Annotated in this window: 54 protein-coding genes, 1 tRNA gene, 2 pseudogenes and 1 riboswitch (1 of these 58 only partly in view); of the genes and pseudogenes, 27 read left to right on the plus strand and 30 right to left on the minus strand. The window is 66.6% G+C overall.

Annotated features, from left to right (window positions below; genetic code table 11):
* Window positions 1-109: 109 nt before the first annotated feature.
* The 4 genes from OEJ36_RS17750 to OEJ36_RS17765 form a co-directional block, all read right to left on the minus strand.
* Window positions 110-184: transfer RNA gene (locus tag OEJ36_RS17750), tRNA-Gln, on the minus strand.
* 35 nt (window positions 185-219) lie between these two features.
* On the minus strand, window positions 220-1,071 hold the full coding sequence (gene ispE / locus OEJ36_RS17755; protein ID WP_263402634.1) for a 4-(cytidine 5'-diphospho)-2-C-methyl-D-erythritol kinase: 852 nt from the start codon (window positions 1,069-1,071) through the stop codon (window positions 220-222).
* A gap of 7 nt (window positions 1,072-1,078) precedes the next feature.
* Entirely contained in the window at window positions 1,079-1,696 is a 618-nt protein-coding gene (gene lolB, locus OEJ36_RS17760; RefSeq protein WP_263402635.1) for a lipoprotein insertase outer membrane protein LolB, read from the minus strand.
* Window positions 1,697-1,699: 3 nt separating this feature from the next.
* Window positions 1,700-3,427 (minus strand): tetratricopeptide repeat protein, encoded by a 1,728-nt coding sequence (locus OEJ36_RS17765; protein WP_263402636.1) that lies wholly within the window; start codon window positions 3,425-3,427, stop codon window positions 1,700-1,702.
* Between the two features lie 185 nt (window positions 3,428-3,612).
* Between OEJ36_RS17765 and hemA the strand changes: the two genes are divergently transcribed.
* The 6 genes from hemA (at window position 3,613) to OEJ36_RS17795 (ending at window position 8,963) form a co-directional block, all read left to right on the plus strand.
* Window positions 3,613-4,887, plus strand: a complete 1,275-nt coding sequence (gene hemA, locus OEJ36_RS17770) for a glutamyl-tRNA reductase (protein WP_031287209.1) — start codon at window positions 3,613-3,615, stop codon at window positions 4,885-4,887.
* The gene (gene prfA, locus OEJ36_RS17775; protein ID WP_021217947.1) at window positions 4,884-5,966 is read left to right on the plus strand and encodes a peptide chain release factor 1; all 1,083 of its coding nucleotides are present in this window, start codon (window positions 4,884-4,886) and stop codon (window positions 5,964-5,966) included. The genes hemA and prfA overlap by 4 nt, the downstream gene beginning before the upstream one ends.
* Before the next feature lies 1 nt (window position 5,967).
* A complete protein-coding gene (prmC, locus tag OEJ36_RS17780) occupies window positions 5,968-6,798 on the plus strand; it encodes a peptide chain release factor N(5)-glutamine methyltransferase (protein WP_263402637.1) in 831 nt (276 codons plus the stop codon).
* The gene (locus tag OEJ36_RS17785) at window positions 6,792-7,547 is read left to right on the plus strand and encodes a molybdopterin-synthase adenylyltransferase MoeB (protein ID WP_263402638.1); all 756 of its coding nucleotides are present in this window, start codon (window positions 6,792-6,794) and stop codon (window positions 7,545-7,547) included. The genes prmC and OEJ36_RS17785 overlap by 7 nt, the downstream gene beginning before the upstream one ends.
* A complete protein-coding gene (murI, locus tag OEJ36_RS17790) occupies window positions 7,540-8,337 on the plus strand; it encodes a glutamate racemase (RefSeq protein WP_263402639.1) in 798 nt (265 codons plus the stop codon). Before OEJ36_RS17785 ends, murI begins: the two co-directional genes overlap by 8 nt.
* Window positions 8,338-8,447: 110 nt before the next feature.
* The gene (locus OEJ36_RS17795; RefSeq protein WP_263402640.1) at window positions 8,448-8,963 is read left to right on the plus strand and encodes an acyloxyacyl hydrolase; all 516 of its coding nucleotides are present in this window, start codon (window positions 8,448-8,450) and stop codon (window positions 8,961-8,963) included.
* Window positions 8,964-9,139: 176 nt separating this feature from the next.
* On the opposite strand, the gene OEJ36_RS17800 is transcribed toward OEJ36_RS17795, so the two are convergent.
* The 11 genes from OEJ36_RS17800 to OEJ36_RS17850 form a co-directional block, all read right to left on the minus strand.
* Window positions 9,140-9,466 (minus strand): YkgJ family cysteine cluster protein, encoded by a 327-nt coding sequence (locus OEJ36_RS17800; RefSeq protein WP_021222239.1) that lies wholly within the window; start codon window positions 9,464-9,466, stop codon window positions 9,140-9,142.
* A gap of 47 nt (window positions 9,467-9,513) precedes the next feature.
* Entirely contained in the window at window positions 9,514-10,023 is a 510-nt protein-coding gene (locus tag OEJ36_RS17805) for a DUF2878 domain-containing protein (RefSeq protein WP_263402641.1), read from the minus strand.
* Window positions 10,016-11,287, minus strand: coding sequence for an SAM-dependent methyltransferase (locus OEJ36_RS17810; RefSeq protein WP_263402642.1), 1,272 nt, complete (start codon window positions 11,285-11,287; stop codon window positions 10,016-10,018). The genes OEJ36_RS17805 and OEJ36_RS17810 overlap by 8 nt, the downstream gene beginning before the upstream one ends.
* Complete coding sequence (locus OEJ36_RS17815) at window positions 11,274-12,074, minus strand: DUF1365 domain-containing protein (RefSeq protein ID WP_263402643.1); 801 nt, start codon at window positions 12,072-12,074, stop codon at window positions 11,274-11,276. The genes OEJ36_RS17810 and OEJ36_RS17815 overlap by 14 nt, the downstream gene beginning before the upstream one ends.
* Complete coding sequence (locus OEJ36_RS17820) at window positions 12,071-13,318, minus strand: NAD(P)/FAD-dependent oxidoreductase (RefSeq protein WP_263402644.1); 1,248 nt, start codon at window positions 13,316-13,318, stop codon at window positions 12,071-12,073. The genes OEJ36_RS17815 and OEJ36_RS17820 overlap by 4 nt, the downstream gene beginning before the upstream one ends.
* A complete protein-coding gene (locus OEJ36_RS17825; RefSeq protein ID WP_263402645.1) occupies window positions 13,315-14,079 on the minus strand; it encodes an SDR family NAD(P)-dependent oxidoreductase in 765 nt (254 codons plus the stop codon). Before OEJ36_RS17825 ends, OEJ36_RS17820 begins: the two co-directional genes overlap by 4 nt.
* Window positions 14,076-14,498 (minus strand): nuclear transport factor 2 family protein, encoded by a 423-nt coding sequence (locus tag OEJ36_RS17830; protein WP_263402646.1) that lies wholly within the window; start codon window positions 14,496-14,498, stop codon window positions 14,076-14,078. The genes OEJ36_RS17825 and OEJ36_RS17830 overlap by 4 nt, the downstream gene beginning before the upstream one ends.
* Complete coding sequence (phrB, locus tag OEJ36_RS17835; RefSeq protein ID WP_263402647.1) at window positions 14,495-15,928, minus strand: deoxyribodipyrimidine photo-lyase; 1,434 nt, start codon at window positions 15,926-15,928, stop codon at window positions 14,495-14,497. Before phrB ends, OEJ36_RS17830 begins: the two co-directional genes overlap by 4 nt.
* Window positions 15,916-16,875: a MerR family transcriptional regulator gene (locus OEJ36_RS17840; RefSeq protein ID WP_263402648.1), complete on the minus strand. Its 960-nt coding sequence runs from the start codon at window positions 16,873-16,875 to the stop codon at window positions 15,916-15,918. Before OEJ36_RS17840 ends, phrB begins: the two co-directional genes overlap by 13 nt.
* A 2-nt stretch (window positions 16,876-16,877) precedes the next feature.
* Window positions 16,878-17,843 (minus strand): YbgA family protein, encoded by a 966-nt coding sequence (locus OEJ36_RS17845; protein WP_263402649.1) that lies wholly within the window; start codon window positions 17,841-17,843, stop codon window positions 16,878-16,880.
* 201 nt (window positions 17,844-18,044) lie between these two features.
* Complete coding sequence (locus OEJ36_RS17850) at window positions 18,045-19,034, minus strand: NAD(P)/FAD-dependent oxidoreductase (protein WP_263402650.1); 990 nt, start codon at window positions 19,032-19,034, stop codon at window positions 18,045-18,047.
* Between the two features lie 202 nt (window positions 19,035-19,236).
* On the opposite strand from OEJ36_RS17850, the gene OEJ36_RS17855 reads away from it, so the two are divergent.
* The 3 genes from OEJ36_RS17855 (at window position 19,237) to OEJ36_RS17865 (ending at window position 22,677) form a co-directional block, all read left to right on the plus strand.
* Window positions 19,237-20,148, plus strand: coding sequence for a TIGR01777 family oxidoreductase (locus tag OEJ36_RS17855; RefSeq protein ID WP_263402651.1), 912 nt, complete (start codon window positions 19,237-19,239; stop codon window positions 20,146-20,148).
* Window positions 20,145-21,173 (plus strand): ferrochelatase, encoded by a 1,029-nt coding sequence (hemH, locus tag OEJ36_RS17860; RefSeq protein WP_263402652.1) that lies wholly within the window; start codon window positions 20,145-20,147, stop codon window positions 21,171-21,173. The genes OEJ36_RS17855 and hemH overlap by 4 nt, the downstream gene beginning before the upstream one ends.
* 145 nt (window positions 21,174-21,318) lie before the next feature.
* Window positions 21,319-22,677, plus strand: coding sequence for a spinster family MFS transporter (locus OEJ36_RS17865; RefSeq protein WP_263402653.1), 1,359 nt, complete (start codon window positions 21,319-21,321; stop codon window positions 22,675-22,677).
* Window positions 22,678-22,734: 57 nt separating this feature from the next.
* On the opposite strand, the gene OEJ36_RS17870 is transcribed toward OEJ36_RS17865, so the two are convergent.
* A complete protein-coding gene (locus OEJ36_RS17870) occupies window positions 22,735-24,012 on the minus strand; it encodes a uracil-xanthine permease family protein (protein ID WP_263402654.1) in 1,278 nt (425 codons plus the stop codon).
* A 3-nt stretch (window positions 24,013-24,015) separates the two neighbouring features.
* Entirely contained in the window at window positions 24,016-24,654 is a 639-nt protein-coding gene (gene upp, locus OEJ36_RS17875; RefSeq protein ID WP_263402655.1) for a uracil phosphoribosyltransferase, read from the minus strand.
* A gap of 267 nt (window positions 24,655-24,921) precedes the next feature.
* Here upp and OEJ36_RS17880 point away from each other — a divergent pair, with 267 nt between their 5' ends.
* Entirely contained in the window at window positions 24,922-25,479 is a 558-nt protein-coding gene (locus OEJ36_RS17880) for a hypoxanthine-guanine phosphoribosyltransferase (protein ID WP_263402656.1), read from the plus strand.
* Window positions 25,437-25,889 (plus strand): annotated as a pseudogene (locus OEJ36_RS17885) (WbuC family cupin fold metalloprotein). The gene OEJ36_RS17880 and the pseudogene OEJ36_RS17885 overlap by 43 nt, the downstream one beginning before the upstream one ends.
* Here the strand turns inward: OEJ36_RS17885 and dauA are convergent.
* Entirely contained in the window at window positions 25,877-27,601 is a 1,725-nt protein-coding gene (gene dauA / locus OEJ36_RS17890; protein WP_263402657.1) for a C4-dicarboxylic acid transporter DauA, read from the minus strand. The pseudogene OEJ36_RS17885 and the gene dauA overlap by 13 nt on opposite strands.
* 128 nt (window positions 27,602-27,729) lie before the next feature.
* On the opposite strand from dauA, the gene OEJ36_RS17895 reads away from it, so the two are divergent.
* The 3 genes from OEJ36_RS17895 (at window position 27,730) to OEJ36_RS17905 (ending at window position 30,003) form a co-directional block, all read left to right on the plus strand.
* Window positions 27,730-28,251, plus strand: coding sequence for a hypothetical protein (locus OEJ36_RS17895; protein ID WP_263402658.1), 522 nt, complete (start codon window positions 27,730-27,732; stop codon window positions 28,249-28,251).
* Window positions 28,252-28,313: 62 nt separating this feature from the next.
* Complete coding sequence (locus OEJ36_RS17900; protein ID WP_263402659.1) at window positions 28,314-28,601, plus strand: PA4642 family protein; 288 nt, start codon at window positions 28,314-28,316, stop codon at window positions 28,599-28,601.
* A 94-nt stretch (window positions 28,602-28,695) separates the two neighbouring features.
* Entirely contained in the window at window positions 28,696-30,003 is a 1,308-nt protein-coding gene (locus tag OEJ36_RS17905) for a WD40 repeat domain-containing protein (protein ID WP_263402660.1), read from the plus strand.
* A gap of 121 nt (window positions 30,004-30,124) precedes the next feature.
* Here OEJ36_RS17905 and mqo read toward each other — a convergent pair whose 3' ends face one another.
* Window positions 30,125-31,648: a malate dehydrogenase (quinone) gene (mqo, locus tag OEJ36_RS17910; protein ID WP_263402661.1), complete on the minus strand. Its 1,524-nt coding sequence runs from the start codon at window positions 31,646-31,648 to the stop codon at window positions 30,125-30,127.
* Window positions 31,649-31,985: 337 nt separating this feature from the next.
* Window positions 31,986-32,222, minus strand: coding sequence for a hypothetical protein (locus OEJ36_RS17915; RefSeq protein ID WP_411861027.1), 237 nt, complete (start codon window positions 32,220-32,222; stop codon window positions 31,986-31,988).
* A gap of 170 nt (window positions 32,223-32,392) precedes the next feature.
* On the opposite strand from OEJ36_RS17915, the gene OEJ36_RS17920 reads away from it, so the two are divergent.
* Complete coding sequence (locus OEJ36_RS17920) at window positions 32,393-32,977, plus strand: YajG family lipoprotein (protein WP_021222263.1); 585 nt, start codon at window positions 32,393-32,395, stop codon at window positions 32,975-32,977.
* Between the two features lie 179 nt (window positions 32,978-33,156).
* A complete protein-coding gene (locus tag OEJ36_RS17925; RefSeq protein WP_021222264.1) occupies window positions 33,157-33,444 on the plus strand; it encodes a hypothetical protein in 288 nt (95 codons plus the stop codon).
* A 79-nt stretch (window positions 33,445-33,523) separates the two neighbouring features.
* Here OEJ36_RS17925 and OEJ36_RS17930 read toward each other — a convergent pair whose 3' ends face one another.
* A complete protein-coding gene (locus OEJ36_RS17930; protein ID WP_263402662.1) occupies window positions 33,524-34,687 on the minus strand; it encodes a 1-acyl-sn-glycerol-3-phosphate acyltransferase in 1,164 nt (387 codons plus the stop codon).
* A 104-nt stretch (window positions 34,688-34,791) separates the two neighbouring features.
* On the opposite strand from OEJ36_RS17930, the gene OEJ36_RS17935 reads away from it, so the two are divergent.
* The 3 genes from OEJ36_RS17935 to OEJ36_RS17945 are packed head-to-tail and all read left to right on the plus strand — an operon-like array spanning window position 34,792 to window position 35,871.
* Window positions 34,792-34,974 (plus strand): CPXCG motif-containing cysteine-rich protein, encoded by a 183-nt coding sequence (locus OEJ36_RS17935; RefSeq protein ID WP_263402663.1) that lies wholly within the window; start codon window positions 34,792-34,794, stop codon window positions 34,972-34,974.
* On the plus strand, window positions 34,974-35,234 hold the full coding sequence (locus OEJ36_RS17940; RefSeq protein ID WP_263402664.1) for a DUF2007 domain-containing protein: 261 nt from the start codon (window positions 34,974-34,976) through the stop codon (window positions 35,232-35,234). The genes OEJ36_RS17935 and OEJ36_RS17940 overlap by 1 nt, the downstream gene beginning before the upstream one ends.
* Window positions 35,235-35,256: 22 nt before the next feature.
* The gene (locus OEJ36_RS17945; protein WP_263402665.1) at window positions 35,257-35,871 is read left to right on the plus strand and encodes an SOS response-associated peptidase; all 615 of its coding nucleotides are present in this window, start codon (window positions 35,257-35,259) and stop codon (window positions 35,869-35,871) included.
* Window positions 35,872-35,980: 109 nt separating this feature from the next.
* On the opposite strand, the gene OEJ36_RS30685 is transcribed toward OEJ36_RS17945, so the two are convergent.
* Both OEJ36_RS30685 and OEJ36_RS30690 read right to left on the minus strand, forming a co-directional pair.
* Window positions 35,981-36,823: a methyl-accepting chemotaxis protein gene (locus OEJ36_RS30685; protein ID WP_411861031.1), complete on the minus strand. Its 843-nt coding sequence runs from the start codon at window positions 36,821-36,823 to the stop codon at window positions 35,981-35,983.
* Window positions 36,824-36,838: 15 nt separating this feature from the next.
* Window positions 36,839-38,179: pseudogene (locus tag OEJ36_RS30690) on the minus strand (HAMP domain-containing protein); the annotation flags it as partial.
* Between the two features lie 110 nt (window positions 38,180-38,289).
* Here OEJ36_RS30690 and OEJ36_RS17955 point away from each other — a divergent pair.
* Both OEJ36_RS17955 and OEJ36_RS17960 read left to right on the plus strand, forming a co-directional pair.
* Window positions 38,290-39,105, plus strand: a complete 816-nt coding sequence (locus OEJ36_RS17955) for a M48 family metallopeptidase (RefSeq protein ID WP_021222270.1) — start codon at window positions 38,290-38,292, stop codon at window positions 39,103-39,105.
* 77 nt (window positions 39,106-39,182) lie between these two features.
* Window positions 39,183-40,166: an NAD-dependent epimerase/dehydratase family protein gene (locus OEJ36_RS17960; protein WP_263402667.1), complete on the plus strand. Its 984-nt coding sequence runs from the start codon at window positions 39,183-39,185 to the stop codon at window positions 40,164-40,166.
* Window positions 40,167-40,220: 54 nt separating this feature from the next.
* On the opposite strand, the gene OEJ36_RS17965 is transcribed toward OEJ36_RS17960, so the two are convergent.
* The 5 genes from OEJ36_RS17965 to OEJ36_RS17985 form a co-directional block, all read right to left on the minus strand.
* Complete coding sequence (locus tag OEJ36_RS17965; protein WP_021222272.1) at window positions 40,221-40,667, minus strand: ketosteroid isomerase-related protein; 447 nt, start codon at window positions 40,665-40,667, stop codon at window positions 40,221-40,223.
* A 112-nt stretch (window positions 40,668-40,779) separates the two neighbouring features.
* Window positions 40,780-41,358 (minus strand): TMEM165/GDT1 family protein, encoded by a 579-nt coding sequence (locus OEJ36_RS17970; RefSeq protein WP_263402761.1) that lies wholly within the window; start codon window positions 41,356-41,358, stop codon window positions 40,780-40,782.
* Between the two features lie 82 nt (window positions 41,359-41,440).
* A riboswitch (yybP-ykoY riboswitch) is annotated at window positions 41,441-41,572 on the minus strand.
* 50 nt (window positions 41,573-41,622) lie between these two features.
* Entirely contained in the window at window positions 41,623-43,095 is a 1,473-nt protein-coding gene (locus OEJ36_RS17975; protein WP_021222274.1) for an amino acid permease, read from the minus strand.
* Between the two features lie 87 nt (window positions 43,096-43,182).
* Window positions 43,183-44,178: a class I SAM-dependent methyltransferase gene (locus tag OEJ36_RS17980; protein WP_263402668.1), complete on the minus strand. Its 996-nt coding sequence runs from the start codon at window positions 44,176-44,178 to the stop codon at window positions 43,183-43,185.
* Window positions 44,179-44,227: 49 nt separating this feature from the next.
* On the minus strand, window positions 44,228-45,193 hold the full coding sequence (locus OEJ36_RS17985; protein ID WP_263402669.1) for a 2-hydroxyacid dehydrogenase: 966 nt from the start codon (window positions 45,191-45,193) through the stop codon (window positions 44,228-44,230).
* Window positions 45,194-45,272: 79 nt separating this feature from the next.
* Between OEJ36_RS17985 and OEJ36_RS17990 the strand changes: the two genes are divergently transcribed.
* On the plus strand, window positions 45,273-45,902 hold the full coding sequence (locus tag OEJ36_RS17990; protein ID WP_263402670.1) for a LysE family translocator: 630 nt from the start codon (window positions 45,273-45,275) through the stop codon (window positions 45,900-45,902).
* A 109-nt stretch (window positions 45,903-46,011) separates the two neighbouring features.
* Here OEJ36_RS17990 and OEJ36_RS17995 read toward each other — a convergent pair whose 3' ends face one another.
* Complete coding sequence (locus OEJ36_RS17995; protein ID WP_263402671.1) at window positions 46,012-46,794, minus strand: AraC family transcriptional regulator; 783 nt, start codon at window positions 46,792-46,794, stop codon at window positions 46,012-46,014.
* A gap of 89 nt (window positions 46,795-46,883) precedes the next feature.
* On the opposite strand from OEJ36_RS17995, the gene OEJ36_RS18000 reads away from it, so the two are divergent.
* Window positions 46,884-48,068, plus strand: a complete 1,185-nt coding sequence (locus OEJ36_RS18000; protein ID WP_263402672.1) for an MFS transporter — start codon at window positions 46,884-46,886, stop codon at window positions 48,066-48,068.
* Between the two features lie 82 nt (window positions 48,069-48,150).
* Here the strand turns inward: OEJ36_RS18000 and OEJ36_RS18005 are convergent, their stop codons facing one another.
* Window positions 48,151-49,326, minus strand: coding sequence for a thiolase family protein (locus OEJ36_RS18005; protein ID WP_263402673.1), 1,176 nt, complete (start codon window positions 49,324-49,326; stop codon window positions 48,151-48,153).
* Window positions 49,327-49,507: 181 nt separating this feature from the next.
* Between OEJ36_RS18005 and OEJ36_RS18010 the strand changes: the two genes are divergently transcribed.
* From OEJ36_RS18010 to OEJ36_RS18025, 4 genes are all read left to right on the plus strand, one after another.
* Window positions 49,508-51,190 carry a fatty acid--CoA ligase gene (locus OEJ36_RS18010; protein WP_263402674.1) on the plus strand — a complete coding sequence of 561 codons (1,683 nt, stop codon included), beginning with the start codon at window positions 49,508-49,510 and terminating at the stop codon, window positions 51,188-51,190.
* Window positions 51,191-51,434: 244 nt separating this feature from the next.
* Complete coding sequence (locus OEJ36_RS18015) at window positions 51,435-53,285, plus strand: DUF1302 domain-containing protein (RefSeq protein WP_263402675.1); 1,851 nt, start codon at window positions 51,435-51,437, stop codon at window positions 53,283-53,285.
* 25 nt (window positions 53,286-53,310) lie between these two features.
* Window positions 53,311-54,678, plus strand: a complete 1,368-nt coding sequence (locus tag OEJ36_RS18020; RefSeq protein WP_263402676.1) for a DUF1329 domain-containing protein — start codon at window positions 53,311-53,313, stop codon at window positions 54,676-54,678.
* A 148-nt stretch (window positions 54,679-54,826) separates the two neighbouring features.
* Window positions 54,827-54,849 carry the 5' portion of a LuxR C-terminal-related transcriptional regulator gene (locus OEJ36_RS18025; protein WP_263402677.1) on the plus strand. The gene runs 2,716 nt beyond the window's last position, so the window shows 23 of its 2,739 coding nt (coding positions 1-23); it begins with the start codon at window positions 54,827-54,829; its stop codon lies beyond the right edge, outside the window.

A 54,849-nucleotide genomic window follows, 5' to 3' on the forward strand; every position in this document is an offset into this window, starting at 1 on the left:
GAACCAACGCATGGCAGGATCAAAACCTGCTGCCTTACCGCTTGGCGACGCCCCTATCTGTTTCAACTCTCTTTGCAAGACCTTGTCGTACCGAACCCTTGAAGGGTTATGGCAGGGGCGGCTGGATTCGAACCAACGCATGGCAGGATCAAAACCTGCTGCCTTACCGCTTGGCGACGCCCCTGTATCGGTATAACCGGAGGACTTGCAACACTTCTTTCAAGCCAGGATTCCGAGCTTGCGGTGCAACATCGAGACGTTGCTTCCTCGCGCGACGAAATTCGGCAGAGTGGCTGGAAGTTGGCGGGCGACTTTATCAGCATCGTCCTTGTTTGGGAAGCTCCCAAACACACAAGCTCCAGTGCCGGTCAGTCTAGCTGCTGTGAAATTATTCAACAGGATCAGCGCGTTACGAACATCCGGGTAACGTTTCTCGACTACCGGTTGACAGTCATTACGACCGCCCCCCTCAAGAAGGCTGCGAAGATTAATGGGCGGCGTATTCCGTGTCAACTCGGGATCGGTGAAAACTTCCGCTGTGCTGACAAAGACTTGCGGTACGGCGACGAGGAACCAGGGCTCGGGCAGGGTGACCGGTTGCAGGCGCTCGCCGACACCTTCGGCGAAAGCCGCGCGGCCGCGTACGAATACCGGCACATCGGCGCCCAGGGCCAGGCCCAGTTCGGCGAGGCGGTCCTCGCCCAGATGGGTCTGCCACAGGTGGTCGAGGGCGAGCAGGGTGGTGGCTGCGTCGGAGCTGCCGCCGCCGATTCCGCCGCCCATGGGTAGGCGCTTGTCGAGCCAGATATCGGCGCCGAGTGCGGTGCCGGATTCCTGCTGCAGGCGCCTCGCGGCACGGACGATCAGGTTGCTGTCGTGGGGAACGCCCGGCACCTCGGTGCGCAGATGGATTTCACCATCCTGGCGCAGGGTGAAGCCGAGTTCGTCGCCGTGTTCGAGGAATTGGAACAGGGTCTGCAGCTCGTGATAGCCGTCGGCACGGCGGCCGAGGATGTGCAGCATCAGGTTGAGCTTGGCCGGAGCCGGGAGGATCAGCTGTGCGTCCTGCATGGTGCGCCTACTGGCCGAGCTGGCGCGGCTGCCAGTCCTTGATCACCAGGGTGACGTCGAGGTCGGCGCCCTTGAGCTTGATGCGCTCGGGCAGGGTGAAGCCGTTCTGCTCCACGTAGCTGAGGTACTGCACCTGCCAGCCGTCCTGCTCGAGGCTCGCCAGGTGGCTCTTGCCGTCCAGGGTCAGGCGACTGCGGCTATCCGGGGCGGGCAGGCCGCGCACCCACCATTGCAGGTGGGACACCGGCAGGCGCCAGCCGAGCTGCTCTTCCAGCAGGGCTTCGGGGGATTCGGCTTCATAGCGGCCCTGGTTGGCCACTTCGAGGGTGATGGCGCCTGGGTGCCCGGTGAGGCGGGCCGCGCCGCGACCCAGGGGGCCGGACAGGCGGATGTCGTAGTAGTCGCGGCGTTGCAGCCAGAACAGCGTGCCGCTGCCGGAGTCACGCGGTGCGCGGATGCCGACCTTGCCGGCGATCTGCCAGCCGTCGAGCGCGGCGACCTGTTCCTTGTGAACTTTCCATTGTGCCGGGTCACCCCGGCCTTCAACGGTTTCGTGGGAGGTGAGGCCGGCGCAGCCCGTGAGCAGGAGCAGGGCGCCGGCGGCTAGCAGTGAACGTAGACGCATGGATCAAAGAGTCTCGGAACCGGTCAGGCGCTGCAGGGTGCCGCGCAGGATCGGGCTGTCGGGTTGGGTCTTGAGGGCTTCGGACCAGACTTCGCGAGCTTCGCTCTGCTTGCCGCGGGCCCAGAGCACTTCGCCCAGGTGGGCGGCCACTTCGTGATCGGGGAATTCCTTCAGGGCCTGGCGCAGCAGGCGTTCTGCTTCATCCATATTGCCCAGGCGGAAGTTGATCCAGCCGAGGCTGTCGAGAATGGCGGGGTCATCCGGCTTCAGCTGGTGCGCCTGCTCCACCAGTTGGCGGGCCTCTTCGTAACGCGTGGTGCGGTCGGCCAGGGTGTAGCCGAGGGCGTTGAGGGCCATGGCGTTTTCCGGCTCGCGCTGGAGGATGAAGCGCAGGTCGCGTTCCAGTTGTGCCAGGTCGCCACGCTTCTCGGCCAGCATCGCGCGGGTATAGAGGAGGTTGAGGTCGTCCGGGAATTGCTGCAGGCCTTGCTGGATGACGTTCCAGGAGCGGTCCTGCTGCTGGCGCTCGGCGAAGCTCTCGGCCTCGATCAGGTACAGCTGGATGGCGTAGTCGGGCTGGGCGTCGCGGGCCTTGTCCAGGCGGGCGGCGGCCTCGTCGGGGCGGTTGGCGTCCAGCAGGATTTCGGTCTGGCGCAGTTGCGCGGGCAGGTAATCATTGCCGGCGCCGACCAGTGCGTACTCGATCAGCGCGCTTTCCTTGTCGCCGCGCTTTTCGTAGACCTGGCCCAGGTTGAAGTGGGCGGAATCCACGTGGCTACCACGGTCGACCAGCTCTTCGAGGTAGACCTGGGCTTCGTCCCAGGCCTCGCCTTCCATGCACACCAGCGCCAGGGAGAAGCGCAGGTCGTCATCGTCGGGGAACTGTTGCACCAGGCCGGCGAACTCGGACTTGGCTTCGTCCAGGCGGTTCTCTTCCACCAGCAGGCGCGCGTAGGTCAGGCGCAGGCGCTTGTCGTCCGGGTGCTGCTTGATGCCTTTCTGCAGCAGCGGCAGGGCTTCGTCTGTGCGATCCAGGCTTTGCAGCAGGCGTGCGCGCAAAAGAATCGGCGGAATCTGCTGGTCATCCGAGGGGATGTCTTCCAGCAGCGCGAGCGCTTCTTCGGTACGGCCGTCCTGTTGCAGCAATACCGATTTGCCGAACACCAGCTGGCTGTTGTCCGGGTACTTGGCGAGCAGGCGGTCGAAGCTTTGCAGCAGGCCGGTGCGGGTATCCGGATCGGTCTCGGCGGCGGAGAGGGCGAGGAAGTCGAAGTGGGTATCGCCCTGGCCCTGCAGCACCTTCTCCATATAGGTCATGGATTCGTCGTAGCGACCGCCACGGGCGAGCTGGACGGCGGCGGCGCGCTGGGCGTCGAGGTTGTCCGGTGCGTTCTTCGCCCAGATCAGCGCGGTGTCCAGCGCGGCCTGGTCGGCACCCAGGTACTCGGCGATGCGGAAGGCGCGTTCGGCGACGCCGGCGTCCTGGGTCGCATTGGCCTGCTGTACATAGTTGCCGAGGGCGATATCGAAGCGGTTGCGCTGCCCGGCCACTTCGGCGGAGAGCAGGGCGAACAGGGTGTCGCGGCTGAAGGAGCCATAGACTTCCGGCTTGGAATCGGGCGCCTGGCTGGTGTCTTCCACCGGCGGCGTGCCGTCCGGCGAGGTGGGGGCCAGGGTCTGGCAACCGCCAACGAGCAGGAGGGCGGTCAGCAACGCGAAGGATTTATTCATAGGGGAAAAGGCGACTAACCTGCGGTCGGAGCATCATGACACAAGCGGCTGGGCAAGCCCATGGGGCAAGGGCCGATACATTGTTGGGCGGGTTCATGGTGATTGTGACAATAGCGAGCGGTGGTTGTTCTCAATCTGTTGAAGGAGGACAATTGCGCGCCTCCCGTTTCCGTTAGCGACCCTGCATGGCCTTTCTTGCCCTCGGTATCAACCACAAAACCGCGTCCGTGGATGTACGTGAGCGCGTGGCTTTTACTCCCGAGCAATTGGTCGAGGCGCTGCGGCAGCTGTGCAACCTCACGGCCAGCCGTGAGGCGGCGATCCTCTCCACCTGCAACCGCAGCGAGCTGTACCTGGAGCAGGAGCAGATCAGCGCCGACGAAGTCCTGGCCTGGCTGGCCGGCTACCACAACCTCAGCCTCGAAGAGCTGCGTGCCTGTGCCTACGTGCACCAGGACGATGCCGCCGTACGCCATATGATGCGCGTCGCGTCGGGGCTCGACTCCATGGTCCTCGGCGAGCCGCAGATCCTTGGCCAGATGAAGTCCGCCTACGCCGTGGCGCGTGAAGCCGGCACCGTCGGCCCGCTGCTGGGCCGGCTGTTCCAGGCCACCTTCAGCACCGCCAAGACCGTGCGCACCGACACCGCGATCGGCGAGAACCCGGTCTCCGTGGCTTTCGCCGCAGTCAGCCTGGCCAAGCAGATCTTCACCGACATGCACCGCAGCCAGGCGCTGCTCATCGGCGCCGGCGAAACCATCACCCTGGTCGCCCGCCACCTGCACGAGCAGGGTGTGAAGCGCATCGTCGTCGCCAACCGCACCCTCGAGCGCGCCAGCATGCTCGCCGAGCAGTTCGGTGCCCACGCCGTGCTGCTGGCCGATATCCCCGATGAGCTGGTCAACAGCGACATCGTCATCAGCTCCACCGCCAGCCAGTTGCCGATCCTCGGCAAGGGCGCGGTCGAGCGCGCGTTGAAGCAGCGCAAGCACAAGCCGATCTTCATGGTCGACATCGCCGTGCCGCGCGACATCGAACCCGAAGTCGGCGAGCTGGACGACGTCTACCTCTATACCGTCGACGACCTCCACGAAGTGGTCGCCGAAAACCTCAAGAGCCGCCAGGGCGCTGCCCAGGCTGCCGAGGAGCTGGTCGGTGGTGGTGTGGTCGAGTTCATGCAGCGCTTGCGCGAACTGGCCGCGGTGGATGTGCTACGCGCTTACCGCCAGCAGGCCGAACGCACCCGTGACGAGGAGCTGGCCAAGGCGCAGCGCATGCTGGCCAACGGCAGCTCCGCCGAAGACGTCATGGCCCAACTCGCCCGCGGGCTTACCAACAAGCTGCTGCATGCTCCCAGCGTGCAGCTGAAAAAACTCTCCGCCGACGGCCGCTTCGATGCGTTGGCCGTGGCCCAGGAACTCTTCGCCCTCGACGAGGGCACGGACAAGCAAGCCCAATGAAAGCGTCACTGCTCAACAAGCTCGACATCCTCCAGGATCGTTTCGAGGAACTCACGGCCCTGCTCGGCGATGCCGAAGTCATCAGCGACCAGAGCAAGTTCCGCGCGTATTCCAAGGAATACGCCGAGGTCGAGCCCGTCTACCTGGCGTTCCGTGAATTCCGCAAGGTGCAGTCCGATCTCGAGGGCGCCCAGGCGCTGCTCAAGGACAGCGACCCGGACCTGCGCGAGATGGCCGAAGAGGAAGTCGCCCAGGCCCGCGAGCAGCTGGTCGAGCTGGAAGCACGCCTGCAGCGCATGTTGCTGCCCAAGGACCCCAACGACGGTCGCAACGTCTTCCTCGAGATCCGTGCCGGCACTGGTGGCGACGAGGCGGCGATCTTCTCCGGCGACCTGTTCCGCATGTACTCGCGCTATGCCGAGCGCCAGGGCTGGCGGGTGGAGATCCTCTCCGAGAACGAAGGCGAGCACGGTGGCTATAAAGAGGTGATCGCCCGCGTCGAGGGTGACAACGTCTACGCCAAGCTCAAGTTCGAGTCCGGCGCGCACCGTGTGCAACGGGTGCCGGAAACCGAATCCCAGGGCCGCATCCACACCTCCGCCTGCACCGTCGCCGTGCTCCCCGAGCCGGACGAACAGGCCGCCATCGAGATCAACCCGGCCGACCTGCGCGTGGACACCTACCGCTCCTCCGGCGCCGGCGGCCAGCACGTGAACAAGACCGACTCCGCCGTGCGCATCACCCACATCCCCTCCGGGATCGTGGTCGAGTGCCAGGAGGAGCGCTCGCAGCACAAGAACCGCGCCAAGGCCATGGCCTGGCTGGCAGCCAGGCTGAACGACCAGCAGGAAGCCGCTGCGCACAAGGAAATCTCCGACACCCGCAAGCTGCTGGTGGGCTCCGGCGACCGCTCCGAGCGCATCCGCACCTACAACTACCCCCAAGGGCGGGTCACCGATCACCGCATCAACCTGACCCTCTACGCGCTGGACGACGTGCTCGCCGGTGGTGTCGAAGCGGTCATCGAACCGCTGCTCGCCGAATACCAGGCCGACCAGCTGGCTGCCCTGGGAGACTGACGTGACCATCATCGCCAGCCTGCTCAGCGAGGCCCGCCTGCCGGGCTCGCCGAGCGCCCGCCTGGACGCCGAGCTGCTGCTCGCCGCTGCCCTGGGCAAGCCGCGCAGCTTCCTGCATACCTGGCCCGAGCGCGTGGTCAGTGGCGAGGCCGCCGAGCTCTACGCCAGCTACCTGGAACGCCGGCGCAACGGCGAGCCGGTGGCCTACATCCTCGGTCAGCAGGGCTTCTGGAGCCTGGACCTGGAAGTCGCCCCGCACACCCTGATTCCGCGTCCCGACACCGAGCTGCTGGTGGAAAGCGCCCTGGCCCTGGTGCCGGCCACCCCGGCCCGCGTGCTCGACCTGGGCACCGGCAGCGGCGCCATTGTCCTCGCCTTGGCCAGCGAGCGCCTGGGCTGGCGCCTGATCGGTGTCGACCGCATCGGTGATGCCGTGGCCCTGGCCGAACGCAACCGCTTACGCCTGAAACTGGACAACGTCGAGTTCCGCGAGAGCCACTGGTTCTCCGCCCTGGCTGGTGAGCGCTTCGATCTGATCGTCAGCAATCCGCCCTACATCGCCGCCCGCGACCCGCACCTGAGCGAAGGTGACGTGCGCTTCGAGCCGGCCAGTGCGCTGGTTTCCGGTGCCGACGGGCTGGACGACATCCGCTTGATCATCAGCGAAGCCCCCGCACACCTGAATGCCGGTGGCTGGCTGCTGCTGGAGCATGGCTACGACCAGGCCGCCGCCGTGCGCGAGCTGCTGTCCCGCCAGGGCTTCGAGGCGGTGGAAAGCCGTCGCGACCTGGGCGGCCACGAACGCATCAGCCTAGGCCGCCTGCCATGCTGAGCGACGAAGAACTCCTGCGTTACAGCCGGCAGATTCTCCTGCCGCAGATCGACGTCGACGGCCAACTGCGCCTGAAGCAGGCCCGTGTGCTCGTAGTCGGTGTTGGTGGCCTCGGCTCGCCGGTCGCCCTCTACCTGGCTGCTGCCGGTGTCGGCGAGCTGCACCTGGCGGACTTCGACAGCGTCGACCTGACCAACCTGCAGCGCCAGATCATCCACGACAGCCAGAGCGTCGGGCAGCCCAAGGTCGACTCGGCCATGGCCCGGCTCACCGCGCTCAACCCCGAGGTGCGCCTGGTGCCTCACCGCGCCGCGCTGGATGTCGACTCCCTGGCCGCTGCCGTCGTGGCCGTGGACCTGGTGCTCGACTGCACCGACAACTTCGGCACCCGCGAGGCGGTCAACGCCGCCTGCGTGGCCGCGCGCAAGCCACTGGTTTCCGGCGCTGCGATCCGCCTCGAAGGCCAGCTTTCGGTGTTCGACCCGCGACGCGATGACAGCCCCTGCTACCACTGCCTTTATGGCCATGGCAGCGAAGCCGAACTGACCTGCAGCGAAGCCGGTGTGGTCGGCCCGCTGGTGGGCATGGTCGGCAGCCTGCAGGCCCTGGAAGCACTCAAGCTGCTGGCCGGTTTCGGCGAGCCCCTGGTGGGCCGCCTGCTGCTGGTGGATGCCCTCGGCAGCCGCTTCCGCGAGCTGCGGGTCAAGCGCGATCCAGGCTGTGCCGTCTGTGGGAATGGGCATGCCTGATCAGGCTCCCGTCGGCGTCTTCGACTCCGGCGTCGGCGGCCTCTCCGTGCTGCGTGAGATCCGCAGCCTGCTTCCCAACGAATCCCTGCTCTATGTGGCCGACAGCGGCCATATCCCCTATGGCGAGAAGAGCCAGGACTTCATCCGCGAGCGCAGCCAGGCGATCACCCGCTTCCTGCTGGAGCGTGGCGCCAAGGCGCTGGTGCTGGCCTGCAACACCGCCACGGTGGCGGCGGTCGCTGACCTGCGGGAGCGTTATCCACAGCTGCCCATCGTCGGCATGGAGCCGGCGGTCAAACCCGCAGCGGCCGCCACGCGCTCCGGCGTGGTCGGCGTGCTCGCCACCACCGGCACCCTGAAAAGCGCCAAGTTCGCCGCGCTGCTCGACCGGTTCGCCAATGACGTGCGTGTGGTCACCCAGCCCTGCCCGGGCCTGGTGGAGCGCATCGAGATAGGCGACCTCGACAGCGAGGCGACCCGTGCGCTGCTCTGGAGCTACGTGCAGCCGCTGTTGGCCGAGGGCTGCGACACGCTGATCCTCGGCTGCACCCATTACCCCTTCCTGCGTCCGTTGCTGGCCGGCATGGTCCCCGAGTCGGTACGCCTGGTGGACACCGGCGCCGCAGTGGCGCGGCAGCTGCAACGCCTGCTCGAAGCCCGTGACCTGCTGGCGCGCGGGCCGGCTCAAGCCTGTCGTTTCTGGAGCAGTGGCGAGCCTGCAGCGATGCAGAATGTGCTGCCTGCACTATGGGGAAACGAGAGCGTTTGCGTGGCGGATCTCGGCTTTTAAAAAAACCTTGAACTTGCTGGTAGCCGTCTTTCTCTTAGTCCAAACGTATCTATAATCGCTCCAATTCGTACGTTTTAACCTGTCGATTAAGTCTGAATAAGGAAGTTTCCATGAAGAAACTGTTCTCTTTGGCTGCCGTTGCAGCCATTTGCGTAGGGCAAGCTGTTGCGGCACAGGCAGCTGATGTTTCTCTCGATGTTGGTCAGACCGGCGAATCGACCATGGTCTATCGCCTCGCTACCCAGTTCGATTTCTCCACCAGCTGGTTCCAGACCGACGTCGGTCGCCTGACCGGCTACTGGGATGCCGGCTACACCTACTGGGACGGCGACAAGACCTCCAGCAACCACAGCATTTCCTTCGCACCGGTGTTCGTCTACGAATTCGCCGGTGAAACCGTGAAGCCCTATGTCGAAGCCGGCATCGGTGTCGCCCTGTTCGCCAATACCGAACTGGAAGACAACGAGCTGGGCTCCTCTTTCCAGTTCGAAGACCGCATCGGCGCCGGCCTGCGCTTCAGCAACCAGGAAGTTGGCATTCGCGCCATCCACTACTCCAACGCCGGCATCAAGCAGCCGAACGATGGCGTCGAGGCGTACAGCCTGCACTACCGCGTATCTTTCTAAGATCACGCCACATGAAGAACCGGGCCCAGCGCCCGGTTTTTTTATGGCCTGTGGATAACCCGCCAAACGCCTTTTTGTAGGAGCGAATTCATTCGCGATGCAGGCCGCCCCTTCTCCAGGGACTCCCCGCGCGCTGGTTTCGTAGCCCGGGCTTCAGCCCGGGACCGTCAGGGCGCTCAGGCCGCGCCCCGCCCATAGGCGCTGTCGATCCCCCGGCGTTCATCCAGGCAATCGGCCTCGCCCATCTCGAACTCGCGGCAGATCAGCGGGCGGTTTTCGTAGATGGTGCAGAGCATGGTGTCGCGGTCCAGCGCGGCGCACCAGCCGTCGTCCAGGCGCGCCATGACGTCGCCGCCCCAGTCATCGGTTTCGATGAAGCGTTCGGGCACGCCGGTGTCGGTGATCAGCATCACTTCCAGCTGGCAGCAGCAGGCGGCGCAGGTGGCGCAGGTGATCTCGGGGGCGGCAGGCAGTTGTTGGACGGGAATCAGCGAAGGGCTCATGGGCGCGCATTTTACGGGAAAGGCGCTGGCTGCGGGTGGTGGGCCGATCAGGTGCTCGGCGTGGGTCGTTTCAATTGCCTCGCCAGGCGGTGCAGCAACGGCAACACGGCGGCCCAGATCAGCGCCAGTACCAGCAGGCTCGGCAGCGTGCCGAAGGGCAGGCCGACCCCGGCCACGCGCGCGCCGGCCAGGTACGACAGCGGTGCGGCGATGGCGCCCAGCAGGCTGGCCAGCCACCAGGGCCGGGCAGTCCAGGCCAGGCAATGGTTGAGCGTGGTGCCCAGCAATGCCCAGAGCAGCACCAGCCAGGGCGGGATCAGGTGCCCGCCATAGCCGAAGTCGAACAGGCCGAGGTTGAGCAACAGGCAGTCCAGCAGGCTGCCCAGCAACGTCACCGCGATCACCAGGCGGCCGTCCTCCGACCAGGAGCCGATGCAGAGGAAATGCAGCGCCAGGATCGCCGGCGCCACCAGCAGCAGGAGCGGCTGGTTGGCGGCGAACAGGCAGGCGAACCAGCCCAGCTGGAACAACGCCGCATTGGCCAGTTGCCTAGGCATCCAGGCGGCCGAGCAGTGACGGCGGGCGCGCGCCGGGCTTGGCCAGCACCAGCTGTGCGGTGCCGATGGCGCGCTCCAGGAAGCCGCCCTCGCAGTAGCACAGGTAGAACTCCCAGAGCCGGTAGAAGGTTTCGTCGTAGCCCAGTTGCTCCAGGCGCCCGCGCGCTGCGCGCAGATTGTCGTGCCAGTGGCGCAGGGTGCGCGCGTAGTGGGGGCCGAAGTCCTCCATGTGCAGCAGGTTCATGTCGCTGTCGCGGGTGATCACCTCCAGCATCTTCTGCACCGAGGGCAGGGCGCCGCCGGGGAAGATGTAGCGCTGGATGAAATCGACGCTGCGTTTGGCCTGCTCGTAGCGCTGGTCGCGCATGGTGATGGCCTGCAGCAGCATCAACCCATCGTCCTTCAGCAGCCGAGCGCATTGCCGGAAGTAGGCGGGCAGGAAGCGGTGGCCCACCGCCTCGACCATCTCGATGGATACCAGCTTGTCGAAGCGTCCGTCGAGGTCGCGGTAGTCCTGCAGCAGCAGGGTGATGCGTGACTGCAGGCCCTGCTCCTCGATGCGCCGGCGGGTGTACTCATACTGCTCGCGGGACAGGGTAGTGGTGGTCACCCGGCAGCCGTGGTGGGTGGCAGCGTAGAGCGCCATGCTGCCCCAGCCGGTGCCGATCTCCAGCAGGTGGTCGTCGGGCTTGAGGTCGAGCTTGCGGCAGATGCGTTCCAGCTTGTTCAACTGGGCCTGCTCCAGGCTCTGCTCGGGGCTGGCGAACTGCGCGGCGGAGTACATCATGGTCGGGTCGAGCATTTGCTCGAACAGGTCGTTGCCCAGGTCGTAATGGGCGGCGATGTTGCGCCGCGAGCCAGCCCGGGTGTTGCGGTTGAGCCAGTGCAGGCCCTGCACCAGCGGCCTTCCCAGCAGGGCCAGGCCACGTTCCATGCCGTCGAGCACATCGAGGTTGGCGACGAATACGCGGATCACCGCCGTCAGGTCCGGCGTGGTCCAGTAACCGTGGATATAGGCCTCCCCCGAGCCGATGGAGCCATTGGCCGCCACCAGCGGCCAGACCGCCGCATCCTGCACCTCGATGCGTGCCCTGAGTTCGGCCTGGGCATCGCCGAAGACCCGCTCCTCGCCGTCCTCCAGCACGGTCAGCTGGCCGTGGCGCAACCCTTCCAGCTGGGCCAGCACCAGCCGGCGCAACAGGCCGCCGGCCAGGCCGGTGGTGCCGAACAGGCCCGGCTTGATGCCGAGACTAGTGCTCTTCATGGTGATGCTCCTTCGAATGCGTGGTGGCGACGCGGTAGGCGCCGTCCGCCGCCTGGTGGGAGAACAGGGGCAGGCGTTTGAGCAGCAGGCGCAGGGCCTGCCAGTAGATGCCCAGGACGGTCTTCGCCGTCATCCAGGGAAAGCTGGCGAGATGGCGGTGCAGGCTGGCGCGGTCGAGTTCGTGGCGCTCCAGATCGAGGGTCGCGTCGAACAGCCGGGTGTCGCCCTGCCAGTCCTCCATGTGCACCGCCAGGCGCGGGCCCACCGGGCTGAAGGCCATGCGGTACTCCAGCTCGGGGGGCAGGAAGGGCGAGACATGGAAGGCCTTGTCCACCCGCACCCGCTGGTGGCCATCGCCCTGCGCCGGCACCACGTAGTGGTAGCGCTCGCGCCAGGGCGTGTTGGTCACCTCGCAGAGGATCGCCACCAGGGTCCCGTCGGCGTCATGGCAGTAGAAGAAACTCGCCGGGTTGAAGGCCAGCCCCCAGCTGCGGGCCTGGGCCAACAGGCGGATGGAGCCTTCGGGGCGAACGCCCAGCGCCTCGGTCACGCGTTGGCGCACCGCCTCGGCCAAGGTCATGCCCGCGCCGGTGAACTGCGGCAGGAAATCCCGCTCGCGGAAGGCGAAGGGCTTGAAGCGGCCGTGCCCGGCCAGGGGCGAGAGGCCGAGCACCTGTTCCTGCTCATCCAGGTCCAGGTACAGCAGGCCGATGCGGTAGCGGAAGGCATGGGCGCGGGGCTGGTGCCGCCGGTGCCGTACCCAGCCGCTATACAGGGCGCTGTTCACAGGGCTTCCCCGAACTCGCGGGCTACGCGCAGGGCGCTGACCACACCGTCTTCATGGAAGCCGTTGCCCCAGTAGGCGCCGCAGAAGTAGCTGTGGCGCTTGGCGTTGATCTCTTCCCAGCGTGCCTGGGCTAGCAGGCCGGGCAGGCTGAACTGCGGGTGGGCGTAGCTGAAGCGGGCGAGTAAGCGTGCCGGGTCGATGGCCTCGCCCTGGTTGAGGCTGACGCAGAAGGTTTCCGGCGCCTCTATGCCTTGGAGGATGTTCATGTTGTAGGTCACTGCCGCCGGGCGCTGGGTGGGGCCGCCCAGGCGGTAGTTCCAGCTGGCCCAGGCGAGCCGGCGCTCCGGCAGCAGGCGCGTGTCGGTGTGCAGCACCACCTCGTTGGCGGCGTAGGGCAGGGCGCCCAGCACCTCGCGTTCGCTGGCCGTCGGCTGGGCCAGCAGCGCCAGGGCCTGGTCGCTGTGGCAAGCAAACACCACCTTGTCGAAGCGCTCGCTGCCGGCGGCGCTGTGCACGGTCACCCCTTCGGCGTCGCGCTCCACCCAGGACACCGGGCAGGCCAGGCGGATGCGCTCGGTGAAGCCTGCCGTCAGGGGCGCCACATAGCTGCGCGAACCACCGCTGACCACCCGCCACTGCGGGCGATGGCTGACCGAAAGCAGGCCGTGGTTCTTGAAGAAACGCACGAAGAACTGCAGCGGGAAGGCCAGCATGTCGTCCAGGGGCATGGACCAGATGGCCGCGCCCATGGGCACCAGGTAGTGGTCGCGGAAGCGCGCGCCGTAGCCACCCAGTTGCAGGTAATCGCCCAGGGTGATGGCGGCGCTGATGCGCCCGGCTTCCAGGTCCGCCTGGGCCTCGCGGTTGAAGCGCAGGATCTCCCGCAGCATGCCCCAGAAGCCCGGCGACAGCAGGTTCCTGCGTTGGGCGAAGAGGCTGTTGAGGTTGTTGCCGTTGTACTCCAGGCCACTGGCCGGGTCGTGCACCGAGAAGCTCATCTCGGTGGGCTGGCTGGCCACGCCCAGGCGATCCAACAGGCGGATGAAGTTGGGGTAGGTCCAGTCGTTGAAGACGATGAAGCCGGTGTCCACCGCGTAGTCGCGGCCGCCCAGTTGCACGTCCACGGTGTGGGTGTGGCCGCCGATCCAGTCGCTGGCTTCGAACAGCTGGATATCGTGGCGGCGGGACAGCAGCCAGGCACAGGTCAAGCCGGAAATGCCGCTGCCGATGATGGCGACTCTCATTGAGGTGCTCCGTTGCGGACCAGGCGCCGGCCCAGGGCCAGGCGCAGCCGCGCCGGCAATCGGGCAAGCAGGCGCAGGGCGAAGATGAAGGGGCCGGGGAAGGCGATCTCCAGCGGCCGGCGGGGCAGGCGCTGGACGATGTGGTGCGCGGCCCGTTGCACCGGCCAGCGCATGGGCATGGGGAAGTCGTTGCCCTGGGTCAGCGGCGTGTCGACGAAGCCGGGGCTGACCAGGGTGATGTCGATCCCCTCGTGGGCCAGGTCCAGGCGCAGGGACTCCAGCAGGTAGCGCAGCCCGGCCTTGGAGGCGCCATAGGCTTCGGCCCGGGGCAGGGCGAAGTGGGTGACGGCGCTCACCACACCTACCAGGTGCGGTTGCTCGCCTTGGCGCAGCAGCGGCAGCGCCGCTTCGATGCAGTACGCCGGGGCCAGCAGGTTGGCGCGGACCACGCGCTCCACCAAGGCGGCATCGAAATGCCCGGCCTCCAGGTATTCACAGGTGCCGGCATTGAGAATGGCGCTGTCCAGGGCGCCCCAGTGACGCTGGATGCGCTCGGCGATGGCGGCCACCTGCTCGGCGTCGGCGAGGTCGCCCGGCGCCAGCAGCACCTGCTCGGGGAAGCGCTGTTGCAGCGCTTCCAGCGGGCCTCTGCGGCGGGCGCTGAGTGCCAGCCGGTGGCCACCTTGCAGCAGCTGTTCGGCCAGTTCGGCACCGATGCCGCTGCTGGCGCCGGTGAGCCAGATGCGTCGGGAGTCGTTCATGCCAGTCGCCCCTTGAGCAGGCCGATCAACCGGCCCAGTACGGGCACATGTTCGTAGAGCAGCGCCCCGGCATCGAAATAGTCGCGGTGGTAGTACACCCGTTCGTTCCAGCGCAGGTGCGAGCAGCCCTCGACGGCGATGGGGCGGCCGCCCTCCAGGCGCGGGTGGCGGTAGGTCATGGTCCAGCGCAGGTAGCCCTCGCCTTCGCCGACCTGATCGTGGCCGTGGAACTCGAAGTGCAGGTCGCTGACGTTCTCGTAGAGCCCGGCGAAGTAGCGGCGGATGGCGGGCAGCCCTTCGACCTGGTGCAGCGGGTCGGTGAACTGGGCGTCCTCGCTGTACAGCGTGGCGAGCAGGTCGAGGTTGTCGCGGCCCAGGCGCGCGAAGTCCTCGGCGAAGCGCTGGAGGAAGGCGCTCATGCCGTGACCGCCTTGGGCAGGCTGCGGAACGCGGCGATGGCGCGGTCGCGACTGGAGGAGAGGTCCACCATCGGCTGTGGATAACCTTCCGGCAGGAACAGCCCGCCACGGGCGGCCGGGTCGTGGATGTCCTTCTTGTCCAGGCTGGCCAGCTCCGGCAGCCACTGGCGGATGAACACCCCTTGGGGGTCGAAGCGCTGGGACTGGCTCACCGGGTTGAAGATGCGGAAGTAGGGCGCGGCATCGGTGCCGGTGGAGGCGCTCCACTGCCAGCCGCCGTTGTTGGCCGCCAGGTCGCCGTCGATCAGGTGGCGCATGAACCAGCGCTCGCCCTCGCGCCAGTCGATCAGCAGGTTCTTGGTGAGGAACATGGCCACCACCATGCGCAGGCGGTTGTGCATCCAGCCGGTGGCCAGCAACTGGCGCATCGCCGCGTCGACGATGGGGATGCCGGTACGCCCTTGCTGCCAGGCTTCCAGGTCTTCAGGCGCATCGCGCCAGCGCAGCGCTTCGGTGTCGGCACGGAAGGCGCGGTGGCGGCTGACACGCGGGTAGCCCACGAGGATGTGTTTGTAGAACTCGCGCCAGAGCAGTTCGTTGATCCAGGTGACGGCGCCGACGTTGCCCGACTCGAACTCGCCCTGGTTGCTGCGCAACGCGGCATGCAGGCATTGCCGTGGCGACAGCACGCCGGCGGCGAGGTAGGGCGACAGCTGGCTGGTGCCGGGGTGTGCGGGGAAATCGCGTTCGTCCTGGTAGTGCTCGATCTGCTGGTCGGCGAACGCCTCCAGGCGGCGGCCCGCTTCTTCTTCGCCGGCGGGCCAGAGCGCTTGCAGGCTGGCGGGCGGGCTGTGGAAGCCCTTCACCGTGGCAGGTACGGCGCTGCTTTCGATACCCAGCGGCTCCTGCTTTTTCGGCAGCGGCGCGGCGTGGGGCAGGGCGCTGTGCAGCCGCGCGTAGCAGACCTTGCGGAACTGGCTGAAGACCTGGAAGTAGCTGTCGCTCTTGGTCAGCACGCTGCCCGGCTTGAACAGCAGTTGGTCGAGGTGGCTGCGCAGGCGCAGGTCGTCGGCCTGCAGGCGCGTCTTCACGGCGGCATCGCGCTTGGCCTCGTTGATGCCGTACTCCTCGTTGACGTGCACGGCGCTGACCTGGTGCTCGTGGCACAGCCGGGCGACGGCTTCGGGCGCTTCGTCCCAGCGGTCGGCGCGGCGTATCAGCAACGGCACGTTGAGGCGTGCCAGCTCGGCCTGCAGCGCCGCCAGGTTGCGCAGCCAGAAATCCACCTTGGCGGGGGCGTCGTCGTGTTCCAGCCACTGGCCGGGGCTGAGCAGGTAGAGGGCCAGGGTCGGCCCGGCGGCCATCGCGGCGGACAGGGCCGTGTTGTCCTGGACGCGCAGGTCGCAGCGGAACCACATCAGTTGGCGCATGGAAGATCCTCGGGCCTGGCCAGCACACCAAGGCTGGACAGGGTTTGCAGGGCCGCGACCGGGTCGTCGGCGAGATGGGGGCGGATGCCTTGTGCGGCCAGCTCTTGCAGCTCGCGCTGGTGGATGCGCACGGCGGGCCCGGCGAGCACGAGCGGGCAGCCGTGGTCGGCCAGCAGGCGTGCCAGGCTGGGGCCGGCCAGGGCCTGTTCGGCATACAGCAGCAGGGCGCGGGGTTCGATACGGGCGATGGCCAGGGGCAGCTCCGCGGCGGGTATCGGCCACTCCAGCACTTCCACCGCGCAGCCGGCATTGCTGGCCAGCCAGGCACTTATCCACAGGCCCGGCGCCATGGGTTGTTCACTGGGGTTGAGCAGCAACAGTGGGGCGCCGCCATGCTGGCGGTTGTTGTGGTAGATGCGCGCGCCCAGCTTGCTGCGCAGCCAGGCGTTGAAGAACACCCGCTCCAGGCGCGCGCCATAGGCATCGCCCCAGCGGGTTTCCAGGGCTTCCAGCAGCGGCAGCAGCAGTTGCTGGCACAGCGTCAGCGGCGGGTAGATCGACAGCGCGGCGTTGAAGCGCTCGTCGAGGCGGCGCTCGGCCAGGGCGCCGATGGCCTCCAGCAACTGGTGGCGCTGCTCGTCCCACAGCGAGGAAGACGCGAGCCCGGCGTGCTGGCCGCCGCGCAGCAATCCCTTCACCTGGCCCACCGGTACGCCACGGTCGAGCCAGGTGAGCACGGCGCGGATGCGCGCCACGTGCTCCGGCGCATACAGGCGGTGGCCCTTGGCGGTGCGCTGGGGCAGCACCAGGCCGTAGCGGCGTTCCCAGGCGCGCAGGGTCACCGGGTTGACGCCGGTGAGGCGCGCCACCTCGCGGATGGGCAGCAGGCCCCGGGCGAGGGCGGCCTGGAAATCGCCGTCGAGCGGCGTGTCGTCGTAATCGTCCATGGCTAGATGGCGTTGCGCAGGCTGAGATCTTCGGGATGCGGCTGCAGGTAGGCCTGCTGCGCGATGTAGGGATGCGGGTGGCGGGCGAAGTGGTGCTTGAGCAGGGTGAGCGGCACCACCAGCGGCACGATGCCGGTGCGGTACTGCTCGATCAGGCGCTGCATCTCGACCTTCTCGTCACGCCCCAGGGCGCCCTTCAGGTAACCGCTGATGTGCTGCAGCACGTTGCTGTGGGTGCCCCGGGTGGCGCAGCGGGTCAGCGCGGCCATGAGCTGGCGGAAGTAGGGCGGGCCGAAGTCCTCCGGCGCATGGTTGCCGATGTCGCCCAGCAGGCGGCCGAGGGCGCGGTACTGCTGCGGGTCGCTGGCCATCAGCTGGTATTTGTAGCGGGCATGGAAGTCGAGGATGCCGCGGCGGGTCAGGCCGCTGGCACAGAGGGCCCGCCAGCGCGCGCAGGCGAACACGCGGGTGAGGAAGTTTTCCCGTAGCACCGGGTCGCAGAGGCGGCCTTCCTCTTCCACCGGCAGCTCCGGGTGGCGCTTGCAGAAGGCCTCGGCGTAGAGGCCGCGGCCGCCTTCCTCGGCGGGGATGCCGTTGGCCTGGTAGACCTTCACCCGGTGCAGGCCGCAGGACGGCGACTTCTGCATGAATATGTAGCCGCACAGGTCGCCCAGCTCGTCCGCCATCTGCTCGCCATGGGCGGTGAGCGGTTCGCTCAGGTCGCGCTCGCCATCACGGGTGACCGCGCGAGGAGCGGCAGGGTCGCCGGCCAGGCGAATGACTTCGCGTGGCGTACCCAGGCCGATGGCGACCTCGGGGCAGACTGGGACGAACTCGAAATAGCGGGCCAGGGTACGGCTGCACAGGCGCGATTCCTTGTGCCCGCCATTGAAGCGCACGGGTTCGCCCAGCAGGCATGCACTGATGCCGAGCCGAGGCTTGGCGTGCGTGGGGGCGTCCTGTGTCATGGCATGGCCTCGGATGATTTCTTGTACAAGAAGTATTTCCTGTACAGGTTTATTCCATCTTAGGCCTGTCGTTGTACAAGTCAATTGAGTTGTACAAGTTTTGTATCGCAGCGGAGCGGCACCCGCTGCACCACAGGATGGGTGTGCACACCCATCCTGTGGACCGACATGAAGTGTGGTTGGAAGGGAAGCCCGAGCCGGTTACCTGCCCAGGTGTTCGATCAATCGGCGCGCCGTTTCCTGCCCGCTCAACCAGGCCCCTTCGACACGGCCGGAGCTGCACCAGTCGCCGCAGGCGTAGAGGCCCAGGTCGGCATCGGCCAGGGCGCCCCATTCGTGGCCCTGGGCGGGGCGTGCATAGAGCCAGCGGTGGGCGAGGCTGAACACCGGCGCGGGAACGGCACAGCCGATGAGCTCGGCGAAGGCGCCATGCAGTTGCTCGATCACCGCCTCCTTGGGCAGGTCCAGGTGCTGCTTGCTCCAGGCGCTGCTGGCGTGCAGCACCCAGGTATCCAGGGCGGTTTCGCGGCCCGGCTTGGTGCGGTTGCGGGCCAGCCAGTCCAGCGGGCTGTCCTGCACGAAGCAGCCTTCCACGGGGGTATCCAGCGGCTGTTCGAAGGCCAGTGCCACGGCCCAGGTGGGCTCCATGGCGACGCTGGCGGCGGCACCGGCGAGCTTCGGCGCGGCGGCCAGCAGGGCGGTGGCCTGGGGCGCCGGGGTGGCGATGATGACGTGGCTGAAGGGCCCGTGGCTCTGCCCCTCTGCATCTTGCAGGCCCCAGTGCTGTTCGCCGCGGAACACCTCGGTGATGCGGCAGGCGAAGTTCACCGGCAAGGCGCCGAGCAGGGCGCGGGTGATGGCGCTCATGCGGGGGGTGCCGACCCAGCGCACCTGCTCGTCGGGGGAGGGCATCAGGCTGCCGTTGCGGAAGTTGTAGAGGGTGGGCGTCCACTCGGCGACCCAGCCTCGGTCGCGCCATTGCTGGACGACCTCGGTGAAGCGGCGGTCCCTGGCGGTGAAGTATTGCGCGCCGAGATCGAGCGAGCCGGCGTCGCTGCGCTTGCTGGCCATACGACCGCCACTGCCGCGGCTCTTGTCGAAGAGCTGTACGGCGTGCCCGGCGGCATGCAGCGCCTGGGCGGCGGACAGGCCCGCGAGGCCGGTTCCGATGATGGCGATGGGTGTGCTCATGGTTACCTCTTTACCTCGTGCTGTGGCTACTACAGGTCAGGCTATCGACGAACCTATACAGCTGTGTTGCGTTGTACAGGGGCTATCGGTTCCAATCTCGCATGCCGCTCATAGAGGTGTGACCATGGCGGACTCAACCCGTGCCCTCTCTTGATTCAGACTAGGGCGATATCTCCAGTTAGCGCCATGCGAGGAGGATGCCATGCACATATTGCTGACCGGCGGTACTGGCCTGATCGGTCGCGAGCTCTGCCGGCTGTGGGCCGGGCAGGGCCACCAGGTGACCGTGCTCAGCCGCACGCCGCCGCGCGTGGCGGGGCTTTGCGGGCCGGCGGTGCGGGCCATCGGCAGCCTCCACGAATACGGTGACGTACCCCTGGATGCACTGGTCAACATGGCCGGCGAGCCGGTGGCTGGCGGGCTGTGGACGCGCAACCGCAAGGCGAAGATTCTCGACAGCCGGGTGGCCTTCACCGAGCGCCTGCTGGCCTGGCTGGAGACCCGCGAGCAACGCCCGGCGCTGCTGCTGTCCGGCTCGGCCGTGGGCTGGTACGGCGACGCCGGCGAGCGCGAGCTGCGCGAGGACGCGCCACCCGGCAACGGCGATTTCGCCAGCACCCTGTGCATCGCCTGGGAAGAGACCGCACAACGTGCCGAAGCCCTGGGCATCCGCGTGGTGCTGTTGCGCACCGGCCTGGTGCTCGCGGCCCATGATGGTTTCCTCCGCGACATGCTCCGGGCGTTCCGCCTCGGCCTCGGTGGCCGCCTGGGCAGTGGCCGCCAGTGGATGCCCTGGATCCACCTGCAGGATCAAATCGCCGCGATGGATTTTCTTTTGCGGCTGGAGGGGGCCAGTGGTCCCTATAATGCGTGCGCTCCGCACCCCGCGCGCAATTGTGATTTCACCCGGAGCCTGGGCCGTGCGCTGGGGCGGCCGACCGTTCTGCCGGCGCCGACCTTCGCGTTGCGCCTGCTGCTGGGGGAAATGTCGATCCTCCTGCTGGGTGGCCAGCGCGCCGTGCCGACGCGGCTGCTGGATGCCGGTTTCACCTTTCGTTTCACCGATCTGGATACGGCGCTCGCCGATGTGCTGAGGCCTAAGGACGTTGCATGACTGATCACGCGCTGCTGCTGGCCAACCTGGGCTCACCCGCTTCCACCTCGGAAGGGGACGTGCGCCGCTACCTCGACCAGTTCCTCATGGACCCTTACGTGGTCGACCTGCCCTGGCCGCTGCGGCGCCTGCTGGTGTCGCTGATCCTGATCAAGCGCCCCGCGCAGTCGGCCCACGCCTACGCCTCCATCTGGTGGCCCGAGGGTTCGCCGCTGATCGTCCTCAGCCGCCAGCTGCAGGAGGCCATGGGCGCGCACTGGCCCCACGGCCCGGTGGAACTGGCGATGCGCTACGGCGAGCCCTCCATCGAAAACACCCTGCTCAAGCTGGCGAAGGACGGCATCCGCCGCGTGACCCTGGCGCCGCTGTATCCGCAGTTCGCCGACAGCACCACCACCACCGCCATCGCCGAGGCGCGCCGGGTGATCGCCGCCCATAGCCTGAAGCTGGATGTGTCGGTGCTGGCACCCTTCTACGCCGACGACAGCTACATCGACGCGCTGGTGGCCAGTGCCCGGCCCCATCTGGAGCAGGGCTTCGACCACCTGCTGCTGAGCTTCCACGGCCTGCCCGAGCGGCACATCCGCAAGCTGGTCAAGCCCATCGATCCCAACCATGACCTGCGCGCCCCCAGCAGCGTGGGTGTCAGCGATGCGGTGATGGAGTTCTGCTACCGCAGCCAGTGCCAGCGCACCGCCGAAGCCTTCGCCGCGCGTGCCGGCCTGGCGCCGGAGCAGTGGTCGGTGTCCTTCCAGTCGCGCCTGGGCCGCGACAAATGGATCGAGCCCTACACCGAGGCGCGCCTCGACGAGCTGGGCCGCCAGGGCGTGAAGAAGCTGCTGGTGATGTGCCCGGCCTTCGTCTCCGACTGCATCGAGACCCTGGAAGAGATCGGCCAGCGCGGCAGCGAGCAGTTCCAGGAGGCCGGTGGCCAGGAACTGGTGCTGGTGCCCTGCCTCAACAGCCACCCGCAATGGGTGGAGACCCTGGCCCGGCTTTGCGAGAAGGCCAGCCAGAAGCTCTGACCGCGCGGTCATCAGCGAGAGCCGATGACCTGCATTCGCCTCGCCAATAAAGGCGGGGCGAAGGTACCGGGCACCTTGATATGCACCTAAGCTGGCGCGACCTTCCACCGTCGTGCGCCGCACCGCCGGCGCCGAGGAGACGCCCGTGCATAACAACAATAACGGCTACCCCTCCAGTCTTTCCGCCTGGACCACCGTCGCCATCCTGATGGTGGCCTACGTGCTTTCCTTCATCGATCGGCAGATTCTCAACCTGCTGGTGGAGCCCATCCGCCGCGACCTGGTCATCAGCGATACGCAGATGAGCCTGCTGATGGGCCTGTCCTTCGCGCTGTTCTACACCGTCTGCGGCATCCCCCTCGGGCGCCTGGCCGATACCCGCAGCCGCCGCGGGCTGATCGCCATCGGCGTGCTGTTCTGGAGCGCCGCCACCGCCGCCTGCGGCATGGCCAAGCTGTACTGGCAGTTCCTCGTCTGCCGCATCGGCGTGGGCGTGGGCGAGGCGGCATTGTCGCCAGCGGCCTATTCGCTGATCGCCGACAGCTTCCCCCAGGAGCGCCGTGCCACCGCCATCAGCGTGTATTCCATGGGCGTGTACCTCGGCTCGGGGCTGGCCTTCCTGCTCGGCGGGCTGGTGATCAAGTTCGCCTCGGCCCAGGGTGACGTGCACCTGCCGCTGCTGGGCGACGTGCGCCCCTGGCAGTTGATCTTCCTCATCCTCGGCGGTGCGGGCGTGCTCTTCACCCTGCTGATGCTGGCGGTGCGCGAGCCGGCGCGGCGCGGCGTGGGCGCCGGTGTCGCGGTGCCTTTCTCTGAAGTGGGGCGCTACATCCGCGCCAACCGCCGCACCGTGCTATGCCACAACTTCGGCTTCGCCGGGCTGGCCTTCGCCGGCTACGGCAGCGCGGCCTGGATCCCCACCTTCTTCATCCGCACCTACGGCTGGGACGCCGGTCACGTGGGCGTGGTCTACGGCAGCATCGTCGCGGTGTTCGGTTGCCTCGGCATCGTCTTCGGCGGCCGCCTGGCGGACCGCATGGCCAAGCGCGGTCGCAGCGACGCCAACATGCGTGTCGGCCTGATTGCTGCCCTTGGCGCGCTGCCGCTGGTGCTGGTGTTCCCGCTGCTGGACAACGCCAACTGGGTGACCGTGCTGATGGCGCCGACCGTGTTCTTCCTCAGCATGCCCTTCGGCGTGGCGCCGGCGGCGATCCAGGAAATCATGCCCAACTCCATGCGTGGCCAGGCCTCGGCCATCTACCTGTTCGTCATCACCCTGATCGGCCTGGGCCTCGGCCCCACTGCCGTGGCCTTGGTGACCGACTACGTGTTCGCCGACGACAAGGCGCTGCGCTATTCGCTGCTGGTCGTCACCTCGCTGGCGGTGTTCAGCTCGGTGGTGCTGCTGTGGATGGGGCTCAAGCCCTACCGCGAAAGCATCGAGCGCCTGAAACAGTGGGTGGCGCCGAGCCCGCTGCCGGCGGCCAAGCTGGCGGATGCCTGACCGGCGGCCCCAATGAAAAAGCCCCGCGATTGCGGGGCTTTTTTTGTGGCGCGGGGCTCAGATGTCCGGCGCGTCGTCCGCCGCCTTGTGCTTCCAGGCGTCGTGGCCGGGAAGGATCAGGTTGAGGGCGATGGCGACGATGGCGCAGAGTGCGATGCCCTTGAGGCCGAAGTCGTCCGGGCCGGTGCCGGTGCCGATCAGTACGCCGCCGATGCCGAACACCAGGGTCACCGAAACGATCACCAGGTTGCGCGCCTCGGCCAGGTCGACCTTGTGGCGGATCATGGTGTTCATGCCCACCGCGGCGATGGAGCCGAACAGCAGGCAGAGGATGCCGCCCATGACCGGTACCGGGATGCTTTGCAGGATGGCGCCGAACTTGCCGATGAAGGCCAGGCCGATGGCGAACACCGCTGCCCAAGTCATGATCTTCGGGTTGTAGTTCTTGGTCAGCATCACCGCGCCGGTGACTTCGGCGTAGGTGGTGTTCGGCGGGCCGCCGAACAGGCCGGCGGCCGAGGTGGCCAGGCCGTCGCCCAGCAGGGTGCGGTGCAGGCCGGGGGTCTTCAGGTAGTTCTTGCCGGTGACGCTGCCCACCGCGATCACGCCGCCGATGTGCTCGATGGCCGGGGCCAGGGCCACGGGGACGATGAACAGGATGGCCTGCCAGTTGAACTCGGGGGCGGTGAAGGCCGGCAGTTCCAGCCAGGGCGCCGCGAGGATCTTGGCGGTGTCGACCACGCCGAACCAGAACGACAGGGCGAAGCCCACCAGCACGCCGGAGATGATCGGCACCAGGCGGAAGATGCCCTTGCCGAACACCGCCACCACCAGGGTGGTCAGCAGCGCCGGCATGGAGATCCACATGGCGGTGGCGTAGGGGATCAGCTCGGTGCCGTCACCGGCCTTGCCCATGGCCATGTTGGCGGCGATGGGGGCCATGGCCAGGCCGATGGAGATGATCACCGGGCCGATCACCACCGGGGGCAGCAGGCGGTCGATGAAGCCGGTGCCTTTGATCTTCACCGCCAGGCCGAGGAAGGTGTAGACGAAGCCCGCCGCCACCACGCCGCCCATGGTCGCGGCCAGGCCGAACTGGCCCTTGGCGAGGATGATGGGGGTGATGAAGGCGAAGCTCGATGCCAGGAACACCGGCACCTGGCGACCGGTCACCAGCTGGAACAGCAGCGTGCCCATGCCGGCGGTGAACAGCGCCACGTTCGGGTCCAGGCCGGTGATCAGCGGCATCAGCACCAGGGCGCCGAAGGCCACGAAGAGCATCTGCGCGCCGGACAGCACCTGGCGCCACAGCGGTTCGTTGAATTCATCGCTCATGGATCAGGTGTCCTTCTGCTTGGTGCCGAAGATCTTGTCGCCGGCATCGCCCAGGCCCGGAATGATGTAGCCATGCTCGTTGAGCTTTTCATCGATGGAGGCGGTGAAGATCATCACGTCCGGGTGGGCGTCGTTGACCACCTTGATGCCTTCCGGCGCGGCCACCAGCACCATGGCGCGGATCTCCTTGCAGCCGGCACGCTTGAGCAGCTCGATGGTGGCGACCAGAGAGCCGCCGGTGGCCAGCATCGGGTCGATGATCAGCGCCAGGCGCTCGTCGATCTCGGGGGCCAGTTTTTCCAGGTAGGTGTGTGCTTCGAGGGTTTCCTCGTTACGGGCCACGCCCACGGCGCTGACCTTGGCGCCCGGGATCAGGCTGAGCACGCCGTCGAGCATGCCGATGCCGGCACGCAGGATGGGCACCACGGTGATCTTCTTGCCGGCGATCTTCTCCACCTGCACCGGGCCCGCCCAGCCGAGGATCTCGTAGTTTTCCAGGGGCAGGTCGTTGGTTGCCTCATAGGTGAGCAGGGCGCCCACTTCCTGGGCCAGTTCGCGGAAGTTCTTCGTGCTGATGTCGGCGCGGCGCATCAGACCGATTTTGTGGCGGATCAGCGGGTGGCGGATCTCTCGGATAGGCATGGGGTGTTACTCCGGCGGGCTGGCAAAAAAATTGCGTTAGATTAAAGCATTGCCCGTGCCATGTCGTGACTGACTGGTGGGTCGCTCACGGTTGTGAGCACCGGGTGACGAGGCTTTCAGGGCTGCGACAATCTATCCTCGACACTCGTCCGGCAGGGCTTGCTCCCGGACAGACGGATGAGTACCTTTGCCGACTTTTATCTTGACGCCCCGATCAACTTCCCCAGGAAGCCAGGGGCCAACGCCGCTCAAACCAGAGGAAACGCCATGCCCGCCGATCTCGCCCACATCCGCCAGGTAAAGGCCGAAGCCGACTGCCTGTACACCGATGCCCAGGTCGAAGCCGCCATCGACCAGATCGCCGGCGCCATCAACAGCGAACTGGCCGAGCGCAACCCGGTGGTCTTCTGCGTGATGAACGGTGGCCTGATCTTCGCCGGCAAGCTGCTGCCGAAGCTCGACTTCCCCCTGGAACTGTCCTACCTGCACGCCACCCGCTACCGCAATGAAACCAGCGGCGGCGAGCTGTTCTGGAAGGCCAAGCCGGAAATCTCCTTCATCGACCGCGACGTGCTGATCATCGACGACATCCTCGACGAGGGGCACACCCTCGCGGCGATCATCGACTTCTGCAAACACGCCGGCGCTGCCCATGTGCACACCGCCGTGCTGATCGACAAGACCCACGACCGCAAGGCGCGCCCGGACCTCAAGGCCGACTACGTGGGCCTGCCCTGCGTGGACCGCTACATCTTCGGCTACGGCATGGACTACAAGGGTTACTGGCGCAACGCCGCCGGCATCTTCGCCGTAAAAGGGCTCTAAGCCCGCGCCAGCGGCTGCACCACAACTTTCACGGGAGGGAAGAGCCCTGCCACCGCCTGGCGGTGGGGCTGCAGCCCGGTACCTACATCGCGCCCCTATCGACATTTTTCCGCCGACAAGGCCGAGACCTTGCTGGTGCTCAAGGGCGCCCTGGGCCTGCTGCTGTTCAGCGAGGACGGTGCCGTGCAGGAGCCCCGTGAGCTGCGTGCCGGGGGCGAATGCGTCGGGGTCGATCTCACGCCCGGCCAGTTCCACGCCCTGGTGGTGCTGGAGGCCGACAGCCTGCTCTTCGAATGCAAGGCCGGCCCCTATCGCCCGTTGGCGGACGGGGAGTTCGCACCCTGGGCACCCGTGAAGGCGAGCCCGCCGCCCTCGACTACCTGGCCTGGATGCGCGCTCAGTTCGGCTGAGGCTCCAGCCAGCGCAGGGCCTTGGCCCGCGCCTGTTCCAGGTCACGCACATAGGCCAGGCGACCGTCCTCGCGACGGATGCCGGCACGGCGCAGCTTCAGCCGCACCCGCGTCGTGGTGCCCACCAGCACCAGGCCGATCCCTTGCTTGCGGTAGTCGTTCAGCAGGTTCTCGATGGCGGCCAGGGCGGTCATGTCCAGCAGCGGCACCGCGCTGATTTCCACGATCACCACCTTCACCTGCGGGTTCAGCCGGCGCAGCACGCTCAGGGCCTTTTCCGCAGCGCCGAAGAACAGTGGGCCACGGATCACATAGGGCACCACCTGTTCCGGCAGGCCCTCCAGCGCCTGGCCGAGGTGCGCGGGCAGGGGCTGGGCATCGGTGATGTCGCTCATGCGTTTGATGAACAGGGCCGCCGCCAGCAGCAGGCCCACGCCCACCGCCAGCACCATGTCGAACAGCACCGTCAGCACCAGGCAGGTGAGCAGCACCAGCACGTCGTTGCGCGGGGCGATGCGCAGGGTGTGGGCGACGTGGCGGGCTTCGCTCATGTTCCACGCCACCATCAGCAGCAGCGCCGCCAGGGCAGCCATCGGCAGATAGCTGAACAGCGGCGCGAGCAGCAGCATGGCCAGCAGTACCACGCCGGCGTGGATCACCGCCGCGATGGGCGAGACGGCGCCGGCGCGGACGTTGGCGGCACTGCGGGCGATGGCGGCGGTGGCGGTGATGCCACCGAACAGCGGCGCCACCAGGTTGCCCAGGCCCTGGCCGAGCAGTTCGGCGTTGGGGTCGTGGCGGGTGCCGGCCATGCCGTCGGAGACCACGGCACAGAGCAGCGACTCGATGGCGCCGAGCATGGCGATGGCGAAGGCCGGAGCGAGCAGCTGGCGTACCAGCTCGAAGGACATCACCAGCGGCGCGCCACTGGCGCCGGGCAACTCCCAGGGCCAGGCGAAGCTGGGCAGGAAGGGCGGGATGCCCGGGTGCACCACGCCGTCCAGCTCATAGGTGAAGCGTTCGCCCAGGGTCGCCACCGGCAGGCCCAGGTGGTCCAGGGCCAGGCCCAGCAGGGCGCCGACCGCCAGGGCGACCAGGTGCCCCGGCACCTTGGGCACCAGGCGCGGCCACAGCAGCAGGACCGCGAGGCAGGCCAGCGCCACCAGCGCGTCGCCCAGGTGCGCACCGGGCAGGGCCTGGGCCAGCAGGCCCAGCTGCTCGACGTAGTTCTGCGGCGGGTGGGCCAGCTCCAGGCCGAACACGTCCTTGATCTGCAGGGTGGCGATGACGATGCCGATGCCGGCGGTGAAGCCCAGGGTCACCGGGTAGGGGATGAACTGGATCAGCCGGCCGAAGCGCGCCAGGCCCATGGCGAGGAGGATCATCCCGGCCATCATGGTGCACAGCAGCAGGCCACCGAGGCCGAATTGCTGGGTGATGGGCAGGAGGATGACCACGAAGGCGGCGGTGGGGCCGGAGACGTTGAAGCGCGAGCCGCCGGTGAGGGCGATCAGCGGGGCGGCCACCAGCACCGTATAGAGGCCGTGCTGGGGTGCGACCCCGACGGCGATGGCCAGCGCCATGGCCAGCGGGATGGCGACGATGCCCACCGTCAGGCCGGCGCCCAGGTCGCTGCGCAGGGATTTCCAGGAATAGCCGCTGCGCAGGCTCTGGCGCAGGGCAGCGAACAGTGGCGGCATGGGCAATGACATGGCGACTCCTCGGCGGAAGGCACCGATTATAGGGGCTGCGTGGCGCTTGCCACCTTGACCTGAGTCCAATGACTACAGGCCAAGGGCCCATGCTAGAGTGCTGCGCTCGTTTCTGCCGGGAGTTGCCGATGTCTCGCCGTACCCGTTTCGCCGCCGTCCTCCTGCTCGCCGCCAGCTTGCCCCTGGCCGCCGCGCCGAGCGGGGCCCCGAAGGGGGCGACCACGCTCCTGCAGACCGACTTCCTGCCCCCCGACGAGCAGGGCCTGCGCCAGGAGCAGCCCGAGCAGCAGCTGATGGTGAAGGTGGTCAGCTACCGCGTCACCCTGGGCAACCAGCGCCAGTCCAACCAGCAGCCGATCCCCATCACCACGCCGATGCTGATCCAGCTGCGCGCCACGCCCGTGGGCAAGACGACCGGCAAGGGCTCGGAAGCGGTCGATGTGCAGATCGACTTCGAGGCCGACGGCAAGAGCCTGAAGAAGGCGACCTACGATGAAACCACCCGCAAACTGACGCTGCACTACCCGCAGTCCCAGTACCGCGCGGTGCTCGATCTGCTGCGCAGCGGCACGGTGTTCTGCCAGTTCGCCGCCTACCCCAACGGCCATGTCTGGGCCGACCTGCACCTGGGGCCCGTACGCCTGCGTTGAGCCGCATCGGCCTGGGGGGTAAACTTCGGGCCCCGTGTGTTCCGGCCAGAGAGTAGTGAGCGATGCGCAAAGACAAGAAGCAGGTGATCGGCGAAGAAATCACCGAGGACTCGATCAAGCTGTTCCTCACGGTGGAGCCGGCCGATGCGACGCCGCCGTCCCTGCACAAGCTGGTCAAGGCCTACCGCGGCCTGCGCATCGATGACTTCGAACGCTTCCTGCAGTTCTTCCTCGAGGCCGGCTACGACCTCGGCGCCAAGGACGAGCAGGGCAATGACTTCGTCACCCTGATCAAGGATCAGCGCCTGGCAGAACCCTATATCGAGGCCGTTCAGGCCGCCCGGGGCTGACCCGAGTTATCCACAGGAACCCGCCTTCGAGCGGGTTTCTGCTTTTCTGGGCCTGGCAAAAACAGTGACCCAACGCACGAACGAGGAGGTGCACATGAGCAAGGAAGACGCATCGCAACGCTGGCAGCAGAAGACCATCGCCTATGCCCGCGCGATCAACGCCTATGTCGAGAAGGGCCTGCGCGAGGGCTGGGACAACGCGGGCAAGGAGCCCAGTTCCGCCGGGCGCGAGAAGCTGGTTCCCGCGCTGCTGGAAGCCCTGCGCGAGGCCAACCGCAGTGGCCGCCTGGAAGGGCTGCAGGAAGCCTGGCCACCGGCCCATGCGCCGCTGCACGAGGTGCTCGATGAGCAGGGCCAGGCGATCCCCATGCTCGCGCTGCTGGGCGACGGCTCCATCGTGGCGCGCATCGGCGCCACCTGGGAGTCGGGGCGCGTGGTGCGTATCGTGGGTGACCGGGTCGAAGAGCTGCCCGACCTCGACTTCTTCGGCGCCTGCCCCAATCGGCGTTTCTACGCCCTGGCGCGGGAGACGGGTGTGGAGGTGCGGGACGGCTGGGACGGCCCGGTGGTGCTGCACTGCCCCTGGCCGCTGGGCACCGAGGATGCGCCCGAGGGTGTGGAGCTGGAAACCTTCGCCGAGACGCCGCGCCCCACGCGCCTGCAACCCTTCCCGGACGGGCGCCGGGTGCTGCTGGTGAGCGGCTCGGGCATCTTCCTGCTGGCGCCGGAAGGCGCGCGCCGCCTGTACCCGGACAACGCGTCGCTCAAGGAGTACGCCGAGGCCACCGACTACGAGCCGCCGTACTCCACCGGCCTGAGCATGGAGCATGGCGCGGTATCGGCGGATGGTCGCTGGATCGCCGTGGGTGGCCAGGACGGTCGCCATCACCTGTTCGACGCCGACCTGCAGCCGGTGGCGGCCATCGGGCCCCATGGCGAGTACCCGCATTACGCCCTGTTCAGTGGCGATGGCCGCAGCGTCGCCTTCAACGCCTGCCACTTCTACAACGGCGGCACCATAGCCGTAGACCTGGCCCAGGCACCGGGCCTGGATTCGGACTACTACGAGGATGTGGAGGGCGTGACCCTAGTGGAGGAGGGCGCGCGCGTCTACGCCGGTGCTTCCCTGGGCGACCGCTTCATCCTCGGCGACGCCTACGGCTACCTGCGTTGCGTCGATGCGGCGGGCAACGCCGTCTGGCAGCACTTCCTCGGCTCGACCCTGTGCGCCATCGACCTTTCCGCCGATGGGCGCACCCTGGTGGCCTCCAGCTACGCCGGCATCATCGCCATCATCGACCTGGAGGCCGGCCGTCCGGAGTGGCAGATCGGCACCGGTGAGCACCGCGAGCGTCGCCGCTGGCTGTTCTGGAAGGGCGAGGAAACGCCACTGGCGTGGTGATCGGCGCGAAGACCATTGTTCTGCATGATGGGTTTCGCTCCGCTCTACCCATCCTGCGGGCTGGCTCTGCCCCAGAACGAAAAAACCGCCCCGAGGGGCGGTTTTTTCATGGCGCTGAGGCTTAGCTGGCGCTTGCGGCGCTGGCTTCGGCCGGGCTGGCGGTGGCGATGCCCAGGCGGGCGTCCGACGCCTGGCTGACGCGGTGGTAGAGCTCGGCGTCGGTCTCCAGCTCTTTCTCGCGAGCGGGGAAGATCTCCTTCAGCTTGGCGCTCCACTCGGCCGAGCGGGCCTGCTCGGCGAAGCAGCGTTCGATCAGGTTGAGCATGATCGAAACGGTCACCGAAGCACCCGGGGATGCGCCGAGCAGGGCGGCGATGCTGCCGTCCTCCGCGGCCACCAGTTCGGTGCCGAACTGCAGGATGCCGCCTTTCTTGGCGTCCTTCTTGATGATCTGCACGCGTTGGCCGGCCACTTCCAGGCGCCAGTCGGCCGGGTCGAGTTCCGGGTAGAACCTGCGCAGGGCTTCCAGGCGCTGTTCCTGGGATTGCATCACTTCCTTGATCAGGTAGCGGGTCAGGTCCATGTTGTCGCGCGCCACGGCCAGCATCGGGCCGAGGTTGCTCGGGCGCACCGACAGCGGCAGGTCGAGGAACGAGCCGTGCTTGAGGAACTTGGTGGTGAAGCCGGCATAAGGCCCGAACAGCAGGGATTTCTTGCCGTCGACCACGCGGGTGTCCAGGTGCGGCACGGACATCGGCGGGGCGCCCACTTCGGCCTGGCTGTAGACCTTGGCCTGGTGGTGCTTGACCACGTCGGGGTTGTCGCAGCGCAGCCACTGGCCGCTCACCGGGAAGCCGCCGAAGCCCTTGCCTTCCGGGATGCCCGACAGTTGCAGCAGCGGCAGCGCGCCGCCGCCGGCACCGAGGAACACGAAGCGCGCGGCGACTTCGCGGTTGGCACCGCTCTGGGTGTTCTTGATGCTGACCTTCCAGCCGTCATCGGTACGCTTGAGGTCGGTTACCTTCTGGAAGTAGCTGACGCGGGTATCCGCCTGGGTGGCGAGGTACTGCAGCAACTGGTTGGTCAGGGCGCCGAAGTTGACGTCGGTGCCGTTGGCCGCACGGGTGGCGGCGACCGCTTCATCCTCGGGACGGCCGGGCATCATCAGCGGCATCCATTCGGCCAGGGTGGCTCGGTCTTCCGAGTACTCCATGTGGGCGAAGGCGTGGTGCTTGGTGATGGCCTCGAAACGCGTCTTGAGGAAGGGGATGTCCTTGCCGCGCACGAAGGACAGGTGCGGCACGGAGTTGATGAAGTCGCGGGGCGAACCGAAGCCTTCCTTGTCGCTCAGGTAGGACCAGAACTGCTTGGAGACTTCGAATTGGGTGTTGATCAGCACCGCTTTCTTGATGTCGATGGAACCATCGGCGGCCTGGGGGGTGTAGTTCAGCTCGCACAGGCCGGCATGGCCGGTACCCGCGTTGTTCCAGGGGTTGGAGCTCTCGATGGCACCGGATTCGCGGAGTTCCGCGATTTCCAGCTTGATGCCTGGATCGAGTTCCTTCAGCAGGACCGCCAGTGTGGCGCTCATGATGCCGGCCCCGACCAGCAACACGTCCACTGCTTGGTAATCGTCTTGCGCCATTTGCTCGCCACTCTCTCGTGAAGTAGTGAAAAACCGTCATCTCACGCTCTTTTGGAGACGTGAACCTCAAAAGATCGCCTACCGGGGGCAGGCCGCTTCCATCAGCGCGGGTGGCGCTGCGTCCATGCAAAGGGATTTGCACGTCGGGCGGAAGGTGCGGCAGGCCAGTGATGGCAGCGAAAGTGGACGGCTCTCTGTGGGGCTGTGCGGGTGCCGAGCGAAGGCTCGGCCGGTGTTGCGAGGCCCGATCAGGAGACGACCTTATAATCGGGGGGCGATTGTAGCGAAGAAATAGGAGGAATTGAGCGTTTGTACGTGACTTTTATTCATCCATCGGTCAGGCCGCCAACGCTCGCGCGCCGCGTGACTGCTGGACGACCTGCTGGATGAGCGCGGAGGCGGGCAGTTGCTGGCCGATCCACGACAGGCGCTGTTCGCGGACCTGCACCCATCGGCCCCGTGCGGGCGCCTCGGCGGCCTGGTGGAAGCCACGGCACAGGCCCTTGTCGTCGAGCAGGGCGAAGCAGCGGATCTTGGCGCGAGGGGCGAACAGGGACCAGAGGAACATCATCACGGCTTTCTCCTTGGGTATGCCGCTTTATCCCATCCCTGCGTGACAGGGGCATTACAGGAACCCGCCGGGCCTCCCAACGGTCTCATTCCAGGCCACTGATGGCGCTCTGTCAGTAGGCGTGCCGGCTGGTTATACTCCCGGCCTTCCGCGTCCAACCTGGAGAAACAAGCATGCTGAATCGCGCGTTGCTCGGCCTGCTGGCCGGCCTCAGCCTGACCCTGGTCGGCTGTGCCCTCAGCCCGCAACAACTCAGCCCGCAACCCAAGCTCACCGGCCCGCTCACGCCTGTCGGCCAGGGCCAGCCGGTAGTGGTACGTGTCGCCGATGGGCGCTCCTCGCCGGTGCTTGGCACCCGTGGCGGCCTCTATGCGGACACCAGCAACATCACCGTTCAGGGCCAGGACATCCTGCCGCGCCTGCAGACCGAAGCCGAAGCCGCCGTGCGCCTCCTGGGCTTCACGCCGTCGCCCAACGCCTTCAACGCCCCGCAGCTGACCCTGACCCTGGCCGACCTGAAGTACCAGTCGCCCAAGGAAGGCGTCTACGTGACCAAGGCCGACATCAGCGCCACCTTCCGTGTCGACGTGCAGAACGCCAGCCGTCGCTACAGCGGTCGCTACAGCGCCTCCCTGGCCCAGCAGTTCGGCACTGCGCCGAACCAGGAAACCAACACCAAGCTGGTGTCCGGTGTACTCAGCGACGCCCTGACCCGCGCCTTCAAGGACCCGACCATCGGGCAGATGCTGGCGCAGTAAGGCTTGCACCGCTGCGAACGAGCCCGGCCCCCGTGCCGGGCTTTTTCTTGCCCGCGCGATTCGTCGGAAACGCCGCAGGGGAGCGGGGCGCTCGGGTAGACTCGCCGCCGAATCCGGATGGCCCGCACCTTGCGCGGCCGCATTTCCACCTCGCAGGCCGCGCCTGCTCGGAGTTGAAGATGTCCCTGCAGGACCTCTGGTCTGTCTACCTCGCCCACCCCCACCAGGTGGTCAACGCCCTGGCGCTGTTCTTCGCCCTGGTCGGTTCCTGGCTGCTGGTCGCCACCCGCCTGCGCGAGCAGCGCGTCGCCGGGCGCCTGGCCGCCGACAGCGAAGTGGAGGGGATGGCGCAGCCGGCGCTGATGCAGGACGAGACCACCCAGCGGCTGAACCGCTTCTTCTACGCCTTCGGCTATTTCAGCCTGGCCGTGGCCCTTGGCGTGTCCTGGGCCAGCACCCAGCTCTGAGCGATCCCGGCGCTGCCGGTGACCGGCTGGACATGAAAACGGCGACCCGAGGGTCGCCGTTTTACATTGCGCGGCAGCGTCAGAGCGGCAGGCCGGCCTTGATGCGGTACTGGTTGCGCACCGGCGTGGCGTACTGCAGCACCAGCCAGGGGCGCTGTTCCTCCGGGCAGGCGTTGAGGCGTTTCTGCCACTCGGCGCGGGCACGGGCGATCTCGTCCGTGCCGAACAGGCTTTCCAGCGTCGGCACCGCCAGTTCCGGGTCGCGCTCGCTCCACATGGCGTAGGCCAGATGGTGCACCGGGAACAGCCGGTAGCCACCGAGGATGCGGCGGTCCATCTCGGCGGCCAGCAGCTTGGCGTCGCCGATGTCCTCGCGGATCTCGTCGTTGAAGGCGATGTGCACCCGGCCTTTGTAGCCGGTGATGCCCAGGGCGATGCTGGTGTCATCCTCGCCCGGCGCCTTCTCGTAGCCGCCGGTGGTGGCGCGGATGTACAGCTCGCGGGCCTTGGCCAGGTCGCAGGGGTCGTATTCGTAGCTGATCGACACCGGCACCACGTGCAGTTCGTGGATCACTGCGGCGAAGGGCTCGTCCTTGCGGCTCATGTGGAACATCTTGAGGATCGCCGAATCGGTGCGGTCGTCGCCGTCCTTCGCGCGGCCCTCGGCCTGGGCGATCCAGATCGACTGGCCGTCCACGCGGATGGAGTGGTTGATATAGGCCGACAGCAACTGGAAGGCCGCCAGCTTCTCGCGCCGGCCCGCCAGGTTGCGGTGCACGATGAAGCTCTTGTTCAGGCGCATCAGGTCGCTGACGAAGGGCTTCTGCAGCAGGTTGTCGCCGATGGCGATGCGCGGCGTGGGCACCCCGGCGTGGTACACGGCGTAGTTGACGAAGGCCGGGTCCATGACGATGTCGCGGTGGTTGGCGACGAACAGGTAGGGGTTGCCGGCCTTGAGCTTGTCCACGCCGGAGTAGGTCACGCCGTCGGTGGCGCGCTCTATGGTGTGGTCGACGTAGGGCTCGATCTTGTCCTGCAGCGCGGTCACCGAAGCGATGCCGCGGAACTCGCGACGCAGGCGATGAGCTATAACAGGCTTGAGCAGCCAGCCGAGCGGGCCTGCCAGGCGGGGGAAACGATAGCGGGTGAGGGCGCCGAGAAAGGCCGGGTCGGCGGACAGGCGCGCAAGCACCTCGGCCACCTCGGCATCGTCGTAGGGTCGGATGGCTTCGAATTCGCCCATCGGGTTCTCTTGTTGTGCTGCGGCTGGAGATAAGGGTGGCGCCCCGAATCACGGGGCCTGAAATAGACCGGCGATTATACAGCCAAGTCACAAGGGAGTTTCGCATGCTGGAAACCCAGGCCTATGAATGTCCCTACTGCGGCGAACCGGTGGAAGCGGTGCTCGACCTTTCCGCCGGCGACCAGCAGTACATCGAGGATTGCCCGGTGTGCTGCCGGCCCATCGTCTTCGCGCTCGCCACCGACGGTGAGGACTGGAACCTCGACGTGCGCCGGGAGGACGACTGATGCAGCGCATCTATGAGCCCGGCGACCTGATCGAGGCGGAGCTGCTCGTGGGCATGCTGGCCAGTGAGGGCATCGAGGCCCACCTGGCCGGCGGGCACTTGCTGGGCGGCATCGGCGAACTGCCGTTGATGGGGCTGCTGGGTCTGTTGGTGGAGGATGAAGACGCCGAGCGGGCGCAGCTGCTGATCGCCACGTACAATGCCGCGCAACCCATGCCGGGCGAGGAGCCCGACAGCTACCCCGGCACCCTGCTGTGCTGAACCTGCCCGAGCCCTTTGCCTGATGTCCGGACGCTTCGCCCTGTTTCGCTGGTCGCCTGCATTCGCCGCGTTGCCCGGCTTCCCCGCCGAGCAGCAGCCGCACTGGAACCTGGCGCCCGGTGCGCGGGTGCTGATGCTGCGCGGGCAAGCCGGCGAGCAGCGCCTGGACCTGGCCCGCTGGGGCCTGACCCCGGCCTGGCTCACCGACCTGTCGAAGACCCCCGCCCACGCCCGCGCCGAAACCCTGGCGGAACAGCCGATGTTCCGCGACGCCTTCCGCCAGCGCCGTTGCCTGATTCCGGCCAACGGCTTCTACGAGTGGCGCGGGGTGCGCAAGCGGCCTTACTGGGTCAGCGGCGAAACGTCGCTGCTGCACTTCGCCGCACTCTGGGAGCCCTTCCCGGTGGGCGATGCCGAATACCTCAGCCTGGCCATGATCACCCGCCCCGCCGCCGACCTGCGTCGGCCGCTGGTGCTGGACGAAGCCGGCCAACAGCTGTGGCTGGCGGCGGACAGCGATCCGGAAGAGCTGCGCGCGCTGCTCACCGCCGCCTCGCCACCCCTGCGCGAGCGGGCGCTGGCCACCCTGGTCAACGACCCCAAGCTGGATGGGCCGGAGTGCCTGACGCCGGCGTGATCGGGACCTTCTCGGGCTGAAGCCCGGGCTACAGGCGTGGTGGTGGGGATGAACCGGTGGGAGCGAATTCATTCGCGAATGAACCCGCCCCCACGCACGGCTTGATGCACTACACCCTGAACTGATTGATCAACCGGCGCTGCTGCTCGGCCAGCTTGGTCAGCTCGGCGCTGGCCTGGGAGGCTTCGTCGGCGCCGCCGGCAACTTCATTGGCCACCTGGCCGATGTTGGTGACGTTGCGGTTGATGTCCTCGGCCACCGCGCTCTGCTCCTCGGCGGCGCTGGCGATCTGGGTGTTCATGTCGTTGATCACCGACACCGCCTGGGTGATGGACTCGAGCGCTTGGGCCGCCTCGCTGGCGGATTGCACGCTGGTGTCGGTCTTGTCCTGGCTGTCCTGCATCACCTTGACCACGTCGCGGGTGCCTTGCTGCAACTGCTGGATCATGGTCTGGATTTCTTCGGTGGCCTGCTGGGTCTTCTGCGCCAGGTTGCGCACCTCGTCCGCGACCACGGCGAAGCCTCGGCCCTGCTCACCGGCGCGCGCGGCCTCGATGGCAGCGTTGAGCGCCAGCAGGTTGGTCTGCTCGGCGATGCCGCGGATGGCCACCAGGATGGCGTTGATGTTCTCGCTGTCCTTGGCCAGGTTCTGCACCACGCCCACGGCACGGCTGATCTCGCCGGCCAGGGCGGTAATGGCCGCAGTGGTGCTCTGCACGATGCGCTTGCCGTGGTTGGCGGCCTGGTCGGCATGGCTGGCGGCCTCGGCGGCCAGGGTGGCGTTGCGCGCCACGTCCTGGGCGGTGGCGGTCATCTCGTGGACGGCGGTGGCCACCAGTTCGATCTCCGCCAGCTGCTTCTGCACGCCCTGGTTGGTGCGAATGGCGATGTCGGCGGTGTGCTCCGAGGAGTCGCTGACCTTCTGCACCGAGCTCACCACCTGGCTGATCATGGTCTGCAACTTGGCGAGGAAGGTGTTGAAGCCGCTGGCGATGGAGCCCAGTTCGTCGGCACGCTCGGAGTGCAGGCGGCGGGTGAGGTCGCCTTCGCCCTGGGCGATGTCGTCGAGCATGGCCACCATCTGCCGCAGCGGGCTGGCGATGCCGAAGCCGACGAACCAGATCACCACCAGGCCGAGGGCGGCGATCAGCAGGCCGACCACCGACATGCCGAAGATGTCCTCGTCACGCTGGGCGGAAAGGTCGGTTTCCAGCTTGTGCAGGTCCGCCATCACGGTGTCCAGCGGCATGTTCAGGCTCAGCAGCCAGGTGGCATCGGTGTTGGCCACCTTGAACGGCACCAGCAGCAGGATGCGGCCGTTGTCGCGGTCGATCTCGTAGGCCGGCTGGTCGCCCTGCAGGCCGCGCAGGTTTTCCGCCACCGCACTGCCCAGCACGCGGTCGGCCGGCTCGCCCAGCTTGCTGGCATCGGCGGTGTAGGCCACCAGGCGCTTGTTGCTGGAGAGCAGGGCCATTTCGCCAACGCCGCCATAGAGCTTCTGGTTGGCGCTGGTGAGCAGCTGCTGGATGAAGTCGAGGGAGAGGTCGGCGCCGGCGATGCCGCGGAACTGGTCCTTGACCATGATCGGTGCGTTGAAGGAGGCCAGCATCACCATCTTGCCGCCCATGTCATAGGGCGCCGGGTCGATCACGCAGGGGCGCTTGGTGTCGCGCGGGCACAGGTAGTACTCGCCCTCGCGCACCCCGGTGGGCAACGGTTTGACGCTTTCCAGGGTCTCGCCCAGTACGTCCATCACCAGCTTGCCGCTGGCATCGCGGTACCACCAGGGAATGAAGCGGCCGACGGCGTTGTGCCCAGGCTGGCCGATGAAACTGGCGTCCTCGCCGAAGGCGTTGGGTTCCCAGCCGATGTAGGCGTCCAGCAGCTTGGGGTTGTTGGCGAGGATGTGGTGCAGCAGGTTGATCATCTCCGGGCGGCTGCTGTCCATCGCCACGGCACCGCTCTCGTCGGTTTCACCGGCCAGGGCGTTGGTCTGCGCCAGGCTGCTGGCCACGGTCATCGGGTAGGCCAGCTCGCGCTGGATGTCCGAGACCTGGGAGGCGGCGAGGCTGAGCAGACGTTCGCTGATGATCTGTTCCAGCAGCGCCTGGGTTCGTGTCTGTACCAGCTCCTGGGTCCGGGCGCCGGCGAACAGCGCATAGAGGACGAGGGCCACCACCACGGCGAGCACACTGGCACCGGCCAGCGTCGCGACCGAAAACTGGATCGATCTGAATTTCATGGGAACTCCCGGAGTCTCAGGTACAGCCTTGGTCCATGGCATATCGGCCGACAGTCGGCGAAGCATGAGCTTGCTTCACAAGAAAAGAACGCAAGTCGCTGGATGGCAAGGCCTCCGGTTGCTCCGGGGTGTGGCGCAGGCATAGAGTACGGCGCAGTTTTCACAGGAGAGTCACAGTGACGAAGTCTCACATCCTCGGCAGCCTCGCGCTGTCCCTGCTGCTGGCCGGATGCCAGGCAGTGAATACCACCAGCGGCGGCGCGGTCGGCGTCGAGCGCAAGCAGTACATGTTCAGCATGCTGTCCGAACAGCAGGTGAACCAGATGTACGCCCAGTCCTACCAACAGACCCTGTCCGAGGCGTCGCAGCAGGGCGTGCTGGACAAGAACAGCGCCGACGCCAAGCGCGTCTCGGCCATCGCCAAGCGGCTGATCGCCCAGACCACGGTGTTCCGTCCCGATGCCGGCAGCTGGGCCTGGGAAGCCAACGTGATCGACAGCGAAGAGCTCAACGCCAACTGCGGCCCGGGCGGCAAGATCATCGTCTACAGCGGCCTGATCGATCAGCTCAAGCTCACCGACGACGAACTGGCGGCGGTGATGGGCCACGAGATCGCCCACGCCCTGCGCGAGCACGGCCGCGAGGCCATGTCCAAGGCCTACGGCGTGCAGATGGCCACCCAGCTCGGTTCCCTGTTGGGCGCCGGCGACCAGAGCCTGCAGATGGCCAACCAGGGCGTCGAGTACCTGATGACCCTGCCCAACAGCCGTGGCAACGAGAACGAGGCGGACCTGATCGGCCTCGAGCTGTCCGCCCGTGCCGGCTACAACCCCAACGCCGCCATCACCCTGTGGCAGAAGATGAGCAAGGCCAGCGAAGGCGCGCCGCCGGAATTCATGAGCACCCACCCGTCTTCCAGCTCGCGTATTTCGTCCCTCCAGGCGGCCATTCCCAAGGTCATGCCGTTCTATCAGCAAGCCAAGGCCAAGTGAGGCTGGCGGCCTTGTAAAGGCCGTCCTAGACTGCTCGCTGCCTGCATGATGCTGGCGGCGAGCATTCGAGGTCTCCCGTGAAGATCGCAGTCCTTGGCGCCACCGGCCTGCTGGGCCATCACACTGCTCGCGCGATCCGCGCAGCGGGCCACGAACTGGTGCTGATCCATCACCCCGCCTCGCGCATCGAGCGCCTGGGCTACCTCGACCCGGAATTGCACTCCGCCGAGCTGTTCGACCACTCGCAACTGAGCCGCGCCCTGGCCGACCTGGACGGCGTGGTGTTCTGCCCCGACGACGCACCCGCCCGGCACCGGCGCTGGCAGGATGCCGTGGCCAGCGCCCTCGACGAAACCAACCACTTCTACGCTGCCTGTCTCTCGGCCCATGTGCCGCGCATCCTCCATGTCGGTGCATCGGTCGCGTTGCCGCGCCATCCCGACGGCGAGCCGGGGCACGAGGGGTTGTTCTACGACGAGATGCCGCGCTGGAAGAACCCCTACCTGCTGTGCAAATGGGCGCTGGACCAACAGGCTCGCGAGCAGGCCCGCGCCGGCTTGCCGGTGGTGATCGGCATTCCCGGCATGGCCCTGGGCGAGTTCGATGCCGGCCCTTCCAGCGGGCACCTGATCACGGCCATCGCCAGTGGCGCCATGAGCCGCTACGTGGAGGGGCAACGCAATGTCATCGATGCCGGCGAGGCCGGGCGTGGACTGTTGCTGGCGCTGGAGAAGGGCCGTGCCGGCGAGCGCTACCTGATCACCGGGACCAACATCGAAATGGCCGAGCTGACCGCGCACATCGCCCGGCTGCTGGAGGTGGCTGCGCCCACGCCGATGCCATTGGCGGTGGCCCGGGGCATGGCGGCCCTGCAGCGCCTGCGCCAACGCATGAGCGGCGAGGCGCCGAAAATCGACCCGACCAGCATCGCCGCCATGGCCGGCGGGCAGTTTCTCGATGGCGCCAAGGCTGCAGCCGAGCTGGGCTTCCAGGCGGAGGTGGCGCTGGACGAAACCCTGCGCCGGACCATCCGCTGGTTCGGTGAGAACGGGTATCTCTGATGATGCACGTGAGCATCCCGGGCTGAAGCCCGGGCTACAGATGTCGGGGGCGGATCAGGGGAGGGCTTTTTCCGCGTAGGCGCGGTTGCTCAGGCCGAGCTGGGCGCGGAAGCTTTCCATGTCGAACATGGTGCAGATCTCCTGCACTTCGCCCCGGCTGTTGAAGGTCCAGAAGGCCATGGCGGAGATGCTCAGGATGCGGTCGCTGGGCGGGTAGCCGAGGGCCGGCTTGTGGATGCTGCCGATCAGGGTGCACCAGGTGAAGACGTGGGCTTCCTCGGCGATGCATTCCTCCACCACCACTTCCAGGTCGGGCATGGCGTCGCGGATCTTCAGCACCATCTCGCGGTAGCCCTCGCCGTCCAGCGGGCCCGGCATGAACGAGCTCTTGTAGAGGAAGTCCTTGCTCTGCAGCTGCTCGGCGAGCGCCACGCGCCCCTTGTTCCAGGACAGGTCGATGTGTTGGCGCGCCACGCGCTTGCGATCATCGGTCGACGTCATCTGCGTTCCTCCTCCCTGGTCGGGCCGGCAGTTGGGCGAGAAATCTACCAGTTGGCGAGGCGCTGCCATTGGCCGAAACGCCAGCGAACTGGCGTCAGGCCGGTGACGCGGCTCAGGCCGCGCCGAGGGTGAGCGCCTTGTACACGGCGTAAATGGCCAGGGCAGCGAAGGCCAGGGCAGCGAGGCGGCGGATCAGGGTCAGGGGCAGCTTGTCGGCGGCGAAGTTGCCGGCCAGCACCACCGGCACGTTGGCCAGCAGCATGCCCAGGGTGGTGCCCGCGACCACGAGGATGAAATGCGGGTACTGGGCGGCCAGCATCACGGTGGCGACCTGGGTCTTGTCACCCATCTCGGCGAGGAAGAAGGCGATCAGGGTGGTGAGGAAGGGGCCGTATTTCTTCAGCCCGGATTCCTCGTCGTCGTCCAGCTTGTCGGGCACCAGCGTCCACAGCGCCACGGCCACGAAGGAGGCGGCGAGGATCCAGCTCAGGGTGGCGGCGGAGAAGAAGCTGGCGACCCAGTTGCCCACGGCGCCGGCGGCGAAGTGGTTGGCGAGGGTGGCGGCGACTATGCCCCAGATGATCGGCCAGGGTTTGCGGAAGCGCGCGGCCAGGAGCAGGGCGAGCAGCTGCGTCTTATCGCAGATTTCCGCCAGGGCAACGATCAGTGTGGGGACGAACAGGGATTCCAGCATCAGGGTTCCTACGGGGGCGGGTTCGACTAATCACCATGACACGTACAGCCTGCCCGCCCCGGGCCAGGTTGTTCGTGTCATAGGTCTTGTCAAACCGCTGGCCTGTCTAGGCAGGCTTGGGTCGCACGCGCCATGGTCTGTGGACCAAGTATGTTGACGCGTGCCTGGCGAGCAGGGCGCTCGCGGGAGACTACTCCCCTAGGACGGGGCGAATTTTGCACAAGGCGGGCGTGCCGGGCAAGCCCGCCGTTGCGCTGTTCGTCAGCTGTCGGTGGCGCGCACGTCCATCTCGGCGTAGCGCACGGTGCGGCTGCCGTTCTTCAGGCGGTAGCCGAACCAGATGGCGAGGAACAGCGGCAGGCTGATGTAGGTGGCGGCCAGACCGGCCCAGTCGATGTGCTCGCCCACCAGGGCCTCGTAGTTCTGCCCGAGGGTGATCACCAGGCACAGGGCGAAGGCGAACAGCGGGCCGAAGGGGAACAGCTTGGCGCGGTAGGGCAGGTCTTCCAGGCGCCCGCCCTGGAGCAGGTAGCCCTTGCGGAAGCGGTAGTGGGAGATGGCGATGCCCAGCCAGGCGATGAAGCCGCACATGCCCGAGGTGTTGAGCAGCCAGGTGTAGAGGGTCGACTCGCCGAAGGCCGCGGTGAAGAAGCACAGCGCGCCCACCAGGGTGGTGGCGTAGAGGGCGTTGCGCGGTACGCCGCTGGCGGACACGCGGGCGAACAGGCGCGGTGCCTTGCCCTGCATGGCCAGGGTGTAGAGCATGCGCGTGGAGGCGTACATCCCCGAGTTGCCGGCCGAGAGGATGGCCGTGAGGATCACCGCGTTCATCACCCCGGCAGCCGCGGCGAAGCCGGCGCGCTCGAACAGCAGGGTGAAGGGCGAGACGCTGATGTCGCTGGCGTCGTTCTGCAGCAGGCTCGGGTCGGTGTAGGGGATCAGCATGCCGATCACGAAGATCGCCAGGACGTAGAACATCAGGATCCGCCAGAACACCTGGCGGATGGCGATGGGGATGTTCTTGCGCGGGTTCTCCGACTCGCCGGCGGCGATGCCGATCAGCTCGGTGCCCTGGAAGGAGAAGCCGGCGATCATCGCCACCCCGACCATGGCCTGCAGGCCACCGACGAAGGGCGCGTCACCCTGGGTGAAGTTGCTGAAGCCGGGGGATTCCATGCCGCTCATCACGCCGAAGATGGTGGCCAGGCCGATGATGATGAAGATCACCACCGTGACCACCTTGATCAGCGCGAACCAGAACTCGCTCTCGCCGAAGCCCTTCACCGAGATGACGTTGAGCAGGAACATCAGCGCCAGGAACAGTGCGCTCCAGTAGATGCCCGGCGTGTCGGGGAACCAGAAGCTCATGATCAGCTGCGCGGCCACCAGCTCGGCGGCGATGGTCACCGCCCAGTTGTACCAGTAGTTCCAGCCCAGGGCGAAGCCGAAGCCATCGTCGACGAAACGGCTGCCATAGGTGCTGAACGAGCCGGAAACCGGCATGTGCGCGGCCATCTCACCGAGGCTGGTCATGAGGAAGTAGACCATCACGCCGATCAGCGCGTAGGCCAGCAGGGCGCCGCCCGGGCCGGCGGTGGCCACGGTGGCGCCGGAGGCGACGAACAGGCCGGTACCGATGGAGCCGCCGATGGCGATCATGTTCAGGTGGCGGGGCTTCAGCGAACGGTGCAGGCCGCTGCTGGCGGTGGGGGCGGCAGTGTCGAGGTCAGTCAAGAAAAACTCCAGGTGCCCGGTCTGCACCGGGCGTGCTGCGGCTATTGGGTGCCGCTCGAGTATGGATGGTGCGTAGGCGCCCGCCAGTCAGCGGCGGGCGCTGTAGATGCGGAAACCCTCCCCTTCGGCCAGGGTGCGGCAACCGCCGAGCGCCTGTTCGATCAGGGGTTGGTATTTGAGGAAGCTGTTGGCCACCAGGCGCAGTTCGCCACCCACCAGCAGGTGGCGCACGGCCTCGCGCAGCAGGGTTTCGCTGGCCTGGTAGTCGGTGTGCACGCCCTGGTGGAAGGGCGGGTTGCTGACGATGGCCGACAGCAGCTTGGGCGCGGCGTGGATGCCGTCACCGGCGATCACTTCGGCCTCCAGCCCGTTGGCGGCCAGGGTCAGCCGGCTGGCAGCGATGGCGAAGGCGTCGACATCCAGCATCACCAGTTGGCTCTGTGGATAACGCCGCTTGAGCGCCGCACCGAGCACCCCGGCGCCGCAGCCGAAATCCAGCACCTTGCCGGTGGGCAGCTTGGCCAGGTTGTCCAGCAGCAGGGCGCTGCCGCGATCCAGGCGGCCGTGGCTGAACACGCCGGGCAGGCTCACCACCTGCAGCGGGCCGTCGGCCAGGTCGAGGCTGTAGCGCTGGGCCAGGGCTTCGAGGTCCGGCACCGCCGGCGCCTGGTCCACCTGTACCTGCCAGAGCTGGCAGTGGCGGGCGCTGTCGAGCTTGCGCGGTTTGCCGAAGGGCTCCAGTTGGCGGGCGGCACGTTCGATGCCCGCGCGCTTCTCGCCCACCAGGTACAGCGGCTTGCCGGGCAGGCGCGCGGCCAGGGCGGTGAGCAGGTAGTCGGTCAGTTCGCGGGATTTGGGCAGGAACAGCACGGCGGCTTCGAAGGGGGCTTCGGGCGCGTTGACGCTGAATTCGCAGCGCCCGGGGAAGCGCGCTTCCAGGGCGGTCTGCTCGCCGATGTGCCAGGTCCAGCCGCGGGCCTGGGGCAGTTCGCCCAGCAGGTCGTCGGCGGGAAGGCCCGCCAGAAGCAGCGGGCCAAGGAACAGGTCGGCCTGTCGGAGCAGTACTTCGCTGCGCGGGTCCATTGGGTAGATCCTGATAAAAGCCGCGAATTTTATCAGAATCTTGTAGGCCTTAGCTGACCGTGCGGCGAGGCGTTCCCTTCAGCCAGGCATCCAGGTTCTCCGCCATCTGTACGACGATGCGCTGCCGCGCCTCGCGGCTGCCCCAGGCGTTGTGCGGGGTGACGATCAGGCGCGGGATGTCCACGGCGAGCAGCGGGTTGCCGTCCTTCGGCGGCTCCTGGGTCAGCACATCGGTGGCGGCACCGCCCAGGTGGCCGCTGCGCAGGGCGTCTGCCAGGGCGTGTTCGTTGACCAGGCCGCCGCGCGCGGTGTTGACCAGGAAGGCACCGGGCTTCATCAGCGCCAGTTGCTCGGCGTCGATCAGGTTGCGGGTGTGCTCGTTGAGCGGGCAGTGCAGGGTCAGGGCGTCCACCTGGGGCAGCAGTGCAGCCAGGGGCAGGCGGTCTTCGCGAGGCGGCCGGCCGGGCAGGGCGCCGAGCAGTACGCGCATGCCGAAGGCTTCGGCCAGCCGTGCCACGGCACTGCCCAGTTCTCCATGGCCGAGCAGGCCGAGGGTCTTGCCCTCCAGCTCGACGATGGGGAAATCCAGCAGGCAGAACTGGGTCGCCTTCTGCCATTGGTCGTGACGCACGGCGCGGCGGTAATCGGGGAAGCGGGTGGCCAGGTTGAGCAGCAGCATCAGGGTGTGCTGGGCCACCGAGGGGGTGCCGTAGCCCTGGCAGTTGCACACGGTGATGCCGTGGGTGCGGGCGGCGGCGAGGTCGATGTTGTTGGTGCCCGTGGCGCTGACCAGGATCAGCTTCAGCTCCGGCAGTTCGGCGAGGGCGGCGGCATCGATGGCCACCTTGTTGCTGATGGCGACCTGGGCGCCGCGCAAGCGCTCGACGACGTCGCGGTGGCCGGTCTGGTCGTGCAGCTGCAGGTCGGCGAAGTGCTGGCGCAGTGGCGCGAGGTCGAGATCGCCGAGGTCGAGGGAGGCGTGGTCGAGGAAGACCGCGCGGAGGCTGTTGGTCATCAGCTGTACCTTTTTCCGAAGCAGAGGTAGGCGTAAGGTTGCCAGCCTATCAGAGCCTTTCCCATTATTCGGAGGTCCCATGTACTGGGCGGAATTCCTCACCGTTGCCTTGATCCACCTGCTGGCCGTGGCCAGCCCCGGTCCGGATTTCGCCATCGTCGTGCGCGAAAGCGTTGCCCACGGGCGCCGCGCCGGCACCTGGACGGCCATAGGCGTGGGCACCGGCATTTTCGTCCACGTGGCCTATTCGCTGCTGGGCATCGGCTTGATCGTTTCCCAGTCCATCGTCGCCTTCAATGCCCTGAAGTGGCTGGCGGCGGCCTACCTGCTGTACATCGGGATCAAGGCACTGCGTGCCAAGCCGGCGGACCCGGTCGCCACCGAGGCCGACCTCACCGCCGCCGAGCGCAGCCCGCGCGGGGCCTTCGTCACTGGCTTCATCACCAATGGCCTGAACCCCAAGGCGACGCTGTTCTTCCTCTCGCTGTTCACCGTGGTCATCAACCCGCACACGCCGCTGACCATCCAGGCCGGCTACGGCCTCTACCTGGCTTGCGCCACGGCCATCTGGTTCTGCCTGGTGGCCCTGCTGTTCAGCCAGCAACGGGTGCGCAGCGGCTTCGCCCGCATGGGCCACTGGTTCGACCGGCTGATGGGCGCGGTGCTGGTGGGGCTCGGCGTCAAGCTGGCGTTCACTTCGATGAAGTGAGGAGCTGCACCGCAACGCAGGGGGCTCCCCGTAGGAGCGAGCTCTGCTCGCGAAGCCCTTCACCGCTCCATATCCAATCCCGTAGCCCGGACTTCAATCCGGGCTCTTCTCACGTCTTCTCCAGCGTCGCCAGCAAGCCCAGGCTGGCGACGTACTCCCTCGGGTTTTCCCCCAGCAGACGGCGGAACATGGCGCTGAAGGCGCGGCCGCTGCCGTAGCCCAGGTCACTGGCGACCTTCTGCACGCTGTGCCCGGCCAGCAGGCGCGGCAGGGCTTCGGTGAGGCGCAGCTGCTGGCGCCAGTCGTTGAAGTTCATGCCCAGCTCCTGGGCGAACAGGCGAGTCAAGGTGCGGGTGCTGGCGCCCACCTGCAGGCTCCAGTCGTCGAGGGTGCGGGTGCTGTCCGGCGTCTCCAGCAGGGCCAGGCAGATGGCCTGCAGGCGGCGGTCGCGGGGCATCGGCAGGTGCAGCGGCATGCGCTCCAGGGCGGCGATCTCGTGGAGGATCAAGCGCTGCACCAGGGTGCGGTGCTCGTCGTCGGCGTCGCGTGCCTCCAGCTCCACCAGGCGCAGGATCAGCTCGCGCAACAGCGGCGGCACCGCCAGCACGCAGCAGGTATCCAGCGCTGGCGGCGCGGCCTCGGCGGCGATGAACAGGGTGCGCATCTGCACCTTTCCGGACATGAATATCTGGTGCTCGATGCCCGGCGGGATCCACACCGCGCGGGTCGGCGGAATGACCCAGGCGCCGGCTTCGGTAACCAGGCGCATCAGCCCCTGGGCGGCATAGAGGAACTGCGCCTGGTTGTGCAGGTGCAGGTCGACATGGGCGTTGTCGGGATAGTCCAGGGCAACGGCGCCGATCCGGCCCAGCGGTAGATGGTCGATGAACATGGCTGATCCGATGATCTTTTTGGCAGAAAGCTGCTGGTCGGCCAATCTAGCATGGCGGTCCACAACAACCAAACAGCAGCGAAACTGCCATGAACCGACCGCGTACCGTCATCCGCTTCATCAACGCCGCCCACATCATCGACCACATGTTCATGCTCATCTTCCCCGCCGCCGTGCTGGGCATGACCGCTACCTTCGGGCTGTCCTATGCCGAGCTGATCGGCCTGTCCCTGGGCGGCTTCATCGCCTTCGGTGCCTGCTCGCTACCGGCCGGCTGGCTGGGGGACAAATGGAGCCGCCGGCAGATGATGCTGGCGTTCTTCATCGGCATCGGCGCCGCCGCCATCTTCACCGGGCTGAGCAACAGCACGCCGATGCTGGTGCTGGGGCTGACGCTGGTGGGTGTGTTCGCCGCCATCTATCACCCGGTGGGTACGGCGATGCTGGTGGCCCATGCGGAGAACCGAGGCCGCGAGATCGGCATCAACGGCATGTGGGGCAACCTGGGCGTGGCTTTCTCCGCGCTGCTGACGGGCTTTCTCACCGCTCATTTCGGCTGGCGCGCGGCCTTCATCCTGCCCGGGGCGCTGTCCGTGGCCATCGGCGTCTGGTTCGCCTTCTGCGTGCGGGATGAAGCAGCCCCCGTCGCGGCTGCCGGGGCGAAGCGCGGTGCCGGTACGGGGCAGGTGTCGATGCGCCTGGTGTTCGGCGTGCTGGCGCTGGTGACCGCCACCGGCGGGGTGATCTTCAACGCCTCGACCATGACCTACCCGAAGCTGTTCCAGGAGCGCCTGGTGGAGCTGTTCTCGTCGCCCGAAAGCCTGGGTATCGTGGTCAGCATCGCCTATGCCTTCGGCGCCGTGGCGCAACTGCTGATGGGGCGGGTGCTGGACCGTTGCAGCCTGAAACTGCCCTTCGTGGTGATGACCCTGTGCCAGGGCCCGCTGCTGGTGGCGATGGCCTACGCCGATGGCTGGATGGTGATCGCCCTGGGCGCCGCCTTCATGTTCGCGGTGTTCGGCCAGGTGACGGTGAATGACGCGATGGTGGCCAACTTCGTGGCGCCGCAATGGCAGGCGCGGGTCTTCGCCCTGCGCTACTTCGTGTCCTTCGGCGCCAGTGCGGCGGCCATCCCGATGATCGCCGTCATCGAACCGCGCCAGGGGTTGGTGGGGCTGTACCTCGTGCTGGCGGGCTTCGGCGTGGCGACCTTCGTCGCGGCGCTGGTATTCCCGAAGACGCCTGCCCATGCGCCGAAGGCGGTGCCCGCCTGAGCGCGCTCACATAAGCACTGAATGAAAAAGGGGCTCCCGGACCCTGGTCCGGGAGCCCCTTTGTGTTTCCCGAGGAGGCGCTTTACAGCAGCTCGACCGCCACGGCCGTGGCTTCGCCGCCGCCGATGCACAGCGAGGCGACGCCGCGCTTGCCACCCTTGTTACGCAGGGCGTTGATCAGGGTGAGGATGATGCGCGAGCCGGTGGAGCCGACCGGGTGGCCCTGGGCGCAGGCGCCGCCGTAGACGTTGACCTTGGCGTGGTCCAGGCCGTGTTCACGCATGGCAAGCATGGTGACCATGGCGAAGGCTTCGTTGATTTCGAACAGGTCCACGTCATCCTTGTTCCAGCCGGTCTTCTTGAACAGGTTGGTCATGGCGCCGATGGGGGCGAGGGTGAATTCGCTCGGGTCCTGGCTCTGGGTGGCGTGGGCGACAATCTTGGCCAGGGGCTTGAGGCCGCGGCGCTGGGCTTCCTCGGCGGTCATCAGCACCAGGGCGCTGGCGCCGTCGGAGATGGAGCTGGCGTTGGCGGCGGTGATGGTGCCGTCCTTGCGGAAGGCCGGGCGCAGGCCGGGGATCTTGTCGAGGTTGGCGGTCAGCGGCTGCTCGTCGTCCTTCACCAGGGTCTCACCCTTGCGGGTGGTGACGGTGATCGGCACGATCTCGGCGGCCAGGGAGCCGTCGGCGATGGCGGCCTGGGCACGCTTGAGGGATTCGATGGCGTAGGCGTCCATCTCCTCGCGGGTGACGTTGTAGGTGTCGGCGGTTTCCTGGGCGAAGGAGCCCATCAGGCGGCCAGTGCGGGCGTCTTCGAGGCCGTCGAGGAACATGTGGTCCTTGATCTCGCCGTGGCCCATGCGCAGGCCGGTACGGGCTTTTTCCAGCACGTAGGGGGCGTTGGACATGCTCTCCATGCCGCCGGCGACCATCACGCTGTTGCTGCCGGCCTTGAGCAGGTCGTGGGCCAGCATCACGGCCTTCATACCGGAGCCGCACAGCTTGTTGATGGTGGTGCAGCCGGTGGCAGCGGGCAGGCCGGCGTTCAGCGAGGCCTGGCGGGCCGGGCCCTGCTTGAGGCCGGCGGGCAGTACGCAGCCCATGATCACTTCCTGCACGTCGTTGGCGTCGATACCGGCACGGGCCACCGCTTCGCGGATCGCCGCCGCGCCCAGGTCCACGGCGGAAACGCCGGAAAGGCTGCCCTGGAAACCGCCCATCGGGGTGCGGGCGCCGCTGACGATTACGATCTCAGACATCTTGTTCCTACCTCTTCGGGTGATGGGCCGAGACTGGCCGATGGGGCGGATTCTATCTCGTGACCGAAAGTGGCCAAAGGGTCACGTGCAAATCATTCTTTTGACTGATTTATGCCTGGACGCAGGGCCCTAGAGTGCGGAGAAATCAATAACTACATCCCTCGCGCGCAGGTGCATTTCCATGGTGCAGACCCGAGTCATCAAACCGGCCGACAACGCCTACCAGTACCCCTTGCTGATCAAAGGCCTGCTGCTCTCCGGCAGCCGCTACGAGAAGACCCGGGAAATCGTCTACCGCGATCTGGTCCGCTACAACTACGCCACCTTCAACGAGCGCGTCGCGCGCCTGGCCAACCTGCTGACCGATGCCGGCGTAAAGGCGGGTGACACCGTGGCGGTGATGGACTGGGACAGCCACCGTTACCTGGAATGCATGTTCGCCATCCCGATGATCGGCGCGGTGCTGCACACCATCAACATCCGCCTGTCCCCGGAACAGATCCTCTACACCATGAACCACGCCGAGGACCGCTTCGTGCTGGTCAACAGCGAGTTCGTGCCGATCTACAAGGCCATCGAGGGCCAGCTGACCACGGTCGAGAAGACCCTCCTGCTGACCGACGCCGCCGACAAGAGCGCCGACCTGCCGAACCTCGTCGGCGAATACGAAACCCTGATGGCCGCCGCCTCCACCCGCTACGACTTCCCCGACTTCGACGAGAACTCCCTCGCCACCACCTTCTATACGACCGGCACCACCGGCAACCCCAAGGGTGTGTACTTCACCCACCGCCAACTGGTGCTGCACACCATGGCCATGGCCAGCATGATGGGCTCGGTGCACAGCCCGAGCCTGATGGCCAACGACGACGTGTACATGCCCATCACCCCGATGTTCCACGTGCATGCCTGGGGCGTGCCGTACGTGGCCACCATGCTGGGGGTCAAGCAGGTCTACCCCGGGCGTTACGATCCGGAACTGCTGGTGGAGCTGTGGCGTCGCGAGAAGGTCAGCTTCTCCCATTGCGTGCCGACCATCCTGCAGATGGTGATGAACGCCAAGGCCGCCCAGGGGGTGGACTTCAATGGCTGGAAGCTGATCATCGGCGGCAGTTCGCTGAACCGTTCGCTGTATGAAGCGGCCAGGGCGCGGGGCATCCACCTGACGGCGGCCTATGGCATGTCCGAGACCTGCCCGATGATTTCCTGTGCGCACATGAACGACGAGCTGCTGGCCGGCAGCGAAGACGAGCGCACCACCTACCGCATCAAGGCCGGCGTGCCGGTGCCGCTGGTGGACGCGGCGATCATCGACGCCGAGGGCAAGTTCCTGCCGGCGGATGGCGAATCCCAGGGCGAGCTGGTGCTGCGTTCACCCTGGCTGACCCAGGGTTACTTCCGCGAGCCGGAGAAGAGCCAGGAGCTGTGGGAGGGTGGCTGGCTGCACACCGGCGACGTCGCCACCATCGACGGCATGGGCTTCATCGATATCCGCGACCGCATCAAGGACGTGATCAAGACCGGCGGAGAATGGATCTCCTCCCTGGAGCTGGAAGACCTGGTCAGCCGTCACCCGGCGGTGCGCGAAGTGGCGGTGGTCGGGGTGCCCGATCCGCAGTGGGGGGAGCGGCCTTTCGCCCTGCTGGTGCTGCGTGAAGGGCAGGCCCTGGATGCCAAGACGCTGAAGGAGCACCTCAAGCCTTTCGTAGAGCAAGGTCACATCAATAAGTGGGCTATTCCCAGCCAGATCGCCGTTGTTACTGAAATTCCCAAGACCAGCGTCGGCAAACTGGACAAGAAACGCATCCGCGTCGATATCGCCCAGTGGCAGGCCACTGGCAGCACCTTCCTCTCCGCTCTCTGAGCCGCTTTAGGCCGGGTCCCGCAAGGCCCGGCCTGTCTACCAAGCAAACGCTTGGCTTGTTATTTGCTGGCTCCGCGCCAGCTCACCCCGGCTTTACCAATCGCCAGATCGGGCTAGTCTGCAAACCTGCGAGCCAGAGTGCTCGCCGGACTGCAAATCACACTTTAGAGGGATCAAGCACTACTACCTCCTGGCTATAGTCCGCACCAATCCATAACAAAAAAACACACATGGAGTAGCGTCGATGACAACAAGAAAACCGTTCTGGCGCCTGGCACGACTGCCACTGGCCGTCAGCCTCGCATCCACTCTCGCCGCCCCGGCATTCGGCGTAACGTTCAATATCGGCGAGATCGAGGGGCAGTTCGATTCCTCGTTGTCGGTCGGTGCAAGTTGGTCCATGGCAAGCCCGGACAAGGATCTGATTGGTGTCAACAATGGTGGTAGCGGCATGTCGCAAACCTCCGATGACTCCCACCTGAACTTCAAGAAGGGCGAGACCTTCTCGAAGATCTTCAAGGGTATCCACGACCTCGAACTCAAGTACGGTGACACCGGCGTCTTCGTCCGTGGCAAGTACTGGTATGACTTCGAGCTGAAAGACGAGAGCCGTCCGTTCAAGGACATCAGCGACAGCAACCGCAAGGAGGCTGCACAGTCTTCCGGTGGTCAGATACTCGATGCCTTCGTCTATCACAACTACGACATCGCAGATAAACCGGGCTCCGTGCGCCTGGGCAAGCAGGTCGTAAGTTGGGGTGAAAGTACCTTCATCCAAAACGGCATCAACGCGATCAACCCGGTCGACGTTTCCGCTTTCCGCCGCCCTGGCGCGGAAGTCAAGGAAGGTCTGATCCCGGTCAATATGTTCTACGTCTCGCAGAGCCTGACCGACAATCTTTCCGCCGAAGCCTTCTATCAGTTGGAGTGGGATCAGACCGTTACCGACAACTGCGGTACCTTCTTTGCCCAGCCGGATATCGTTGCTGATGGTTGCTCTGACAATCTGCGGGTCCTGAACAAGCGCTCCGCCCTGCCAGGCGCGGCTTTACCTGGTCTGGCCGCTGCTGGTGTCGATGTGAACGAAGAGGGTGTACTCGTAAGACGCGGCGCTGACCGTGATGCGCGGGACAATGGGCAGTGGGGTACCGCGCTGCGTTACTTCTCCGAAGAACTCGATACTGAGTTCGGCGCTTACTTCATGAACTACCACAGCCGGGCTCCGATCTTTAGCGCTACCGGCGCTCCTGCTGCTCTTTACGGCGCAGTAGACCTCAATCCACTTGGGCCACTGATTATTGCGGGCAACTCCAGCTACTTCATGGAGTACCCGGAAGATATCCGCCTTTACGGCCTGAGTTTCTCCACGACATTGCCCACCGGTACAGCGTGGAGTGGTGAGGTCAGCTATCGACCCAATGCCCCTGTTCAGTTGAACTCCACCGACATCCTTTTCTCGGGACTTACTCCGATGACAGGGCGGAGTGGCGTTTCGTTACTTAAAGGCGTTCCAGGGCAGGACCAGCACGGCTACCGTCGCAAAGAAATCACTCAGTTCCAGACGACTTTCACTCACTTCTTCGATCAGGTGATGGGCGCAGAGCGTCTGACTCTGGTTGGCGAGGTTGGTGTGACCCATGTAGGCGGGCTTGAGAGCAGTAAAAAAGTCCGCTACGGCCGCGACCCTGTATTCGGACCTGGTCCGCTGGCTGGCACCACTTGCCAGGCGTTGAACACCAACACGGCGAACGGTGCGGGGGCTGGTGCTTCCAGGGATAACATCAGCACGTATTGCGAAGACGATGGTTTCACCACCAGCACGTCCTGGGGTTACCGCGCACGTGCCATCTGGGACTACAACGACGCTTTCGCCGGTATCAACCTGAAGCCGAACGTTGCCTGGTCGCATGACGTAGATGGCTACGGCCCGAACGGTACCTTCACCGAGGGCGCCAAGGCCATCAGCCTGGGTCTGGATGCCGAGTACCAGAACACCTACACCGCCAGCCTGTCCTACACCGATTTCTTCGGCGGCAAGTACAACACCCTGACCGACCGCGACTTCCTCGCGCTCAGCTTCGGCATGAACTTCTAAGCGGCCCGGAACTAAGGAATCACCTATGAAAACAACAAAGAACCTGCTGCAAACCGGTGCGCTGGCGCTGTCCCTGCTGGCCACCGCCGTCATGGCGGCGGCCCCGGCCGACCAGGTGGCCAAGATCGGCACCACCCTGACCCCGCTGGGTGCGGAGAAGGCCGGTAACGCCGATGGCAGCATCCCCGAGTGGACCGGTGGCCTGCCGCAGAACGCCGGCCCGGTGGACGACAAGGGCTTCGTTTCCGATCCCTTCGCCAGCGAGAAGCCGCTGTTCACCATCACCGCGCAGAACGTCGAGCAGTACAAGGACAAGCTGACCCCCGGCCAGTACGCGATGTTCAAGCGCTACCCGGAAACCTACAAGATGCCGGTGTTCACCACCCACCGTACGGCCACCGTACCGGCGGAAGTGATTGCGGCAGCCAAGGAAAACGCGGCCAACACCAAGCTGGTGGAGGGCGGTAACGGTCTGGAGAACTTCAAGACCGCCAACCCGTTCCCGATCCCGCAGAACGGCCTGGAAGCGATCTGGAACCACATCACCCGCTATCGCGGTGGCAGCGTGCGCCGTCTGGTGACCCAGGCGACCCCGCAGCCCAACGGCTCCTACAGCCTGGTGTACTTCCAGGATGAGTTCACCTTCCGCGACAAGCTGAAGGACTACGACGCGAGCAAGCCGAGCAACGTGCTGTTCTACTTCAAGCAGCGCGTGACCGCTCCGTCGCGCCTGGCCGGTAACGTGCTGCTGGTGCACGAGACCCTCAACCAGGTGAAGGAGCCGCGCCTGGCGTGGCTGTACAACGCCGGTCAGCGCCGCGTACGCCGTGCTCCGCAGGTGTCCTACGACGGCCCGGGTACCGCTTCCGACGGCCTGCGTACCTCCGACAACTTCGACATGTACAACGGTGCGCCGGACCGCTACGACTGGAAGCTGGAAGGCAAGAAGGAGATCTACATCCCCTACAACAGCTACCGCCTGGACTCGCCCAAGCTGAAGTACGCCGACATCATCAAGGCCGGCCACATCAACCAGGACCTGACCCGCTACGAGCTGCACCGCGTGTGGCATGTGGTCGCGACCCTCAAGTCCGGCGAGCGTCACATCTACGCCAAGCGCGACTTCTACATCGACGAAGACACCTGGCAAGCCGCTGCCATCGACCACTACGACGGCCGTGGCACCCTGTGGCGCGTAGCCGAGGCGCACTCGGAGTTCTACTACGACAAGCAAGTGCCCTGGTACGCCGTGGAAACCCTGTACGACCTGCTGTCCGGTCGCTACCTGGCCCTGGGCATGAAGAACGAGGAGAAACAATCCTACGACTTCAACTACAGCGCTTCGGAAAGCGACTACACCCCGGCCGCTCTGCGTCAGGCTGGCGTGCGTTGATCCTGTAATACCGCGTAAACAAGCCGGCCTTCGGGCCGGCTTTTTCTTGTCTGTACTTTCCCAAGGGACTACAAATGGGCGGACCGAAAGGCTAGGCTGCCTCAGCGCTCACGCCCCCGCGGCATAACCATTCCTAGAAGCCGGGTTGATGACCGATCTATCCAGTTCGCG

The organism is Pseudomonas sp. PDM13 (genome assembly GCF_025685765.1).
Classification (GTDB): Bacteria; Pseudomonadota; Gammaproteobacteria; order Pseudomonadales; family Pseudomonadaceae; genus Metapseudomonas; species Metapseudomonas solani.

What these genes read in the sequence shown, in the direction of transcription:
- ispE (WP_263402634.1), bottom strand. Translation starts at nt 1,071, where the DNA reads ATGCAGGACGCACAGCTGATCCTCCCGGCTCCGGCCAAGCTCAACCTG.
- lolB (WP_263402635.1), bottom strand. Translation starts at nt 1,696, where the DNA reads ATGCGTCTACGTTCACTGCTAGCCGCCGGCGCCCTGCTCCTGCTCACG.
- OEJ36_RS17765 (WP_263402636.1), bottom strand. Translation starts at nt 3,427, where the DNA reads ATGAATAAATCCTTCGCGTTGCTGACCGCCCTCCTGCTCGTTGGCGGT.
- hemA (WP_031287209.1), top strand. Translation starts at nt 3,613, where the DNA reads ATGGCCTTTCTTGCCCTCGGTATCAACCACAAAACCGCGTCCGTGGAT.
- prfA (WP_021217947.1), top strand. Translation starts at nt 4,884, where the DNA reads ATGAAAGCGTCACTGCTCAACAAGCTCGACATCCTCCAGGATCGTTTC.
- OEJ36_RS17785 (WP_263402638.1), top strand. Translation starts at nt 6,792, where the DNA reads ATGCTGAGCGACGAAGAACTCCTGCGTTACAGCCGGCAGATTCTCCTG.
- murI (WP_263402639.1), top strand. Translation starts at nt 7,540, where the DNA reads ATGCCTGATCAGGCTCCCGTCGGCGTCTTCGACTCCGGCGTCGGCGGC.
- OEJ36_RS17795 (WP_263402640.1), top strand. Translation starts at nt 8,448, where the DNA reads ATGAAGAAACTGTTCTCTTTGGCTGCCGTTGCAGCCATTTGCGTAGGG.
- OEJ36_RS17800 (WP_021222239.1), bottom strand. Translation starts at nt 9,466, where the DNA reads ATGAGCCCTTCGCTGATTCCCGTCCAACAACTGCCTGCCGCCCCCGAG.
- OEJ36_RS17805 (WP_263402641.1), bottom strand. Translation starts at nt 10,023, where the DNA reads ATGCCTAGGCAACTGGCCAATGCGGCGTTGTTCCAGCTGGGCTGGTTC.
- OEJ36_RS17810 (WP_263402642.1), bottom strand. Translation starts at nt 11,287, where the DNA reads ATGAAGAGCACTAGTCTCGGCATCAAGCCGGGCCTGTTCGGCACCACC.
- OEJ36_RS17820 (WP_263402644.1), bottom strand. Translation starts at nt 13,318, where the DNA reads ATGAGAGTCGCCATCATCGGCAGCGGCATTTCCGGCTTGACCTGTGCC.
- OEJ36_RS17825 (WP_263402645.1), bottom strand. Translation starts at nt 14,079, where the DNA reads ATGAACGACTCCCGACGCATCTGGCTCACCGGCGCCAGCAGCGGCATC.
- OEJ36_RS17830 (WP_263402646.1), bottom strand. Translation starts at nt 14,498, where the DNA reads ATGAGCGCCTTCCTCCAGCGCTTCGCCGAGGACTTCGCGCGCCTGGGC.
- phrB (WP_263402647.1), bottom strand. Translation starts at nt 15,928, where the DNA reads ATGCGCCAACTGATGTGGTTCCGCTGCGACCTGCGCGTCCAGGACAAC.
- OEJ36_RS17840 (WP_263402648.1), bottom strand. Translation starts at nt 16,875, where the DNA reads ATGGACGATTACGACGACACGCCGCTCGACGGCGATTTCCAGGCCGCC.
- OEJ36_RS17845 (WP_263402649.1), bottom strand. Translation starts at nt 17,843, where the DNA reads ATGACACAGGACGCCCCCACGCACGCCAAGCCTCGGCTCGGCATCAGT.
- OEJ36_RS17850 (WP_263402650.1), bottom strand. Translation starts at nt 19,034, where the DNA reads ATGAGCACACCCATCGCCATCATCGGAACCGGCCTCGCGGGCCTGTCC.
- OEJ36_RS17855 (WP_263402651.1), top strand. Translation starts at nt 19,237, where the DNA reads ATGCACATATTGCTGACCGGCGGTACTGGCCTGATCGGTCGCGAGCTC.
- hemH (WP_263402652.1), top strand. Translation starts at nt 20,145, where the DNA reads ATGACTGATCACGCGCTGCTGCTGGCCAACCTGGGCTCACCCGCTTCC.
- OEJ36_RS17870 (WP_263402654.1), bottom strand. Translation starts at nt 24,012, where the DNA reads ATGAGCGATGAATTCAACGAACCGCTGTGGCGCCAGGTGCTGTCCGGC.
- upp (WP_263402655.1), bottom strand. Translation starts at nt 24,654, where the DNA reads ATGCCTATCCGAGAGATCCGCCACCCGCTGATCCGCCACAAAATCGGT.
- OEJ36_RS17880 (WP_263402656.1), top strand. Translation starts at nt 24,922, where the DNA reads ATGCCCGCCGATCTCGCCCACATCCGCCAGGTAAAGGCCGAAGCCGAC.
- dauA (WP_263402657.1), bottom strand. Translation starts at nt 27,601, where the DNA reads ATGTCATTGCCCATGCCGCCACTGTTCGCTGCCCTGCGCCAGAGCCTG.
- OEJ36_RS17895 (WP_263402658.1), top strand. Translation starts at nt 27,730, where the DNA reads ATGTCTCGCCGTACCCGTTTCGCCGCCGTCCTCCTGCTCGCCGCCAGC.
- OEJ36_RS17900 (WP_263402659.1), top strand. Translation starts at nt 28,314, where the DNA reads ATGCGCAAAGACAAGAAGCAGGTGATCGGCGAAGAAATCACCGAGGAC.
- OEJ36_RS17905 (WP_263402660.1), top strand. Translation starts at nt 28,696, where the DNA reads ATGAGCAAGGAAGACGCATCGCAACGCTGGCAGCAGAAGACCATCGCC.
- mqo (WP_263402661.1), bottom strand. Translation starts at nt 31,648, where the DNA reads ATGGCGCAAGACGATTACCAAGCAGTGGACGTGTTGCTGGTCGGGGCC.
- OEJ36_RS17920 (WP_021222263.1), top strand. Translation starts at nt 32,393, where the DNA reads ATGCTGAATCGCGCGTTGCTCGGCCTGCTGGCCGGCCTCAGCCTGACC.
- OEJ36_RS17925 (WP_021222264.1), top strand. Translation starts at nt 33,157, where the DNA reads ATGTCCCTGCAGGACCTCTGGTCTGTCTACCTCGCCCACCCCCACCAG.
- OEJ36_RS17930 (WP_263402662.1), bottom strand. Translation starts at nt 34,687, where the DNA reads ATGGGCGAATTCGAAGCCATCCGACCCTACGACGATGCCGAGGTGGCC.
- OEJ36_RS17935 (WP_263402663.1), top strand. Translation starts at nt 34,792, where the DNA reads ATGCTGGAAACCCAGGCCTATGAATGTCCCTACTGCGGCGAACCGGTG.
- OEJ36_RS17940 (WP_263402664.1), top strand. Translation starts at nt 34,974, where the DNA reads ATGCAGCGCATCTATGAGCCCGGCGACCTGATCGAGGCGGAGCTGCTC.
- OEJ36_RS17945 (WP_263402665.1), top strand. Translation starts at nt 35,257, where the DNA reads ATGTCCGGACGCTTCGCCCTGTTTCGCTGGTCGCCTGCATTCGCCGCG.
- OEJ36_RS30685 (WP_411861031.1), bottom strand. Translation starts at nt 36,823, where the DNA reads ATGATCAGCCAGGTGGTGAGCTCGGTGCAGAAGGTCAGCGACTCCTCG.
- OEJ36_RS17965 (WP_021222272.1), bottom strand. Translation starts at nt 40,667, where the DNA reads ATGACGTCGACCGATGATCGCAAGCGCGTGGCGCGCCAACACATCGAC.
- OEJ36_RS17980 (WP_263402668.1), bottom strand. Translation starts at nt 44,178, where the DNA reads ATGGACCCGCGCAGCGAAGTACTGCTCCGACAGGCCGACCTGTTCCTT.
- OEJ36_RS17985 (WP_263402669.1), bottom strand. Translation starts at nt 45,193, where the DNA reads ATGACCAACAGCCTCCGCGCGGTCTTCCTCGACCACGCCTCCCTCGAC.
- OEJ36_RS17990 (WP_263402670.1), top strand. Translation starts at nt 45,273, where the DNA reads ATGTACTGGGCGGAATTCCTCACCGTTGCCTTGATCCACCTGCTGGCC.
- OEJ36_RS17995 (WP_263402671.1), bottom strand. Translation starts at nt 46,794, where the DNA reads ATGTTCATCGACCATCTACCGCTGGGCCGGATCGGCGCCGTTGCCCTG.
- OEJ36_RS18000 (WP_263402672.1), top strand. Translation starts at nt 46,884, where the DNA reads ATGAACCGACCGCGTACCGTCATCCGCTTCATCAACGCCGCCCACATC.
- OEJ36_RS18005 (WP_263402673.1), bottom strand. Translation starts at nt 49,326, where the DNA reads ATGTCTGAGATCGTAATCGTCAGCGGCGCCCGCACCCCGATGGGCGGT.
- OEJ36_RS18010 (WP_263402674.1), top strand. Translation starts at nt 49,508, where the DNA reads ATGGTGCAGACCCGAGTCATCAAACCGGCCGACAACGCCTACCAGTAC.
- OEJ36_RS18015 (WP_263402675.1), top strand. Translation starts at nt 51,435, where the DNA reads ATGACAACAAGAAAACCGTTCTGGCGCCTGGCACGACTGCCACTGGCC.
- OEJ36_RS18020 (WP_263402676.1), top strand. Translation starts at nt 53,311, where the DNA reads ATGAAAACAACAAAGAACCTGCTGCAAACCGGTGCGCTGGCGCTGTCC.